Raw genomic sequence first — 56,682 nt, forward strand, 5'->3', positions numbered from 1 at the left:
AAACGCGCCCCTCGCAGCCGTCAACGCCATGATTTATATGCGAAATATCACGATTACGACAGCGAAATCAGCGACTTACTTGGAGAATGTGGGTTCAGGCAGGTTGAGACGGTCTGCGGTATCCTGCAGCGCATCTTCCATAGTGCGGCCCACCTTGATGCGGTCGGTTACCAGCTTGAATTCTTCACCCACCGGACCGGGCAATTCGCTGGCAACAACGCCAAGCGTTTCCGTGACTGGAAGGCCCGAGCGGAGGCCGCGCACCAACAGATCCAGCGCATCGGGCAGGCGCGTGATGAAGTTGTTGATGCGCTTGTTGATGGCCATGCCGACGATAAAATGGGGAAGGCCGGCACCAACCAACACCCCGGCGCCGAGCGCCAGCAGTGGAGCGCCGCTTTTGACGAAGACCACCGCAGCAATGGCCAGTGCCAGACCGCCGCTGACATAGAGGTACTGCGTGAGCGTCCAGCCCTTGCCGGTGCGCTTGAGCCGCAGTTCGAGCGCTTCAAGCCGTGAGCCTGAGCCGGCCAGTTTCATCGCGCCGGGTTTGCGGTTTGCGACCGTCTTTCGATACTGCGCCTCGACCTTGTCGACGGCTTTGTCGGAGTGGCGGAAGCGCACCGATTGCAGGCGGCGTACACTCTCCTTGGAGGCCGATGGGCCGGAAAGGGCGGCATAGCCCAGCACCATCGCCAGCATCAGGCCGAATGCCATCACCACTAGCTGCAGAATGCTCGTCATCGCCGGTGCCTTCCTGTCATCTCAAACGTCCTATACGCCAATGGCCACATCTTTTCAGGGAGAGGCTCAGGCGTTTGTCTTGGCCTTTGGTTTGGCCAGCATCTTCTTCAGATCGAACTTGCCCAGCAGCGATGCCTTGCGTGTATCGACGCCGGAATCTGCGGTGGTGCTGCCTTCATCGTCGACCGATCCGATCACCGCGTGTGCGATGTCGCGCACCATGCCCCCGGCTTTCGAGGCGCGGTTGGCTGCCACGAAGGTTTGGCCCAGCTTGGCCGCGTTCGATGCGCCTTTGATGTCATAGGGCACCATGAAGTTGATCTTGCGTTCGATCGAAGCTTCGAAATCGGCCTTGCTGATCTCGTTCGCCCCGGCCTGAACCTTGTTGGCGACGATGATGGGGCGGGCGTGGGCGGCATTGCTCTTTAGCCACGACAGCAGGCGGATCGCATCGCGCGCGCCTGAAAGCGTCAGTTCGGTGGCCACCACCACCACGTTTACGTCTGCCAGCAAATGCGGGAAATTGATCAGCATGTTGCGGGGCATGTCGATCACGGTCATCTCGAACGCTTGGCGGAATTCCTCCTCCAGTTGCACGAAGGCGCTGCCATCGGTCATCAGCGGCGAATTGATCGGCGCTTCGGCAGACAGGATCGCCAGATTGTCATTCGCGCGGATCATTGCGCGTTCGATGAACAAACCGTCGATGCGGCTGGGATTGTCGATCGCATCGGTCAACCCTCGGCCAGGCTCAAGATCGAGCGTGAGGGCGCCGGTGCCGAAGTGCACGTCGAGATCGAGCAGCGCGGTGGGGAGCTTGTGATCGGTGCTGAACAGCCATGCCAGCGAAGTGGCCAGCGTGGAAGCGCCAACCCCGCCGCGCGTGCCGACCACGGCCATCGAGATGTGCTTGCGCGCTCCCATTGGATCGTGGCTTTTGGGTGCGGCAAAGATCGTCTGTGCCTGCATCATGGCATCACGGACTTGTCCGGGGTTGAGCGGCTTGAGCAGGTAGTCCTGAATGCCTGACGCGATCAGATCGCGATAGAGCCGCACATCATTGACCTGGCCCACCGCGATGACGACCGTACCCGGCTCGCACACTTCGGCCAGCGCGTTGATATCGTTCAGCGGATCGCCGCTTTCTGACAGATCGACCATCAGGATGTTCGGGCTGGCGGTGATCGAAAGCGACTGGATTGCATTGCGCAATCCACCACGGTGGCACTTTTCCGGTGCCCAGCCCATGTCGACCACGACCGAGCGAAGCACGTCCAGCGCTGTTTCGTCGCACATAAAGGCGGCGAAGGCGTCGCGGGTAGAATTCTTCAGGCTCATGATCAGTTTCCTCCGCCGCCGCCGCCGCCGCTGCCGCTGTTTGAAGTTGCATTGCTTCTCAGGCCACCTTCACCCGTGGGTTTTGCCGCACGGTAGCTGTCGATGGCCTTTGTGCCGCTCATCACCACAGTCTCGCCAGTGCCGGACGCACCCTGGACGAGGTGTTCCTTGTCGGCGACCATCGCGGCGAGATTGCTGTTGATGGCGCAGCCGAAGTTCGAACTGGTCTTGTTGCTCATCGAGAAGTCTGACTTGGCCGACCAATCGGGACATCCGGGGACCGAAGCCTTGGCCCGCGTCACCACGATGCGCGCGCCACCTGCCGAGACATAGCCCGGCGTCATTGGCGCAGGCCCGTCGACATACATGCCCCACCGTCCCGCCACGGCATCAATCGATGCCACTGTGGCCTTTGATTGGAGTGGATCGTCCAGCGCGATCTTGTCGCCATATTTCAGGCCAAGGCTTTCGAACCAACCTGCAAGGCGGCGCTGTTCGGTGATAGAAAGGCCACCGCCGGGCAGGGTTTCAATGTCGAAGACAAAGCGGTCACGCTCTACCACTGGCTGGTGGACCGAGTTAAGCATACGGTTTTCCGCCACGTTTGCCGAGCAGGCCGAGAGTGTTACGGCGAGCGAAAGGGCGAGCGCTGCGGTTGCGCTGCGATTGAGAGTGTTACGCATAGCGGTTCCCTTTCTCACTGAACGCTGAAGCCGGGCTGCGCGCTGGCAACCTGGTTGTCCTTGCGGCGGTCTGCATCAAGAGCGCCGACTTTGGGGCCTGACTGGACAGAGCCTTCCCTTTCGGTCGGCTTGGGCCGATCACCACCGGTCACTCCGTCTTGATCCATGTTGCCAAACAGCCGCTGGAGATCGTTGGGGCTGCGGAAGCCATCGGTCGGCAGCTTGATGTCATTGGCATTGACCGGGTTGACGAGGTACGGCGTCACCACGATCACCAGTTCGGTCTCACCCTTGCGGTAGGCGGTGGAACGGAACAGCGACCCCAGGATCGGAATGTCGCCTACGCCCGGCATTTTGGTCAGTGTGTTCTGCGCATTGTTGCTGAGCAGACCTGCGATCATGAACGACTGGCCCGAGCCGAGTTCCACCGTGGTTTCGGCACGGCGAACCGTCAGAGCCGGAATTTCTATGCTGTCGAGCCTGAGCGCGCCAGTGCTGGAAAGCTCCGAAACTTCAGGCCGTACGCGGATCGAGATGCGACCGTTGGCCAGTACCGTGGGGGTGTAGGCAAGGCTGACACCGTATTTCTTGTATTCGATCGAGGTGGTGCCCAGCCCTTGCGAAACCGGGATCGGATATTCGCCGCCCGCAAGGAAATCAGCCGTCTCGCCCGAAATCGCAGTCAGGTTCGGCTCAGACAGCGTCGTCACCAGACCCAGCGTTTCACCCGCGTCAAGCGCGCCGAGCAGATCAAGGCCGAGCAACTTGCCCATGCCGGATATCGTGGTACCGCCAGCCGCTGCGCTAACCGCAGTGCCTGGCGTCAGAACCAAATTCGGCGTCGCGCCTGTCGGGTCGGGGATGTATCCGCCGACGGCCACGTTACCGCCACCAACGCCAAATGGCAGGCGAGGGTCCGTGTTGAATGTCGAACCGATAGCGCGGCCCTGCCCAACGCCGAACTTGATCCCGCCCGTTCCATCGATCGTGGTCAGGTTTACGCCGATATTGCGCACCAGTGAGCGACTCACCTCGGCAAACTTGACGTGCAGGCTGACCTGCAAGGGGGTTGCCATTTTGAGGCGGCTGATCACGTTGGTCTTGTCACCGACGAAGGCTTTGACCAGACGTTCGGCCTCTGCTGCATCTTCGGGCGCGGCGACTGTACCGGTAAGCAGGACCGTGCCGTTCATGGTGGCGACGTTGACGCGCGCCTCGGGCATGGCAAGGTTTAGCATCTGATCGATCGAATCGAGGTTGTTGCCGACGCGGATGTTGGCGGACCACACCACGGCGCCCTGGGCGTTGCTGGCGTATACAGTGGTTTCACCACCGGCCTTGCCGAACACATAGAGCTGATTGGCAGACTTGACCTGCACGTCGGCGATTTCGTCGTTGGCGACGAATACGTCAGCCATGCGGCCCGGAACCGTTACCAGCTCACCGCGTCCGATCGAGATCGTGACGGTGCGCGCCGGACTGGTCGTGCTTTGTGCCTGAAGCGTAGCCGAGGTGGGGACCAGCGCCAGCGGCGTGACGATCATCGCAGCCGAAACAAGCGTGGTGGAAAGACGGCGTTTCATGGGTGTGCCCTTCAAAGTCGGGTTCAGTCGTGACGCGCTCATGGTCAATTGCCCCCCAGCGAGACGTCTTCGGTCTTGTCACCGCGAGTCACACGCACCACAGGACCGGTCTTTACAGGGGCGGCGTTGCTGCCCGACCGTGGACCCTCGTAAGATGGGCCGCTCGAAGGAGCCCTCGCCACTGGCGCGGTCGAACGCTGGAAGCGCGAGACATCTGCGCCAGTCGAGACGCTGGGCTTGGATGCTTCAATCGGGCGGTTCATTGCCTGCTTGAGCAGGGCTTCTTCCTGCAGCTTGCTGACACCGGCAGGGATTTTGATATCGCCTGAAGCAATCGCCTGTTCCAGTTCCGCCGTGTTATCGGCCAGCGAGCGCAGCGAGAGGCTGATTGTCCCGATGGTCTGGGCCACCGCAACCTTTTCGGCAATCTTGGGGGTCACTTCGAGCGTGACTGTGCTGAACGTGCGGACGCGGGTCTTCCCTTCAACCATGACCTGTTCGGTCGACTGGTCGGTGGCGAGCACGCGCAGGTTCTTGAGGAAGGTTTCCGAAGCCCTGAGCGGAACACCATCGCCCTGGCTCTTGACCGTCTGGGTCAGTACAAGGTCGATATGGTCACCGGGGAAGACAAAGCCAGCAACACCGGTACGGGCCGAAACCGGAATGGTCACTGCCCGCATCCCCGGCCCGAGCGCTGCGGCAAGGAAGCCGCGGTCTCCGGGCGATACGAGATTGCCCTTGGTCACCGGTTCACCGGCCGTGATCGGATTGCGGACAACGGTGCCGAGCAGCTTCTGGAGGTCGGCCTCGCCCTCAAGGAAGTAGGCGTCCTGCACCATGTCTTTGGGCCAAGCTTGGAAGTTGATGGAATCGGCCGAGATGATCGTGCCCACGGGCAGTGCGCGCTGGGCGACAAGGACCTTGGCCCCCATCGGCACCTTGGCCGCGGCTTCTGCCTGCGGCGTCGAAGCGTCGGCGAAAAGGCTCCTGGCAGCGAAGGCCGTGCCGATCGCGACGATCAGCGCCCCCACCAGCAGCATCAGCTTTCTCTTGTCCATGACTACTTGTCCCGCCCGTTAAAGTCCCGCCCGCATGTCTCGGGCAAAATGGTTAAGAATTGTGATATTGTGTTCATGCGCCTGTCATGGAGCGCCATCCGGCCTCCAGCACGGGAGCCAGCGTGATCAGACCCGCAGCAGCGATGGCCACACCGTAGGGGATCTTTGCATCGCGGCGGCGCGTCATCATGAAGTGCCACATCGCCATCAGGATCGTGAGCACGCCGCCAATCAGCGACATGATCACAAGCAGTTTCACGAAGCTCATCGGTGCCAGCCAAAGCGCCAGCGCGGCCAGCAGCTTCACATCGCCGCCGCCCATAAGCTTCAGTGCGAACAATCCTGCCAGAACCACAAAGGCCAGCAATGCCACGCCCACCATCATCGCCACGTCCGGCCACAGCGAGAGACCGGCAGCCCACCAATAGGCGGGCGCGCTCAGCGCAATCGCGGCGGTCAGCCAGTTGTCGATCTGGCGGCGGCGGATATCGGTGAAGGCGGCAACCAGCAGTGCGATTGCCAAGGCCCCAACCAATCCGTAAACGATGAAGTTCCCCTGCATGGTTCGGGGCATACGGGACAATCACTTACCAAACGGTAACCAAACCTTGGCGCGGAATTGCGCAGGAGCAGGCGCTTGGGACTCGATTTCGATAGGGCAGGACAGATTGATCGCAGGGCGATTCCGCCTGCCGCGCACGAAGCGATATGGCACGCGCCCGATGGCCATGGAATCCGCCGGATAGACTGGCCGGGCCTTGCAGCAGAGCCGGGCGAGGGCGGCCCGCGCGGGTCACTCCTGTTCCTTCCTGGACGCGGTGATTTCTATGAGAAGTATCTGGAATCTCTGGATTACTGGCACAACCAAGGTTGGCGCATAACCGCACTGGACTGGCGCGGGCAGGCAGGTTCCGGCAGGCTGGCCGCTGACCCCGATACCGGCCATGTCAGTGACTTTTCGATCTGGGTAGACGACCTCGCGGCCTTCTGGGCAGACTGGGTTAAGACCACACCTGCGCCTCATGTAATCGTCGGTCATTCCATGGGTGGGCACTTGGTTCTGCGTAGTGTCTCGGAAAAAAGAATTAACCCTGTTGCGGTGGTGTTGAGCGCGCCCATGCTCGGCTTTCTCACACCGGGGCCGAATCGGGTGCTGCACAAGGTGGCCGAGGCGATGTGCCGATTCGGCGATCCCGAACGACCGGCATGGAAGATCAGCGAAAAGCCGGGTACGACGCTAGCCGCGCGCAATACGCTGCTGACTCATGACGAGGCTCGCTATGCCGACGAGGCGCACTGGAAGGCGACGCGCTCGTTCCTTGGGCTGGGGCCGGGCTCGTGGCGTTGGGTCGAGCGCGCCTATGCCTCGATGCTGGCGCTTGATGCACCGGGGATGCTTGAGCGGGTCGAACAGCCTGTCCTGCTACTTTCTGCCAGGTACGATGGCCTGGTCTCATCGCGCGCCATCGACAAGGCCGCGCGCCGTCTGCCGCGGGCGCAGTTGACCGTATGGGGGCGCGAGGCGCGGCACGAGCTGCTGCGCGAAGCTGACGCGGTGCGCGACAAGGTGATCCGCACCATCGACGATTTCCTTGATCGGCTGGCCCCTGCGCCTGAGGAGTCCGAAATCGCGTGAACGGGCTTGTTGGGGACTTTGACATTGCAATCATCGGAGCAGGGATGGCAGGCGCCAGCCTTGCCGCCGAATGCGCGCCCCATGCGCGCGTGCTGCTGGTAGAGGCCGAGGATACCCCCGGCTATCACACGACCGGCCGCTCCGCCGCGTTCTGGGAAGAGACATATGGCGGGCCGGCGGTGGTCCCGCTTACGATGGCCTCCGGGCATTTCCTGCGCGAGGGCGGGTTTCTGGCTCCGCGCGGTGGGCTCAATATCGGGCAGGCGGCAGACCGGGCCAAGGTTGAAGCTTTCGTCGAGACGTTCACAGCACTGGGTGCAACGCTGCATCTGCAAAGCCGCGCAGAGATGGCCGCGCGCGTGCCGGGCTTGCGCGCGGATTGGGTGGTGGGCGCATGGGAACCGGGTTGTGCCGACATCGACGTGGCAGGACTGCACCAGCACTATCTTGCCGCATCGAAGCGCACTGGCAGCGTGCTGCGTGTCCGTGCGCGGGTGGAGCAGATCGAGCGCGAGGGAGATGGTTGGCGCATTGCATGGGCCTCGGGTGAAGCGCGCGCGGCTGTGATCGCCAACGCTGCCGGGGCATGGGCCGATGAACTCGCAAAGCTGGCTGGCGCAAAGCCACTTGGCATTGCCCCGCTGCGCCGCACGATCGTGCAGGTCCGCACCGATCCTGCGCCGCAAGACGATCTGCCACTGGTGCTGGGCATCAACGAGGACTTCTACTTCAAGCCACAAGGCGGACGCCTGTGGCTGTCCCCGCATGACGAAATCCCCGATGTGGCGGGCGATGCCGCGCCCGAGGAGCTTGACGTCGCCATCGCCATCGACCGGTTTGAACAGGTGGTGGATTGGAAGATCGGAGCGCTGGAACGCCGCTGGGCAGGCCTGCGCTCCTTCGCGCCGGATCGCCTGCCGGTCTATGGCTTTGACCCGGCGGTGCCCGGCCTCTTCTGGTTCGCAGGCCAAGGCGGCTTCGGCATCCAGACCGCGCCTGCTGCCGCGCGCCTTGCAGCCCAACTGCTGCTCGGCCAACCGCGGGACGAGCTGACGGCTGAGATCGACGCTGCCGCCTATTCGCCCGCACGCTTCGCAGCTGGATAGGACCGGATTGGCGCTTTTTCGACCGCGTTTGCGTGATAGGTTCGGGGCGGGATCAACCAAGGGGAATCACGATGGCCCACCGTTTTGAAATCCGTAAGAACAAGGCCGGAGAGTTCGTTGCCTACTTCTGCTACAATAAGGAAACGATCTTCTGGACCGAAGGCTATTCCAGCAAAGCCAACGCGAAGAACGCGATTGAATCGGTCCTGAAAAACGGGCCAGGCGCTGAAGTGGTGGACACGACGGTAGAGTAAGGGCCGCCCCTCAGCGCATCACTTGCGTCCCCGCGAAGGCGGGGGCCTCAGTCGTTTTACGCCGAGGTGTCGTAACACCACCGAGGCCCCCGCCTTCGCGGGGACGCAGGGGTTCGTTGGCTAGGCCGCAATCGCTGCATCACTCGCCAGCTTGTCCACGCGTTCGTTTTCGGGGTGGCCATCGTGGCCTTTTACCCAGACCCATTCGATCTTGTGCGGGCGCACTACATCAACCAGCAAGCGCCAGAGGTCTTCGTTCTTGACCGGCTTGTTGTCGGCGGTTTTCCAGCCCTTTTTCTGCCAGCCGAAGATCCACTTGGTGATGCCGTCGATCACGTATTTGCTGTCGGTATGGAGCGTTACCTGGCAGGGCTGCTTAAGTGCCTGGAGCGCCTGGATGGCCGCCATCAGTTCCATGCGGTTGTTGGTCGTGTCCTTTTCAGACCCCGCCAGTTCCCGCTCATGGTCGCCAATGCGCAGCAGCGCGCCCCAACCGCCTTTGCCGGGATTGCCCTTGCACGCACCGTCGGTGAAGATCTGGACGTGCTTCATGCGAAAACCTCAGGATTGCTGGCGTAAAACTCCAGCCGCCGCGCAAAGGCCATCGGATCTTTGCGCATCACCAGCGCATCGGCAGGCGTGTTCAGCCAGTCGTAGGCGCGGCTCGACGTAAAGCGGAGTGCCGCGCCCTGTGCGAGCAAGGGCAGAGCCGCGCGCTCTTCAGGCAAAAGCGGACGTACCGCCTCATACCCTTCCAGCAACGCGCGCGAGATATCGGCGTCGAACGTCTGCCCTGAGGTATCGAAACACCATGCTGCGTGCGTCACCGCCACGTCATAGGCCATCAGATCATTGCAGGCGAAGTAGAAGTCGATCAACCCGCTCACCTTGTTCCCGCGCATCAGCACGTTGTCCGGGAAAAGGTCGGCGTGGATCACCGATCGCGGCAGGTTATCAGGCCATCCCGCCGCCACCTTGGGCAGATGCTCTTCCACCAGCCCCGCCAGCGCCGGATCGATGATGGCCAGCCCGTCCGCACCACAGGCATCGAACAGCCGCTGCCATTCCGCCAGCCCCATGCCATTGGCGCGCGTACCTGCAAAGTCCCCCGCCGCGTGATGCATCTGCGCCAACGCCGCTCCCACGGCGCGGGCCTGCTCCTCGGTCGGCTCACTCACCGAAACGCCGGGCAGGAATTCGATCAGCGCCAAGGCCTTTTCGCCCCGCTTGCGATAGAGTCCGCCTTCGCGATCATGGATCGTGCGCGGCACCGGGCAGCCCTTGGCCGCAAGGTGATCCAGCAGCGAGAGGAAATAGGGCAGGTCTTCCAGCTCGATGCGGAATTCGTACATCGTCAGGATGAACCGCGCGCCGCCTCCGTCCTTGCCGGTCGTCTCCAGCAGCCAGTTGGAATTGGACACGCCCTCGGCAATGCCTTTGGCCGAGACCAGCTCGCCCACGTCGAATTCATTCACTAGCGCGGCCATCTCTTCCGCGCCGATCTGGGTGTAAACCGCCATTTTATAAGTGCTTTCAGTCGAGCAGCTGGCGCGGCAGCTTGAACACCATCTTTTCCTCGGCGGTGGTCACGGTTTCCTCGGTCACGTGTCGCAACTCGCCGATCTTTGCCACCACTTCGCGCACCAGCACTTCGGGCGCAGAGGCCCCTGCCGTCACGCCCAGCGTGTTCACGCCGTCCAGCCATTCAGGCTCGATCTCGTTCGCCCGCTGGATCAGCCGCGAACGTGTACCCATGCGTTCGGCCACTTCGACCAGCCGCAGTGAATTGGAACTGTTGGGCGCGCCGATCACCAACAGCAGATCGCATTCGTTGGCAATCGCCTTCACCGCTTCTTGCCGGTTCGATGTGGCATAGCAGATGTCCTCCGCTTTCGGCCCGACGATCTGCGGAAACTTCGCCCGCAGCGCCTCGACGATCTCACGCGTGTCGTCCACCGAAAGCGTGGTCTGCGTAAGGAAGGCCAGCGGCGTATCTGATGCAAAGCCCAGCTTGGCCACATCGGCCACAGTCTCGACCAAGGTGATCGTGCCCACAGGAACCTGACCCATCGTGCCGATCACTTCGGGATGGCCCTTGTGCCCCACGAACAGGATGTGCCGCCCGGCTTCAACCTGCCGTTCGGCCTGACGGTGGACCTTTGATACCAGCGGGCAGGTGGCATCGAGCCAGTCCAGCCCGCGCTCGGTCGCATCCTGTGGCACCACTTTGGGCACGCCGTGTGCGGAAAAGACCACCGGCGCGCCATCGGGCACCTGATCCAGTTCTTCCACAAAGATCGCGCCCTTGGCCTTCAGCCCGTCGACCACAAAGCGGTTATGCACGATTTCATGCCGCACATAGACCGGCGCGCCATAACGCTCGATCGCGCGTTCGACGATTTCGATTGCGCGGTCCACTCCGGCGCAAAAGCCACGTGGGGCGGCAATAAGCAGGCGAATGGGGGCCGTTTCGGCGGCGACATCTGGCAAGCTGGCGTTCATGCAGCCGCACTTAGCAGCAACCAAAGCCCACCGCCATTGCCGAAAGCCACTGCGGCGATTAGAGGTGGCCAAAATTCCGGTGCCTCACGCGCCACATGCGACCTTAAGGATACAGTGCCCATGAACGCATCCGCCCGCCGTTTTGCCCTTATGGGCGCTCCGCTCGTTGCGGCGCTGGCGCTTTCGGCATGTGGCGGCAAAAGCGGCGAACTGGTGGTCGATGATGCCGTGGGCGTCACCGCGCTGCGCGATCCGTGCCCGCGTGTCGGCATTCCTGACTCTATTCGGTCGCCAGTTTTGATGTCTTGGCCCGCCGCACCAATACCAGCGGCGCACGCCGGGTCGAACTGCCCTATTTCTCTACTGTGATCCGTGGTGGCAATGTCGTTGTGGCCAAGCGCATTGGCAAGGTCGTGATCGACTTTGCCGATGGACAAGCCCGCGCCACTGCCAAGGGCCAGGCCGCCGCCTATGTCGAAAAGGCCGAAGCTTCGCTGCCCGAAGAGATGGTAAAGCGCATCACGCGCAAGCGCCGCGCCGGAGATCAGGACGCCGCGGTCGATCCGCTCTCGCAGCCAGACATCAAGGCAGCGCTTGCCCGCGCCAATTTCGAACTGCTCGTCGGCTTCCAGCTGACCGAAGCGCAATTGCAGTTCAACGTCCGCAAGTAACACACCTTCTTCACCCCTCCCGCAGGCGGGAGGGGCCGGGGGTGGGCTGTCCCACACATCCGCAACCGCAAACCAATCCCTTTCGCTTGGGCAGAGATTGGGCTAACCGCGCGGCCATGACTGACGCCCGGATCAACCTTCACGCCGATTTCACATCGGTAATCCACATCGCGCTCACGGCGCTCGAAGCTTCTGGCACGCTGCCCGCTGGCCTGCCGCGTAGCACGGTCACATGCGAGCCGCCGCGTGATCCTTCGCACGGCGATCTATCCACCAACGCCGCGATGGTGCTGGCCAAGCCCGCCGGAACCAACCCGCGCGCTCTGGCGGCCTTGCTGGTGGCTGAACTGGAAAAAGAGCCCCGAGTCGTCTCGGCTGAAATCGCCGGCCCCGGCTTCATCAACTTGCGCCTGACCGACGATGCATGGCGCGGTGAACTCGCCCTGATTGCGCAGAGCGCTGCCGACTATGGCCGCTCGCAGATGGGCGGCGGCAAGGTCGTGAACGTTGAATACGTCTCGGCCAATCCCACCGGCCCGATGCACATGGGCCATTGCCGTGGCGCAGTGGTGGGCGATGCGCTGGCCGATCTGCTGGCCTATGCCGGGCACAAGGTTATCAAGGAATACTACGTCAACGATGCGGGCGCGCAGGTTGATGTGCTCGCCCGCTCGGTTCACATGCGGTATCGCGAAGCGCTGGGTGAAACCATCGAGATTCCCGAAGGCCTCTATCCGGGCGATTACCTCGTTCCCGTGGGGCAGGCGCTGGCCGAGGAATTTGGCGTTACTTACAAGGACGCCCCCGAAGCCGATTGGCTGATCCTCTTCCGCACCCGCGCGGTTGCGGCGATGATGGACATGATCCGCACCGATCTGGCAACGCTGGGCATCCACCACGATCTGTTTTCGTCCGAAGCCGAACTGCAGGCCTCGGGCAAGGTCGATGCTGCCGAACAATACCTGCGCAGCCACGACCTGATATATGATGGCCTGCTGGAAGCGCCCAAGGGCAAGACGCTGGACGATTGGGAGCCGGTCGAATTGCCACTGTTCCGCTCGACCAAGTTTGGTGACGATCAGGACCGCCCGATCAAGAAATCGAACGGTGCGTGGACCTATTTCGGCGCGGACCTCGCCTATCACTTCCAGAAGTCGCAAAATGCCGATGCGCTGGTGGACATCTGGGGTGCGGACCACGCTGGAACGGTAAAGCGGATCAAGGCCGCCGTCGCCGCGCTGACCAGTGCCGAAGGCGGCACGCCAAAGCCTTTCGAGGTCAAGCTGGTGCAGATGGTGCAGCTTCTGCGCGATGGCCAACCGGTGAAAATGTCCAAGCGGGCCGGAACTTTCGTAACCCTTTCGGATGTTGTTGCCGAAGTCGGCAAGGACGTCGTGCGCTTCACCATGCTCACCCGCAAGCCCGATGCGCAGATGGACTTTGACTTTGCCAAGGTGATTGAGGCCAGCAAGGACAACCCGGTATTCTACGTGCAATATGCCCACGCGCGCATCTGCCGGAACCTGAAAAAGGGCACAGATGAAGGGTTTATGCCATCGGCAGAAAACCTTGGCCTGCTGGGCGAGGAAGAACTGGCGCTGGTCAAACTGGCCGCACAATTCCCGCGCACGGTCGAAGCCGCCGCCGTTGCGCGCGAACCGCACCGCATCGCGTTCTTCCTGCATGACCTCGCATCGGCCTTCCATTCCTATTACAATCTGGGGAATGACCGGCCTGAGAAGCGGTTCATTGTGGCACACGACTCCGCTTTGACCGCAGCCCGCCTTTTCCTTGCCGCGCAAATCGGGCAAGTAGTCCGCAATGGTCTCGCGCTGCTTGGCGTTGAGGCCGCGCAAGAACTTTGACGTCACGGATTTTGGGGCAGGGACAAGACATGCACGGCGATGATGACCAGAACGACTGGGACAACAAAACGGTGCTGCAGCCTGAGGGGTTGAAGCCGTTCAACGTGTCTGAGGAACTGGGCGAAGCAGCAGATGGCGCGCGCGATACTGCGCGCGATACTGCGCTCGACGCTGAGAATGCCGCGCGCCTTGCTTTGGGTGATGAAGAGCGCCTGCCTTGGCTCGAAAGCGCCGATGATGTTGATGATGAAGAGGAAGACAGCGGCAACGGTCGCCTGATCGGCTTCGCGCTTGCTGGCCTGCTTGCACTCGCCGCGCTGATTGGTGGCATCTGGTACGCCAGCAATCGCAATTCGGTTGCCAACAACGCTGATGGCAGCCTGATCGAAGCGAGCAAGGAACCTTACAAGGTTGCGCCCAAGGATCCGGGTGGCAAGACTTTCGCTGGCACCGGCGATTCCAGCTTCAAGGTGAGCGAGGGCGAAAAGCCCGTTGCCAACCTCGCAGGCTCAGCATCGCCTGCGCCAGCAGCATCGCCTTCGGCCAAGCCCAGCACATCGGCCGCCGCAGCAAGCCCAGCTGCTCCGGCAACCGGTGGTGTAGGCGTGCAGGTTGGCGCGTTCTCGTCAAAGGCGACCGCCGAAGCTGGCTGGCAAAAGCTGGCGGGCAACCATGAAGCACTTAAGGGCCTCTCGCACCGCGTGATCGAAGGCAAGGCCGACATCGGCACCGTCTACCGCCTGCAAGCTGTCGCGGGCGATGGCGCTGCCGCTGATGCGCTGTGCCGCAAATTGCAGGCCGGTGGCCTCAAGTGCCAGGTCAAACGTTGAGCTGAAACCAATCCTCCCCGTTTTTGCGAAGCACAAATGGGGAGGTGGCAGCCTGCAGGGCTGACGGAGGGGTAACTTTCAAGCCCCCTTTTCCCCCATCATCACCGCAACTGCCCTTGCAAAACCGGCAATCCTGCGCGATTCCTCAGCAATGCTGCCCGCCATCTTCGGCCTGTCCGGCCTGGTCCTGACCGACGACGAACGCGCGTTTTTCCGCGACTGTGACCCTGCCGGGTACATCCTGTTTGGCCGCAACATCGAAACCCGCGCCCAAGCCCGCGCGCTGACCGACGAACTGCGCGCGCTACACGGGCGCGACCGCACATTCATCTGCATCGATCAGGAAGGTGGCCGCGTTGCGCGGATGAAGCCGCCGGTGTGGCTTCCCTATCCTGCGGGTGAAGCGTTTGATCGCCTCTATGAGACTGCGCCAGCCAGCGCGATTGAGGCGGCGCGCGCCAACGCCCACGCACTCGGGCTGGACCTTGCCGAAGCGGGCATCAACGTAGATTGCCTACCCTTGCTGGATGTTCGCCAGCCCGGTGCGCATGATGTGATCGGGGACCGCGCGCTGGGCACAGAACCAATGCGCGTGGCAGCGCTGGGCCGCGCCACGCTCGATGGTCTGGCGCGCGCCGGAATTGCAGGTGTGGTCAAACACATGCCGGGGCATGGGCGCTCGCTGGTAGACAGCCACAAGGAAACGCCGCTGGTCACCGCCTCGGCTGAGGAACTGGAACTGGACCTCGCGCCCTTCCGCACGCTGCGGAACGCCAACATCGGCATGACCGGCCACTTGCGCTTCACCGCATGGGATGCGGAAAATCCCGCCACGCTCTCACCTTTCGTGATCGAGGAAGTGATCCGCAAGGCCATCGGCTTTGACGGCCTGTTGCTCACCGACGATCTGGATATGCAGATTGCTGGGCAAAAATGGACGATATGGTGGGCATCGCCAAGGCGCTTTCGCCCATGAGCGCGAAGACTGCCGAGCGGCTGGACCGCGCGCTTGCTCCCACTTCGGCCTTCGATGGTCCCAACGATCTTGCCGAACAGCAAACGCTTCTGGCCACCCGTGACCAGTTGCTGGCGCTGGCCTGATGGACGATCTCGCGGAACCTGCATTGTTTGATAGCGACGCCGAATGGAACGGCATCGCTTCGGCAGAAACGGGTGACGCGGCGCTCTATCTGGAACTGGACGGCTGGGAAGGGCCGCTCGATCTGCTGCTGGAACTGGCCCGACGGCAGAAGGTGGACCTTCGAAAAATCTCTATTCTTGAACTGGTTGGCCAATATCTCGACTACATCGAGCAGGCCAAGGCGCTGAAGTTGGAACTGGCCGCCGACTATCTGGTGATGGCGGCATGGCTCGCCTACCTCAAGTCGCTGCTGCTGCTCCCGCGTGATCCCGAAGTGCAGCCAAGCCCCGAGGAACTGGCGCTTAAGCTGCAATTGCGGCTGCAGCGCCTCGGCGCGATGCGGGAAGCGGGGGCGCGGTTGATGGCGCGGGACCGGGTGGGGCGTGAGGTGTTTGTGCGTGGCGCACCCGAAGGCTTGCGCGTGGATCGCAAGGCCTTGTGGAAGTGCGATATTTTTGCACTCATTCAGGCTTATGGTGCGATCAAGCATCGCAACCAGCCTGTCGTCCACATGGTGCGCGAACGTGCGGTGATGACGCTTGATGCGGCGCTGGCGCGTGTTTCGAAAATGCTCGGCGTGGCGATGGAATGGACCGATTTACGGGCCTTCCTGCCACTTGATGGTGACCCGATGCTGCGCAAATCGGCGCTTGCCTCTAGTTTCCTTGCGGCGCTGGAACTGGCCAAGCAGGGCAAGGCTGAAATCGCGCAGGATCAGGCATTTGGGCCGCTGATGTTGCGGGCCGCGCGCGCATGACGCCGCTGGATGACCTTGAGCGCGCGGTTGAGGCGACGCTGTTTGCGTCCGAGCAACCCCTTACGGAACAAGAGATTTCTGCGCATCTGGAAGGCGCGGACGTGAGTGCATCCTTAAGTGCACTGAAATGCACCTACGAGCACCGAGGCGTCCATCTGGTGGAACGAGGAGGCCGCTGGCACTTCCAGACAGCCCCTGATCTGGCCCATCTGCTCCGCCGCGAAAAAGAAGAGCCAAGGCGGCTCTCGCGCGCGGCGACTGAAGCGCTTGCGATCATCGCCTATCACGAACCCGTCAGCCGCGCCGAGATCGAAGCGATTCGCGGTGTGCAGACCGCCAAGGGGACTTTGGACGTACTGCTGGAGGCAGGCTGGATACGTATTGCCGGGCGCCGCGAAGTTCCGGGGCGGCCTACGATATACGCGACAACCCCCGAATTTCTCACGCATTTCGGCCTTCAATCGCGCCGCGACCTGCCCGGAATCGAGGAATTGCGCGCGGCCGGGCTGCTCGATCCGGTGGACGAGGCGTTTGCCGTCTTGACGGGGGGCGACGATGCGGACACGGGAACACTTGATCCGCCTGACGAAGAAAGCGCGGATTGAAGCGATTGATTTGCTGGCAAGTGGGGCGCGCCGTCCCTATCTAGGGGCGCAAAGGAGTTTGTGACATGGGTGGTCTTTCCCTTCCTCACCTGATCGTGCTGGCACCCGCGCAATTGCAGCAGCAGACGCCGCCGCCCGCGCAGCCTGCGCCGCAGCCGACGTCTTCGGATCAGGCCAAGTAAGATCCTGAATATAAAGGCGCTTTAGCCGTGTTTGACGTCGGCGCGTCCGAACTTCTGCTGCTGGTGATTGTGGCGATCGTGGTTATCGGCCCCAAGGACCTGCCGCTTGCCTTGCGCACTGCGGGTCAATGGGTGGCAAAAATGCGCCGCGTTTCCAATCACTTCCGCTCTGGCATCGAAACCATGATCCGCGAGGCGGAAATGGAGGAGATGGAAAAGAAGTGGAAGGAACAGAACGAGCGGATCATGCGCGAGACGGCCGAGCAGGAAGCTGCCGCTGCAGCCGGACAGACACCCGAAGCGGCAATTGACCAGAACGATCCCTATCCCGTGCCGCTTGCATCCGATGCACATGCCGCCGATCCGGTGATGATCGGCCCGATGCCGCCCGAAAAGCCCGAAGGCGCGCAGCCGTGATCAACGATATTGACGAGACACAGGCTCCGCTGCTTGATCACCTGATAGAACTGCGCACCCGCCTGCTCCGGTGCGTCTATGCGCTGATTGCGACGTTTGCCGTCTGCTTCTATTTTGCCGATGATATCTTTGCGATTCTGGCCCAGCCACTGGTCCACGCCTTTCCGCCGGGGCAAGGCAAGCTGATCTATACCAAGCTTTACGAAGCGTTCTTTGTCGAGCTGAAAGTGTCGATGTTCGCGGCGTTTCTGGTCAGCTTTCCTGTGATCGCCAACCAGCTTTGGGCGTTCGTTGCTCCGGGTCTTTACGCCCGTGAGAAGAAGGCGTTTTTGCCGTTCCTGCTGGCCACGCCGGTGCTGTTCACGATGGGGGCAAGCCTTGCCTACTTTGTGGTCATGCCGACCGCGTTCAAGTGGTTTTTGGGCTTTGAAGGCAACAAGGGCGGGCTGCAACTGGAAGCGCTACCGGGGACGGGGGATTACCTCAGCCTGGTGATGCAGTTCATCCTCGCGTTCGGAATCAGTTTTCTGCTGCCGGTTCTGCTGATGCTTCTCAACCGGGCAGGGATTGTGAACCGTGCGCAACTCGTTACGGCGCGGCGGTATGTGATCGTGGGTATCTTTGCCGTGGCCACCGTTGCGACGCCGCCCGATGTGGTTTCGCAATTGATGCTGGCGATTCCGCTGCTGTTCCTGTTCGAAGGCACACTGATCCTGATGCGCTTTACTGAAAAGGCAGATGCAAAGCGCCGGGCCGAGGAAGAGGCGGCGGAACTTGCTGCGAGCGAGACGCCGCTCATTCCCTGAACTTTTCTGAGCGTAGGCTAGTTCGCGGGCTTTCCAGCCGTGGTGCCTTCCTCTGCCGACCAGACGCGACCGCCACCGATCCATGTTTCGCTGACTTTGGTTGCACGCACTTGTGCGGCGCTGGCGGCAAGTGGGTCAACGTCCACCAGCACGAAATCGGCGCGCAGGCCGGGGGCGAGGCGGCCGAATTTGCTTTCGGCAAAGCCCGCATAAGCCGCATCCGCCGTGTAGGCGGCGAGCGCTTCGGCGGCGCTCAGTCGCTCCTGCGGCTGCCAGCCACCTGCAGGCTGACCGTCCGGCCCTTGGCGGCTGATCGCAGCGGCAAGGCCTGCCCACGGATCGGCCAGTTCCACCGGCGCGTCAGACCCGAAGGCGAGGCGGACGCCTGCGGTTTTGAGGGATTTCCATGGATAGGCCCCGGCAAGGCGGTCCGGCCCCAAGCGTGCTTCGGCCATAAGGCGATCCGAGGTTTGGTGGATCGGCTGCATCGAGGCGATAGCGCCGCTGCTGGCGAATTTTGCAAAGTCCTTCGGATCGACGATCTGGGCGTGTTCAACGCGCCAGCGCCGATCTCCCTTGTAGGTGCCCGACAGGTCGCTGATCGCGCCAATGACCGTGGCGTTGGCTTCGTCGCCAATAGCGTGGACTGCAACCTGAAACCCATCCATCGCCGCGCGGCTCATGATATTGCCAAGCTGCGTCTGGTTCAGCTGCGGCAACCCGCGCGTGTTTGGCGCATCGGCATATGGGGCCTTGAGCCACGCGCCGCGCGAGCCGAGCGCGCCATCGAGATAGAGCTTGACTCCGTTCAACCGCAACCGGTCCTGATAGAGCCAGGGCGACGGGCCAGGGCCACCGATCAACGTCATCTGATCTGGACCAGCAGCATAGGCCATGACACGCACATAGAGCCGGTTGGCATCGCCAGCGCGGCGATATGTTTGCCAATCTTCTATCCCGGTGCCCATATCGGCCACGGCGGTTACGCCGCGTTTGAACAGGATCTGCTGTGAGGTGGCGAAGGCAACGTCGCGATCTTCGGCGCGGGGGGGCGGCACCTTGGCGCCGACCAGTTCCATCGCGGAATCGATCAGCACGCCCGCAGGCGCGCCATCGGCCCCGCGTTCGATGCTGCCGCCTGCCGGGTCTTTCGTGGTGGCGGTGACGCCTGCTGCCTTGAGAGCGGCGGAATTGGCCCAACCTGCGTGGCCATCAACGCGCTGGAGCCAGACCGGGCGGCCACCGGTGACGACGTCCAGTTCAGCCGCTGTGGGAAAGCGGCCCAGTTTCCACAGCTCCTGATTCCATCCACGCCCGACAATCCATGGACGATCAGGGTGTTCGGCGGCGAACTTGCCAATGCGGTTGAGCGCGTCGGCCAGCGAGGTAGTTTCCGACAGATCAAGGCTGAGCGCTGCAAAACCAATGTCCATCACATGGGCGTGCGCATCGATCATACCGGGCAGCATGACGCGGCCCTTGCCGTCGATATGGTACTGATATTCCTTGCGCGGCTTGGGCTTCTTGTCGCCACTGCGGATCACCCGCTTGATCGTGCCTGCATCGTCGAACAGCAAGCCGGTGAACTGTTCGACCTGACCGTTCGCGCCAATCGTACGGCCAACCACATTATCAACCAGCGTATCGGCAAGGACAGCAGGCGAGGCGGTGAGGAGGAGTGCGGCAAGTGCGGTGCGGATCAGCATCATGCCTTGCCCTTCCGGCGCGGCAACCGGCGGATCAGAGCACTGGTGTCTTCGCGCCCGTAACCCATGGCCTGCACATCGACATAGAACTGATCGACCAGCGCGGTGACAGGGACGCTGGCCCCAAGGTTGCGCGCCTCGTCCATGGCGAGGCCCAAGTCCTTGCGCATCCAGTCTACCGCAAATCCGAAATCGAATTCGTCCTTGGCCATCGTGTGAAAGCGGTTGTCCATCTGCCACGATTGCGCCGCGCCGCCCGAGATTGCCTCGAACACCTTGTCGAGATCGAGGTGGGCGATCTGGGCAAAGCGGATGGCTTCGGACAGGCCTGCGATGGCCCCTGCTATGCACATCTGGTTGGCCATCTTGGCAGTTTGCCCGGCGCCCGATTTGCCGACATGGACCACGCGCTTGGCATAGGCGGACAGGATCGGGCGGGCCGCATCGACTGCCTTGGCGCTGCCGCCACACATGATGGCAAGCGTTCCGGCCTCTGCGCCGGATTGGCCCCCGGTGACCGGAGCATCGACACAGAGCAGTTCCTTGTCGCGGCCTTCAACCGCAATCTGGCGGGCGATGCGGGCCGAAACGGTGGTGTGATCGATATAGAGCGCGCCGCGCCGCAGGGTGGAAAACACGCCATTGGGGCTGAGCACGACATCGGCCAGATCATCGTCATTGCCCACGCAAGTGATCACCGCATCGGCACCGTCCGCCGCTTCGGCGGGGCTGGTGGCCACGTGGACCATGATTCCGGGGTTTGCGGCCTGCCACGCTTCGGCGCGGGCGGGGGAGCGGTTGTAGATGGTCAGGCGGTGACCGGCATGGCCGAGATGGCGGGCCATCGCGCCGCCCATCGTGCCAAGGCCGAGGAAGGAGACGTTCTGGGGCGGAGAGGCTGCTGCTGTTTCGTCGGTCATGCCGTGCTTCATATCCGGTTTCCGGCGTGGGGGAAGCCCCGCGCGCACTTGTCAGTTCTGTTGCGGCGCAGCATAAGCGGCGGCGATGCAAGGCTTTCTTCTCACCCTTTCGCGGCTGGCGCGGTTGCTGTTCTGGCCTGCGCTGATCTTTGCGCTGACGATGGCGGTGCTGCCCAAACCGCCGCAGTTGCCGGGGCCGGAACTGGGTGACAAGGTGCAGCACATGCTGGCCTTTTTCACACTGACCGTGCTGGCGGGTGTGGGCTGGCCGCGTTTGACGCTGGTGCGAGCGGTGATTTGGCTCTCGCTGGCGGGGGCGGGGATTGAGGTGGTTCAAGCCGTGCCAGTGCTTTACCGCGATTCGGACTGGCGCGATTGGCTGGCTGATACTGTGGCGATCATGGCGGCACTCGTGCCGGTGGCGGTGTTCCGGCGGATTATCGAACAAGACCAGCAGGCTTGATCGGCGCTATCAGTGGTTTTCTTGATGGCTGCTTTCCGTTAGGGCGCAGCGCATGGAAAACACAGCGCTCAAGACCTCAACACAGGGCGATGCCCTGCTGACCCTCGCCGATGTTCGTGCGGCGGCAGAGCGGATTGCCGGACAAGTCGTGCGCACGCCGACGATGTACAGCAAGACGTTGAGCGCGATTACCGGGGCCGACATCTGGCTCAAGTTCGAAAATCAGCAGTTTACCGCCGCTTACAAGGAGCGGGGCGCGCTCAATGCCTTGTTGCAACTGGATGAGGAGCAGCGGTCGCGCGGTGTGATTGCGGCATCGGCAGGCAATCATGCGCAGGGGTTGAGCTATCACGGCACGCGGCTGGGCGTTCCGGTGACCATTGTGATGCCCAAGACCACGCCGACCGTGAAGATCATGCAGACCGAGGCCGTGGGCGGAAAGGTCGTGCTGGAGGGCGAGACTTTTGATGAAGCCTATGCCCATGCGCGCAAGCTGGAAGGCGAAATGGGGCTGACCTTCGTTCACCCCTTTGACGATCCTCGCGTGGCGGCGGGGCAAGGCACCGTCGCGCTCGAAATGCTTGAAGATGCCCCCGAAATCGAAACGCTGGTGGTCCCCATCGGCGGCGGCGGGCTGCTGACCGGCATGGGTACAGCGGCGCGCGGGATCAAGCCTGGGATCGGCCTGATTGGCGTGCAGGCGCAACTGTTCCCCTCGATGTATGCCAAGCTGAAGCATCTGGATCTGCCTTGCGGTGGCGATACTTTGGCCGAAGGCATAGCGGTGAAGGAGCCGGGGCAGTTTACCTCGCGCGTGCTGGCGCAGATCGTGGATGACATTGTGCTGGTGGGCGAACCGGCGCTGGAAAGTGCCGTGGCGCTGCTGCTGCAGATTGAAAAGACCGTGGTTGAAGGCGCGGGCGCGGCGGGCTTGGCGGCGGTAATGACGCATCGCAAGCGATTTGCCGGGCGTAAGGTGGGCGTGGTGCTGTGTGGCGGCAACATCGATACAAGGCTGCTGGCCAACGTGCTGCTGCGCGATCTGGCGCGGTCCGGGCGGCTGGGCCGTTTGCGCATCACGTTGCAGGACCGGCCGGGTGCGCTGTTCAAGGTGGTGGAGGAATTCAACCGCTATCAGGTGAACATCCTTGAGGTGTGGCACCAGCGCATCTTCACATCGCTGCCGGCCAAGGGCCTGACTGCGGAGATCGAGTGCGAGGCGCGTGACCGGGAGCAGATCGACCTTCTGGTGGCCGGTTTGCGTTCGAAGGGGTATGACGTGGAGCAGGTGGAGCTTGGCTGAACCGCGTTAACACCTTGAAAGCGCGGTGTCCTGTATTCGGACTGGCGGCACGTCGTGCCGTATTGTCGCCGTTTCGGCATGGGTTTCTGCCGTAATTGTGCGGGATTTGATGGTTAAGGGGCTTTTACGAATGCGTTTGCTGGGGCATGTTCGTTACTGACAGGCGGGACAGTCCGGCCTCAGGAGCAATCGCAACGCCGTGACCGCGCCCGTCCGTTTCCCTCGCTTTTTCGTGACCAGCCCTTCGCCGTGCCCCTATTTGCCGGGGCGGCAGGAGCGGAAGGTCTTCACCGAGCTGAAGGGGCAGAACACCGACGAGTTGAACGACGCGTTGAGTCGTATTGGCTTCCGGCGGAGCCAGACGGTGGCCTATCGCCCAAGCTGCATTGATTGCATGGCCTGCGTGTCGGTGCGCGTGGTCTCCGAATCGTTCAAGCCATCGTCCACGCAGAAGCGCATCTGGAAGCGCAACAATGATCTTGTAGTTAATGTGTGCAAGCCGTGGTCCACCCCGGAACAATTCGAACTGTTGCAGCGTTACCTTGCCGTGCGTCATCCCGGCGGGGGGATGGCCGCCATGGACGAGATGGATTTCGCGGACATGGTGGAGCACACACCCGTCAAGAGTTATGTTATTGAATACAGGGAGCCAACCCTAGACGGCTCGCCGGGAAGACTGGTAGGAGCCTGTCTGACTGACGAGCAGGGCGATGGCCTCTCGATGATTTACAGCTTCTACGATCCACAACACGAGACGCGGTCCGGGCTTGGCACTTTCATCATCCTTGACCACATCCAACGCGCAGCCCGCGTTGGCCTGCCCTATGTCTATCTCGGCTATTGGGTCGAGGGTTCAGAGCGTATGCAGTACAAAGTGCGCTTCCGGCCTATGGAGAAACTGGGCCGCGATGGCTGGGAACGGTTTGAACCTGCTGCACAAGCCGATGCCATCGAACGCGCAGTTGCCCTGCGACGTGACCGCACTGGGGTGGAGCCGGTCGAGGGTAGCCTCAAGGATGGCGTCCACGGCGCTCAGGAACGCTACGCCCACATCTGAACGCCCTCTGGTGCGGGTGATTGCCGCGCTGATGATGCTGGCCCTGCCGGGGCAGGTACTCGCGCAATCGATGAACGCGGATCAGGAGCTTGAGGCGCTGATCCCGGATTCGGCCGTCCAGAACGCCGATGCCTGGGCGCTTGATACCGAGGCAGCGCGGAATGGCGCTCCGACAGACGCTGAAGTGGGCGCGATCGATACCGATGTGGAAATGCCGGAATTGCCCGGAATGACCATTGCTTGGCCCGACGGTAGCGAAATTCCCGACATTGAGCCGCTTTCCCCCGATCCTGATATCGAGGTGGCTGAACAGACCACCGACGCGGCCGTAGAAGCACTGCCGGGGCAGGCTGAGGCTGAAGCGGTCGAAAAGCTGGCCGATGCCGACATCGAACGCGTGGGCAAGCAGGTTGAGCTGGCGTTCCCGCGCGGCGAGGGTGCGGTGGTTGAAAAGGCAGACATTGTTGCCCGCTTTGCTGCGCTTTCCAGCCTCAAGACCAATCAGGATGATGACGACAATCTTGCCCAGATTGTCCGCCGTGGACGGACCGACCGCGAACTGCTGGTCGAGATCATGCGGGTGCATGGCTATTATGATGCGAGCGTGTTCCAATCGCTGGGCGGGTTGGGCCAGCGTGCGGAGGGCGAGGCCGCTGGCACTCGGCGCGGTCCGATCGATGTGCAGAAAGTGGTTGTGCGCTTTGATGTGCAGCCGGGGCCGCAGTATAAATTCGGCACGCTGGCGTTCGGTGATTTGCAGGCAGCGGGCGCGGATGCCGAGGCACTGCGCGGGGCGTTCAAGCTGAAGAGCGGCGATGCGATCAATTCCGACAGGATCGTGGCCGAGCGGCTGAATCTGCAGGCTGCATTGGGTGAAACCGGATACGCCTTTGCCAAGGTGGCCGAGCCGGACTTGTTGATCGACCATGAGCGCCGCGAAGGCGATCTGACTGTGCCCGTGACACTTGGTGGTGTTTACGCTTTTGGCAAGGTCACGTCTTCACGCGAGGATTTCCTGAGCGGAAAGCACCTGCAGCGCATCGCCAAATTCGACCCCGGCGAGCGCTACAAGAAGTCTGACGTGGATGATCTGCGGCAAGCGATACTTGCTACGGGGCTGGTGTCTTCCGTCACCGTTGAAACACGTGAAGCTGCAACCCCTGCCGGTGGCCAGCCGGGCACCGTGGATGTTGACGTGGCGCTGACACCCGGACCGTTGCGGACTCTGGCCGGGCTGGTCGGTTATTCCAGCGGCGAAGGCTTCCGTGTTGAGGCGAGTTGGGAGCACCGCAACTTCTTCCCGCCCGAAGGCATGGTGCGGGCGCGCGGCGTGGTGGGTACGCAGGAGCAGTTGGCAGGCGCAACTTTCCGCCGCAATAATTTCCTCACCCGCGATCTGGTGCTAAACGCCGATCTCTATGCCCGCAATCAGGTGAGCAACGCGTTTCAGGCGCGCACTGTATCGTTCACCGCTGGGCTTGAACGGCAGCAGACCCTCCTTTTCCAGAAGCCGTTGGTCTTTGCCGCCGGTATTGAAATCCTCGCCACGGGTGAGCGCGATGCGGCGGCGATACTGGCCGATCAACCGCGCAAAACCTACTTCATCGGCGCACTGCCGATGCGGGTGGCCTATGATGGCAGCGACAGTCTGCTTGATCCAAAACGCGGCTTCCGCGTCGGCCTGCGTGGATCGCCTGAAGTTTCGGTGCAGGATGGCTTGCGGTCGAGCTATGGCAAGGTGCAGTTTGACGCCAGCTACTATCAGCCATTCGGTGAGAAGCTGGTGGTGGCATCGCGTGTGCGGCTTGGCACGATCCTTGGCACCGACATCACCAATATCGCGCCGTCGCGGCGGTTCTATGCCGGTGGCGGCGGTTCGGTGCGTGGTTATGGCTTCCAGTTGATCGGCCCGCGTGACACGGCAGGTGAGCCGAGTGGCGGACGGTCACTCAGCGAGTTTTCTTTGGAAGCGCGCGTAAAGACTGGGTTGCTGGGCGGTGCAATCAGCGTGGTGCCGTTCATCGATGCAGGCGCTGTCGATACGACCAGCACGCCGCGTCTGCGTGATATCAAGGTCGGCGCGGGTATCGGCGTGCGGTATGAAACCAACTTCGGCCCGATCCGCATCGATCTGGGCACGCCGCTAAATCCATCGCCGGGTGATAGCCGCATCGGCGTATATGTCGCGCTGGGGCAGGCATTCTGATGGCCGAAGAACTGCCACCAGCGTTTGAAACCCAAGAGCCTGCCGCTCCCACCCGTTCGCGCGGGGCCGCCATAGTGCGTGGCTTGGGCAAGCGGCTGGCGATCCTGCTGGTTGCAGGCGTTGCACTTGTGCTGGCGGCGTTGACAGTGCTCGATTCTTCGTTGGGCCACCGGCTTGTGGCAGACAGGATTGCTGCAATAACACCCGGTTCGGGCCTGCGCATAGAAATCGGTCGCATCGATGGCTCGATCTATGGCGAGGCGAAGCTGCGCGATGTTAGGGTGAGTGATCCCGAAGGCGTGTTCCTGACCGTGCCAGAGGCCGAGCTGGATTGGCGCCCGCTTTCATGGCTGAAACGCGGTCTGGATGTGCGGCTGCTGGCGCTTCATCGCGGAACGCTGCGCCGCGCGCCGCGTTTGCGACCAAGCGAGGATCCTGACGCGCCGATCCTACCTGACTTTGACATTCGCGTGGACAAGCTGGTGATCGATAACCTCACCGTGTCCGAAGCGATGGCCGGGCAGAAGCGCCGGGTGGATGTGCTGGCCAAGGCCGATATTCGCGGCGGGAATGCGATTGTCGATGTGGACGCCGTGTTTGGTGGCAAGGACAAGATCGCCTTCCGGCTCGACAGCGAGCCTGATCGGGACAAGTTTGATCTGCAGTTGGTCTATGATGCCCCGAAGGACGGCGTGATTGCCGCGATGGCGGGCGGAAAATCCGATATCAAGGCACGTGTCTTCGGCAGCGGCGGTTGGTCGCGTTGGGACGGCTTGGCCTATGCCACGCAGGACGGGCGCAAGCTGGCGGCATTTCAACTGGGCAATCGTGCGGGCAATTATCGGCTTGCAGGACAGGTGTGGCCAGAAAAGTTGCTGCCTAGCACGGCAGGGCAGGCCGTGGGTGAGGCACTGTCTGTGCTTTACGATGGTACATTTGCAGACAATGCCTTCAAGGGAACGTTTCGCACTGCAGGGACGGCGTTCAAGGCATCGGCCGAGGGCGGGCTGGACCTTGCGAACAACGAGGCCGATGCGCTGCGGGTGAAAGCCAGGTTGCTGCGCCCCGCACTGGTGCTGGCAACGCCTGAATTGGTGGGTGTCGACATAGACGCCACGCTGGACGGCGCGTTCTCCGACCTTGCGATTGAGCACAAGGTGGCGGTGGAGCGGATGAAGCTCGGCACGCTTGATGCGCAAGGGTTGCAGACAGCAGGCACCGCGACGTGGGACGGCAAGCGCTTTGTCCTGCCGCTGGCGGTGACGGCGCGGCGGGTGGTGACGGGCAACGCGATGATTGATCCGCGCTTCCCCGGCGCACGCCTTGGTGGCGAACTGGTGTTCGAGGGCAATCGCCTCACATCTGATGATCTGACCCTGACCATGAAGGGCCTTGGCGCGCAGCTTTCGCTGCGGGGCGACATGGCGCGCGGCGGCTATGCGCTCGCCGGGCCAGTTGTGGCGCTCGGGTTTGCCGTAGAAAACCTTGGTGCTGTGGACGGCACGGCCAAGATCCTGTTCAAGGTGGGCAATGCTGTCCCGTGGACGCTGCAAGCAAACCTTGCCGGACGGATGACGCGGATCAACAATGCCACGCTGCAAACGCTGACAGGCGGCGGTGTGCGTTTCGCTGGTGGCATTGCGCTGGGTGAGCGGGTGCCTTTCACGTTCCGCAAGGCCACGGTCAATTCAGCCAAGTTGCAGATGGCACTCGATGGGCGTGTGCAGCCCGGTGGCACAGCCTCGCTAACTGGAAGCGGACGCCATACCGAATATGGCGCGTTTACGGTGGAGGCGGCGATGACCGCCGATGGGCCGAATGCGGTGCTGGTGCTGGCCAATCCGCTGCCCGCCGCGGGATTGAAAGATGTGCGCGTTGCGCTGGCACCGATAGCCGAAGGTTTCCGCATTGAAACCGAGGGCCAGTCGACGCTCGGCCCATTCAACGGCACCTTTGGCCTGTTCATGCCACCGCAGCAGGCGACCCGCGTTAAGATCGAGCGGTTCCGTGTGTGGCAGACCGATGTGACTGGCGGTGTTACGCTGGGCGATGATGGGGTTTCCGGCCAGATTGCGCTGGCAGGCGGTGGGTTGAACGGAACAATCCAGCTTGCGCCGCGTGAAGGCGGACAGGGCTTTGATGCCGATGTCACTGCGCGCAACGCCAAGTTTGGCGGCACGCGGGCACTGTCCATCGGCAATGCAACCATCGATGCCAGCGGCCTGATCAAGGACGGTAGTTCCACCATTCAAGGCAATCTGCTCGCCGAGGGGATCGGCATGGGCAAAGTGTTCATCGGGCGGCTGGCGGCTTCGGCCTATCTGCAGGATGGCAGCGGATCTGTGACCGCTTCGGTTGCGGGCCGTAGAGGCACGCGCTTTGCGCTTCAGGGCACGGCTGCTTTCTCCCCCGAACAGGTAGTTGCCTACGTTTCGGGCGAATATGCAGGACGGCAGGTTTCCATGCCACGGCGTGCGGTTCTGACCCGTGACGGCGAAGGCGAAAATCAGGGCTGGAAGCTGGCGCCCACCCAGATCAGTTTCGGGCGCGGCATTGTGATCGCCGAAGGACGGATGATGGGCGGGCCAACGCAATTGCGCCTCCAGCTTGCGCGGATGCCGCTTTCGGTGGTCGACATTGCGGTGGCTGATCTTGGCCTTGGGGGCGTGGCATCGGGCATCGTTGAATACAACAACGACGGGCAGGGCGCGCCATCGGGCAATGCAGCGCTGATGGTGCGCGGCCTTTCGCGTTCCGGCTTGGTGCTGACGTCGCGTCCAGTGGACGTCGCGCTGCTGGCGCGGCTTGATCCTGATGCTGTGCAGATGCGGACCGTATTCCGTGAAAGTGGTGCAGTGCGTGGCCGTTTTCAGGCGCGGATTGGCGGATTGCCGCGCGGCGGTGCGTTCATGGACCGGCTTGAGGCAGGGCAACTTGCCGGGCAGTTGCGCTATTCGGGCGCGGCCGAGGCACTTTGGCGGCTATCCGGTGTAGAGATTTTCGATCTGACCGGACCGGTCGGCGTGAAGGCCGATATTACGGGCACAATTTCGGCTCCTGTGTTGCGTGGTGCCGTGTCATCGACCGGGCTGCGCGTGCAAAGCACGCTGACCGGCACCGATGTCCGCGATGTTGCTATGTCCGGCACGTTTACCGACTCGTCATTGCAAATCGCGCGCTTCAGCGGTCTCACGCCGAACGGTGGCCGTGTTTCGGGCAGCGGCACCATCGGGCTGGCCGAGCTTTCCGAACATGGGCCGACCATTGACCTCAGGCTGTCGGCGCAGAACGCGCAGGTCATCAATCGTGATGACATGGGTGCCACGGTGACAGGGCCATTGCGTGTCGTCAGCAACGGCGTGGGCGGCACGATCGCCGGGCGGGTGCGGATCGAACAGGCGCGTTGGGTTCTGGGGCAGGCCGCCGCGGTGACCGAACTGCCAACCATCGCCACCCGTGAAATCAACGCACCCGCCGATGCCGCGCCGCCGCGTGTGGCCGCTACGCCGTGGAACTTCATGATCGACGCGGCAGGCATGAACCGCATCAACGTGCGCGGGCTTGGTCTGGACAGCGAATGGGGCGCAGACATCCGCCTGCGCGGATCGACTGCTGCACCGCAGATTTTCGGGACAGCCGATCTGGTGCGTGGGGGTTATGAATTTGCGGGCAAGCGATTTGAGCTGACGCGCGGGCGCATCCGCTTTGCTGGGGAAGTACCCGTCGATCCCCAGCTTGATATTGTCGCCGAGGGTGATGCCAACAACATCAACGCCAAAATCTCGATTACTGGCAGCGGCACCAAGCCAATCATCGCATTCTCCTCCACCCCAGCTCTGCCGGAGGAGGAATTGCTGAGCCGCATCCTGTTCGGTAGTTCGATCACGCAGATTTCTGCGCCAGAAGCGGTGCAACTGGCAGCTGCGCTGGCAAGTTTGCGCGGTGGCGGCGGGCTTGATCCGATCAACAAGCTGCGCGCGGCAATCGGGCTTGACCGGTTGCGCATCGTCGGTGCAGACCCGACAGTGGGATCAGGAACCAGCATTGCCGTGGGGAAATACCTTGGGCGGCGGGTGTTCGTTGAACTTATTACCGATGGCGCAGGCTATAATGCATCATCGGTGGAATTCCGCATCACGCGCTGGTTGGCCTTGCTGGGCACGGTGTCAACGATTGGCGATGCGGGCCTGAACTTGCGGGTCAGCAAAGACTACTGACACTGTAACGTTGGCTTCATGTCGTCGTTAAACTGACACGCTGGCGTGGCTTTTCGGTGTGTATGATGACACCCGCCGAACCCATGCTGATCTGTGATCTCACGCAAAGCTATGCCCCGCATGGCGGCGGTGGGATTGGCACGTATCTGCGAGAGAAGCGGCGATATGTGATCGATCAAACGCCCCACCGGCTGCTCCAGATCGTGCCGGGGCCGGAAGACCGCATTGTCGAGGATGGACGGCATATCTGGGTGGAGGTTGGTGCCGATCAGGTGCGGGGCAGCCCCAATTATCGCTTCATCATGCGCACACAGGTGGTGCGCGAAGTGCTGGAGCGATTCCGACCCGATCTCATCGAATCGCAGTGTCCTTGGGTGCTTCCATGGACGGCTATCAACTATCGCCGTGCTTTCCCGGGTACTGCGCTCGTGGCGGGGTATCACACCGATTTTCCCAATGCGCACATCTATCGCGTTGGGTCAGAACTGTTCGGTGAATTCGTTGGTCGCGGGTTGCGCAAACTGGCGACGGGCTATGCGCAGGTTACCTACCGCGAGTTTGACCGCGTCTATACCCTGAGTGCGATGATGGCGCAGGTGTTGCGCGATTATCGCGTGGATCACGTGGATGTGCTGTCGCTCGGCGTAGATACGGCGCTGTTCCACCCTGGAAGGCGCGATCCGGCATGGCGTGGCGAGCTTGGGCTGGCAGCGAAAGGTCCACTGCTGGTCTATGCCGGGCGAATCGATAACGAGAAGCGGGCAGACCGCTTGCTCGCCATGTTCCGGGATTTGCCGCGCGAGCTTGACGCCGGACTGGTGATGATCGGCGATGGCAAGTTGCGCGCTGCGCTGCGCGATGAGGCACGCGGGATGCAGGTGGCGTTTCCGGGGTTCATGGCGGACCGCGCGGCGCTGGTGCGCGCTCTGGCATCGGCTGACATCTACGTTTCGGCGATGGCTGACGAGACTTTCGGCATTTCCATCGTCGAGGCGCAGGCGAGCGGGTTGCCGGTGGTCGGCGTGGCATCAGGCGCAATGCCCGAACGGATCGTGCCAGGCACAGGGTTGCTCGTCGACGTTGACGATACGGCGGCCATGGCAGCGGGCGTGATGCGCGTCTGGCAGGGACAGCGTGAAGCCATGGGGCACGCGGCGCGCGCGCATGTGGCCGGGCGGTTCGAATGGCGCCAGACGTTCGAGCAACTGCTGGGCGAGGTATATCCCCGCGCTATGGCCAGCGCGCGAGCGCGCAACGAAAAGGGCCGCTTCGGTGTCGGAGCGGCCCTTTCGTTGCTGTCTTCAGGCAAGATCAGACAGGAAGCCCGCTGATTGCCTTCATTTCCATGAAGTCCTTGAGGCCGTAAAGCCCGCCTTCACGCCCGTTTCCAGACTGCTTGTAGCCGCCGAACGGCGCGCCCGGTGTCGGCCCCCAGTTGTTGATGGCCACCATGCCTGCGCGCAAGGCCGAGGCAACTTCAGCGGCTTTGGTCGGATCTCCGGTGATGCAGGCCGACAGGCCATAGGCGGTGTCGTTGGCAATCTCGATGGCCTGATCAAGGCTGTCATAGGCCATGATAGTGGCGACCGGGCCGAAGATTTCCTCCTGCGCGATACGCATGTCCGGCGTCACGCCCGAGAACACCGTAGGCTTGATGTAGTAGCCACGGTTGACATTGGAGGGGAGGTCAGGGCCGCCAGTTTCAAGCTTTGCACCTTCATCAATGGCAGATTGGATCAGCCCGCGAATTTTGTCGAACTGCGCCTTGTTGACCACCGGGCCGAGGTGCTGCCCTTCCTGCAATGGATCGCCGACCGGGGTGGCTGAATACATTGCGGAAACAAAAGCGGCAGCCTCGGTCTCGCGTTCACGCGGCACCAGAACACGGGTGGGGGAGATGCATGACTGGCCGCTGTTTACCAACGGGCCGGACGCGGTGGAGGGCAGGTACTTTGCAAAATCGGCATCCGGCAGAACGAGGTTGGGGGACTTGCCGCCCAGTTCCTGATGCACCCGCTTGACAGTGTCCGCCGCAGCCTTGGCCACCAGAATGCCGGCGCGGGTCGATCCGGTGAAGCTGACCATGTCGATGCCGGGATGTGAACTGATCGCGGTGCCGACGCCCGGACCATCGCCCTGCACGAGGTTGAACACGCCCGGTGGAACGCCCGCTGCGTCAAGGATTTCGGCAAAGATCACGGCACAGGTGGGGCATTCTTCCGAAGGCTTCAGGATCATGGTGTTGCCTGCCGCCAAGGCTGGCGCGACTTTGAGCGCGATCTGGTTCAGCGGCCAGTTCCATGGTGTGATCATGCCGACAACACCGATGGGCTCGTAAGCTACTTTGTAGGCGCCATTGTCTTCCATGAAAGTGAAGTTCTTGAGCGCGGACATGGTCCCCAAGAATCCGCCGATGCCGGCACCGACCTGTGCGGTTCCGGCAAAGCTGACTGGCGCGCCCATTTCCTCGGCCATCGCCACGGCCAGATCGCCCGCGCGCTTTTTAAACTCTGCAACGATGCGATCCATCAGCGCCAGACGTTCTTCGCGCGATGTCTTGCTGAAAGTCTTGAATGCGCGCTGTGCGGCTGCCACGGCCTTGTCGACATCGGCGGATGTACCCAGCGTGATCGCGCAAACCGCCTCTTCTGTGGCGGGATTGATCACTTCGTGACGCTTGCCACCTTCGCTGTCGACCCACTTGCCGTCGATGTAGTTTTGCAGCCGTTCGCGCATCGTGATTCTCCCGAATTCCTTGGGCCGTCGCAGACGCGCGCGGCCAAGTCAGATTAGGAAGCTAGGCAGCCCCGTTGCATTCCGCAACCCGTCTGGCTTGGCAGATTCCGTCAATCATTCAACGGGAGGGCGATATTATACCCTTCGACCACGGAACAACTGAACAAGGCCAACCACCAGCGCCACAACCAGAACCAGATGGATCACTCCGGCGGTGATCTTGAACGCAAAGACGCCTAGCACCCAAAGCACAAACAGCACGAGCGCGATGGTCAGCAGCATGGTCATTTCTCCGAGAATTTGTATGCTCAATGACCAACCCAATCCTTGAACAGGCCGCGGGTTCCACGCCGGAGAATGAACCAAGTCTTTCCTTGCAGAAGTTCGCGCCGCGTATTCTTTGATAACCTTTTCTTTGCAACCAGTTGCTAACCCTCAAAACATGGGGAAGAGACCCGTTCAAAAAGCCGGACGACGGCAGGGTGCCGGGACAGCAAATGCCGGCTGGATCGTTGTGGCCACTTTTCTGGCGCTGCTGGCGCTGACGGCGGCCTTGGTCGCGGCTTTTCGCAATTCCACCGATATTGCAGACCAGTTTGCCCGTGTTGAGGAGCAACGGCTGGTTCAGCGGTTCGTGGAGCGGAGCGAGCGGCAGATACTCGAAGCTGCCAAGCTGCAGTTGGTTTGGGACGATGCTGTAACGCGGCTCAATGCGCCTGATGCAGAAAATTGGGCGCGGAATTTTATATCCGGCTATTTTTGGGGCAGCCATCGCATTGATCGGATTTACCACGTGCGCTTCGGTGGGGGCCTGGTGCGGTGCTGGCAAGGCCCGAAGATTTCTGGCGACTGCCGATATGACAAAATTGAGCGCACGGTGCGCGATCTCATCACACTATCAACGCAGCAGAGCACACCGCGTGGAACGGTCAGCGAATGGCGCCGTCATGGCGAAGTGATGTGGCCCTACGACTCTGCGGGACTGCCGGTTTCGCGCGGGTCATCAGAAGTCATCAGCTTCGATGGACGGCCCACGATCATTGCGGTCGCACCAGTTTTGCCCGACATGACACCCGCCCTCCTCAAGGGGGCGCCTGATTACCTCGTGTTGGTGCGCTATGTTGATCAGCGCATCATCGATGACCTCCAATCATCGCTGTTGTTAGACGACGTTCGCTTTGCGCTTTCCCCCGATCGCGCATCTGGCCGAAACGAACTTGCCTTGAACGATATGCGTGGTGGAACCGTCGGCTGGCTTTCATGGCGATCCAAGCCACCAGGTCCTGCGATCCTGAGGCAGACAGCGCCACTGTTGGCAATCTATATCCTGTTCTTTGTCGGCGTGGTGGCAGGCGGCGCGATCATCGTGCGCCGGATGCGGCGAACCACAAGCGAGTTGATGGCAAGCGAGGCGCAGGCGCAGCACAATGCCATGCACGATGCCATGTCGGGCCTGCCCAATCGCGCGCACTTCATGCAGCGCCTGCGTCAGGAACTGGCAAGTTGTGTCGTCCGGCGCGAACTCGGTGATGTCTTTGTGGCCTATGTCGACATTGACCGGTTCAAGGTCGTCAACGATACGCTCGGCCACCATGTGGGTGATGAGCTTGTGCGGCAAGTTGCCCTGCGGCTGCGGCGTTCGTTGCCCCCCGGCGATTTTCTTTCGCGCTTTGGTGGTGACGAGTTTGTGTTGCTGCGCCGCTCCACGGGCGGGCGTGCTTCTGCAGATATGCTTGGCAATCAGATCATGGCCATTGCCCGCGAACCTTTCGTGATCTCCGGGCATAGCCTTGATGTGAGCGTGTCGTGCGGAATCAGTTGGGGACCAGAGCAGAGTGAGGATCCCGGTGAATTGCTGCGCCGGGCTGATATCGCGCTTTATCGTGCAAAGCAGCGTGGGCGCGCGCGGTATCGCCGGTTCACCCGTGATATGGACGCTTCGGTCAAGCTGCGGCGCGAAATGGAAATGGAGTTGCGTCGGGCAATCGCGCGCGACGAACTGACGCTGGCATATCAACCTATCGTCAACGCTGCGGATGGTGCGATCGAAGGATTTGAGGCGCTGTTGCGCTGGCCCCATCCTGAACGAGGGGCCATACGTCCGGGTCTGTTCGTGCCGATTGCCGAGCAGGCCGGTTTGATGATGCCGCTGGGGGAATGGGTGTTGCGGCGCGTCTTTACCGAATGTCAGGACTGGCCGAATTGCGACATCTCGGTCAACCTCTCGCCATTGCAGATCATGGCAAGCAACTTTCTTCAGATTATTGATGATCTGCTGCGCGAGACCGGCGCTGATCCGCGCCGCTACGTGCTCGAAGTGACCGAAGGTGTCATGCTGGATCGTAGCGAGCATGTGGTCGATGTGCTGAAAGGCTTGAAGTACCGGGGTTTCCGCATCGCGCTCGACGATTTCGGGATTGGCTATTCCTCGCTCAGCTACCTACGCTCGTTCCAGTTCGATCGGATCAAGATCGACCGTTCGTTCGTGCAGAATATCGAGGCCGATCTTGATGCCCATTCGATCCTGCGTGCGATTGTTTCACTGGGACACACGCTGCGCATGAAAGTGGTGGCTGAAGGCGTGGAAACACCTATGCAGCGGGCGTTGGTTCAGGCAGCGGGTTGCCAGATGATTCAAGGCCATCTGTTCTGGCAGGCTATGCCGGCAGATGAAGCAAAAGCACTGGTCTTTCCGCAAGTCCACGAAGAAACGCGTGTCGCCACGGCGTGACGATGCAGAACGGCCAAGCGCGCTAAACGATCAGCTATGGGCCTTGTCGCTTTCAGCCTCGGCAGTAACTGTGTTGGGATAAATGAAGCCTTTGGCAGGGCTGGCGCGCAGACCGACGGACTTGGTAGGAGCATACCACACGCGCACTTCGCTCCAGTCACCCGCAGCAGAAACGTCCACTGCAACCACACCCTTTTCCACCATGCCGGGGCGCGACCAGTTGGCGTGGTCGATCAGAATGTGTCGATCATCGACGACCTTACGGACAACCGCAACGTGGCCATAGGGCATCGCGCGCGTGCCGCTGAACGCAAGAACTGCGCCGGGCTTCGGCTCTTCACCACGTTCGTAGCGGCCCTCGGCGCTGGTCCACCAGTCGCGCGCATTTCCACGGATCTGGACGTCCGAAATCTGGCGGGCGTAAGTCACGCACTGCAGACGGGCGTGCGCTGCCGTGGGCAGGGCTGCGAAGGATACCAGTGCGAGAAAGGCTGCGACCACGTTCTTTAGCATGTGCAGCATGACTAAACATTTCGCTGGATTCGGGGAGTCCCGCACGGCTCCGTTCATCCTGCGGCAATCACCGTTCATCTCGGTTCGTCGCTAAATGTGGAAAAAATCACGGTGTCGTGTGTTGTCCGTCATAGACGGCGCTTTTTTGCGATTCAGGAATCGAAAAGGGCGCCCGGTTTCCCGGACGCCCTTTTGCACTGTCGCTGATCGCGTGGATCAGAGCGAATAGTACATGTCGAACTCAACAGCCGAAGGCGTGGTTTCCCAGCGCATCACTTCAGGCCACTTCAGTTCGATGTAGGCTTCGATCTGGTCCTTGGTGAACACGCCGCCCTGCAGCAGGAACTCATGGTCAGCTTCAAGGCTGTCCAGAGCTTCACGCAGGCTGCCACACACGGTTGGAACTTCTGCGAGCTCTGCCGGTGGCAGGTCATAGAGGTTCTTGTCCATGGCTTCGCCCGGGTGGATCTTGTTCTTGATCCCGTCGAGACCGGCCATCAGCAGCGCAGCGTAGCACAGATATGGGTTGGCCATTGCGTCGGGGAAGCGGAATTCGACGCGCTTCGCCTTGGCACCGGCGCCGTAAGGGATGCGGCACGATGCCGAACGGTTGCGGGCCGAATAGGCCAGCAGCACAGGAGCTTCATAGCCCGGCACCAGACGCTTGTAGCTGTTGGTGGTCGGGTTGGTGAATGCGTTCAGCGCCTTGGCGTGCTTGATCACACCGCCGATGAAGTACAGGCACATTTCCGACAGGCCGGCATAACCGTTACCGGCGAACAGCGGCTTGCCAGCTTCCCAGATCGAGATGTGCGTGTGCATACCCGAACCGTTGTCGGTCTTGATCGGCTTCGGCATGAACGTTGCGGTCTTGCCATAGGCGTGCGCAACCTGCTGCACGACGTACTTGTAGACCTGCATACGGTCAGCGGTTTGCACCAGCGTGCCAAAGGTCAGGCCGAGTTCGTGCTGGGCCGAGGCCACTTCGTGGTGGTGCTTGTCGCAGGGCAGGCCCATTTCGATCATGGTCGAGACCATTTCGCCACGAATGTCGACGCAGCTGTCAACCGGAGCGACCGGGAAGTAACCGCCCTTGGCGCGCGGCCGGTGGCCCAGGTTTCCGCCTTCGTAGTCCTTGGCCGAATTGGTCGGCAGTTCGATGTCATCGATCTTGAAGCCGTTGCCATCATAGCCGTCATAGAACTTTACGTCGTCGAACAGGAAGAATTCAGCTTCCGGCCCAACGTAAACGGTGTCGCCGAAACCGGCCGACTTGACGAAGGCTTCGGCGCGCTTCGCGGTGGAACGCGGGTCGCGGGCGTAAAGTTCACCGGTCGAAGGTTCCACGATGTCGCAGCAGATGATCATCATCGGCGTGGCCGAGAACGGATCAATGTACACAGCCGTCAGGTCCGGCTTCAGGATCATGTCCGATTCGTTGATGGCCTTCCAGCCTTCAATCGAAGACCCGTCGAACATCAGGCCGTCTTCCAGCTCATCTTCGCCGATCAGCCCGGCGACCATGGTCAGGTGCTGCCACTTGCCCTTCGGATCGGTGAAGCGCAGATCGACCCACTCGATTTCCTCGTCCTTGATGCGGGCGAGAATGTCCTTTGCACTTGCCATTGCTGGTCCTTCTTCATGCCCCCGTTGGAGAGGTCCGGGGGGTATCTGGGGTGGATGTATTCTGGAGGCTTGCCCGTCCACAGGCCCACCCCCGCATTTGCGCCCCATCCGGCGGATGCCGGATCGGGCTGAAATCAAATGGGATCGTCAGATCGCGTCGTCGTTGCGCTCTCCGGTGCGGATGCGAAGCGCGCTTTCCACCGGGATCACGAAGATCTTGCCATCGCCAATACGTCCGGTCTGTGCCGCCGCAGCAATTGCTTCAACCACGCGGTCGGCCAATGCATCAGTTACCACGACCTCAAGCTTCACCTTGGGCAGGAAATCGACGACATATTCGGCGCCACGATAAAGTTCGGTGTGGCCCTTCTGGCGGCCGAAACCCTTGGCCTCGGTGACAGTGATGCCGGATACGCCGATTTCGTGCAGCGCTTCCTTCACTTCATCGAGCTTGAAGGGCTTGATGATCGCTTCGACCTTTTTCACGTCGTTCAGACCCCTGCTACGCGGGCCGGAACGCACGAGATTGGCGAACCGGCAGATTGTTCACGTTTGTGGACACGACGTTACAAGAATCGTGCCACGTGCTGTCACAATTCACTAGGCTATCGTATTGCATCGCGAAAGCCGTAAAATCGGGGGTAGGGCAAGATTTGAATCGAATGTGCAACTCAACCATGCGCAAGATTGCGCAGTCTGTTCAAATCGTGCATAAAATTTGCGCAGGCTGTGCCTGTTTTTTGGGCAGAAGTCAGGCCGGGTAAGGTGGCTTGTGCAGCCCCTTCGGACTTGCAGTGAAGATTTCGCAGCCATCCTCGGTAATGCCGATCGAATGTTCGAACTGTGCCGAAAGCGAACGATCACGCGTGACCGCTGTCCAGCCATCCTCCAGAATCTTCACCCCGGGCTTGCCGAGGTTGATCATCGGTTCGATGGTGAAAAACATGCCGGGCTTGAGTTCCGGGCCGGTGCCTGCGCGCGCGGCGTGGATCACTTCGGGCGAATCATGGAACAGGCGACCAAGTCCATGGCCGCAGAATTCCCGCACCACGCCATAGCGCTGCCTTTCCGCATGGGCCTGAATCGCCGCGCCAATGTCTCCCAGTCGCGCGCCGGGCTTTGCCTGCTCAATGCCAAGCATCAGGCATTCATAGGTCACATCTACCAGCCGCTTCGCCTTCAGCGGCACATCGCCGACAAGGTACATTCGGCTGCTGTCGCCATGCCAGCCATCGAGCAGAGGCGTCACGTCGATGTTGACGATGTCCCCATCCTTGAGGGTCTTGTCAGAGGGGATGCCGTGGCAGACCACGTGATTGATCGAGATGCAGCACGAATGCGCGTAGCCGCGATAGCCCAGCGTTGCGGGAATGGCACCCGCGTCCAGCGTCATCTGCCGCACAACGTCATCCAGATGATCGGTACGCGCGCCGGGTACCACGAGCGGCGCCAGTGCATCGAGAATCTCGGCAGCAAGGCGGCCCGCCTTGCGCATACCTTCAAACCCCGCCGGGCCGTGCAGCTTGATTGTCCCGTCGCGCATCAGGACATCGTGGTCTTCAACGATCATGTATTCGGTCATCGGTGCCATGTAGCGAATGTTGCCGGGAATTGCGAGGTGCTGGCAGGGTTGCTTTTCATTGCGCCACGAAAGCCGGTTTGAACTGCGGCTTCACCGCCGCCAAAACCTTGGGTGTAACCGGCACTGTGACCTCGTAATCGCCCTCGGCATACGGTCCCGCCGAATAGGGTGCGACCAGAATGCCGATTCGGTCGAAAGCCTTGCCGGTGGAAGAGCCCAGAATCACGGTCTCTTCCACCGGATCGATACATTTGCTGAACTCCTCGATTTGCCCGCCGTCCTGCCCGCCACGCTTCTTTGCGCGCTGGCGGTCCAGTTCCTTGCAGAACGGCGCACGTATCGCTTCCGAGAGGGCAGCCTTGGAAACGAACAGGTCCGCAGGCGCACGGCGCTGCCCTGCAACGCGGTCCCACAGCATGGCGTCGAACACGTAGTTGGGATGCGCGCCCCCGCTGAAAGTGCCGATCAGTGTGGACATGCTGAGCCATGCCGGAAGATCGGTCACCACCTTCCATTCGACACTGTAACTGTAGGGGTTGAACGGAAACCCATTCTTCTTCGCCAGATTTTGCCCCTCTGTCGCTTCCACCTTCAGTTCGCCGCGTGCCTTTTCCAGTTCGGCATCCAGCAAGGCCTTCAACGCAGGGATCGCCCCCGCACTGGCAGGGTAGGAATAATCGAACTGATACAATTCGTTTTGCTCATGCACATCGCGTGCGGCCACGGGGGCTTGCGTCACAACTGCCGCTGTCGATTGTGCGGCATAAGCGGATTCACTCGCCGCGGCTGTCGGTTCGTCCTCTTTCACAGAACACGCCCCCAGTGCCAGCACGGCTCCCATAAGGACTAGACGCATGGGACAATTTCCTCTCGCAACTGGCCGCGCGGTGCGGCATGAACTTCACCAACATGACTGACAGAAACGCGCTGATCCAGCCTGATCGCGGCCAGCAGGCCATTGACCTTCATTTGGTAGACAAGGCAACGCTGCCCGACTTCCTCAAAAGTCTCAACGGCGCACAGCGTTCCGCACTTGCTGCACAGAAGTTCGAAGGCGGGGGCTATGAACATGCCATCGTGCCCGAAGGTGATGGCTGGTTCGCCGTGGCAGGCGTCGCCAATGTAGATGACCTGTCCTCGTGGTGCATGGCCAAGCTGGCTGATGTGCTGCCCGGCGGCACCTATCGCCGCGCCGGTGCAGAACCGGGCAAAGCGCTGCACGGCTGGGTGACCGGGCAATACCGCTTCGACCGTTACCGCAAGGACACCAAGGACGCCGAGCCGCGCATCCTGTTGACCAAGGACGTGGCTCTGATCGAGCCTGCTCTGGCAGAAGCAACCGCGGTGCTGATGGTACGCGATCTAGTGAACACACCGGCCGAGGACATGGGGCCGCTGCAACTCGAGGCCGAAGTACGCGCGCTGGCCAAGGGACACCATGCCGAGGTCCATGTCGTGTCCGGCGATCCATTGGAGCGGGAATATCCGATGGTCCATGCTGTAGGCCGGGCGGCGGCGCGCAGCCATGCGCCGCGCATGATCGAACTGGAGTGGGGCGATCCCAAGCACCCGCGCGTGGCGATTGTCGGCAAGGGCGTGTGCTTTGATTCCGGCGGGTTGGACATCAAGCCATCATCCGGCATGGCGTTGATGAAGAAGGATATGGGCGGCGCGGCCCATGCCATTGCTCTGGCGGGCCTGATCATGACGCTGGGCTTGAATATCCGGCTCCATCTGCTTGTCCCGGCGGTGGAAAACGCGATTTCGGGCAATGCCTTTCGCCCCGGCGACATCCTGCGTTCGCGCGAGGGTCTGTCGGTGGAAATCACCAATACCGATGCCGAAGGGCGGCTGGTGCTGGGCGATGCGCTGACGCGGGCGAGCGAGTTGAACCCTGAACTGGTAATCGATTTCGCCACCCTGACCGGCGCGGCGCGCGTGGCACTTGGTCCCGATCTGCCCGCCATGTTCGCGCGGCGCGATGAAACGGCGGATGACCTGCTCCGCGCAGGCTTGGAGCGCGACGATGCCTGCTGGCGTCTCCCGCTGCACGAAGGGTATCGCGAATACCTGAAATCCGATGTGGCCGACTTACAGAATTCCCCCGCCAACGGCTTTGCCGGGGCCAGTGTGGCCGCGTTGTTCCTCGACAAGTTCGTCGGTGAAGGCCTTGATTGGGCACACTTTGATACGTTTGCTTGGCGGCCTGTAGCCAAGCCCGGGCGGCCCAAGGGCGGTGACGCACTGGGCCTGCGCGCGGCATGGGGGCTGCTCAAGGCCCGTTATGGTTGAGGAATGGCGCAATGCACCATAGCTTGCCTGAAAGCGCCGAGGCGGCTAATCGCCCCGCTTTCCTGCTGCGGGGGCACCCTGAATTGACTGTCGAAGCTATGCCTCTTCCCGTTGACGTGCCAGTCGGCCAGCTCACGCTGGTGCGTCCGGCGGACCGCTCGGACAAGCCGCACCTGCCGGTGCGCGGCGATCTGGCACACATCGGCCTCGCTGGACGGTACTTTGTACCGCACTACGCCGTGCCGATGCCGCATGTGATCAAGGCTGCTGGCACCTTGCGTGGTGCGGGCAAGGCCGATGGTGCGGAATTGCGCGCGCTGGCGGCAGGCGAAGTGTTCGACGTGCTCGACATCGCCGGTGGTTGGGCGTGGGGGCAGGCCCAGGCAGACTCGCTGGTCGGTTACGTGGAATTCGCGCAATTGGAGCCTTCAGCATGACCACGTCCATCTTTATTGATGGTGCCGCCGGCACCACGGGACTGGAAATTGCCGACCGGCTAGCCGGGCGCAGCGAATTCACCCTGATCGCGCTCGACGATGCACGGCGCAAGGATGACGGGGCGCGGGCCGAGGCGATCAACGACGCCGATGTGGTGATCCTGTGCCTGCCCGATGATGCCGCGCGTGATGCCGTGGCGATGATCCGCAATGAACGCACCAAAGTCATCGACGCCTCGACCGCGCACCGCGTGGCCGACGGCTGGACCTACGGTTTCCCCGAACTCGTGGGGCGCGAGATTGTGGCGCAGGCCAAGCGGGTCTCAAACCCAGGCTGCTATCCCACCGGCTTCCTCGCGCTGCTGGCGCCGCTGGTTCACAACGGGTTGCTGCCTGCTGCATGGCCCTACACCTGCACCGGCGTGTCCGGCTATTCGGGCGGCGGCAAGGCGCTGATCAAGCGGTTCGAGGACGATGGCGACATCGCATGGCGCGGTTATGGCCTGAGTTTTGGGCACAAGCATGTGCCGGAAATGCAGCGTTATGCGGGCCTTGCCATCGCGCCGCTGTTCAGCCCCGCTGTGGTGCCTGCCCATCGCGGCATGGTGGTGGAAGTGCTGCTGCCGCTGGGCGTGATGCCGGGCAACGTGCCGGCCGAATTGCTGCGCGCGGCGCTGACGCAGTTCTATGGCGAATCGAAGATCGTCACCGTGGCGCAGGATGCTCCGGCCGAGGGCGAAATGCTGCTGCGCGGTTCGATGGAGCCGTGGGACGGGCTGAAGCTGCACGTGATGGGCAGCGAAGACGGCGAACAGGCACGGCTGGTGGCGGTGCTGGACAATCTGGGCAAAGGGGCGAGCGGCGCTGCTGTGCAGACGCTGAACCTGATGGCCGGGCTGGACGAGACGGCGGGGCTGCGGGTTTAGCCCAAACATCCGCGTCCCCGCGAAGGCGGGGACCTCAGGAGGTTTACGCTGACGTTCCGTAAACGGCACGAGGCCCCCGCCTTCGCGGGGGAACACAGCTAAGTAACAAAAGAAAAAGGCCCGCGCTCCATCGGGAGGCGGGCCTTTTCAACGCGCAAAGCGCGAAAGATCAGTCTTCCGGCGCAATCGTCACGCGCAGACCGTCAAGGTCACCGGTGATCTGCACTTGGCAAGACAGGCGCGAAGTTTCGTTGCGGTGGTCCGAACTGTCGAGCAGGTCGTTCTCGTCTTCGCTCATCAGCGCAACCTTGTCGGCAAATGCCGGGTCGATATAGACGTGGCACGTGGCGCACGAGCAGCAGCCGCCGCACAGCGCCAGCAGTTCGTCAAAACCGTTGTCGCGAATGGCCTCCATCACCGAAAGGCCGGCATCGGCTTCTACCGTTGATTCTTCACCAGCACGATTGACAACCACGATCTTCGGCATCGCTTGTTCTCCAAATGCGGCGGTGGGCCAAACGCGCCCTGATCGCGCCCCCTGTTCGCCTTTGGACGGGGCTGCTATCGCGCCATTTCGGCTTTGGCAACTGCTGAACCGGCCAAAACTGTTTTGCGGAGAATTAGGGTGGGCTTGAGCGCTGAAGCGATACGCGAAGGGCTGGACTTCATCGCCGCCCGCAATTCTTCGCTTGCCGGAGCGATCAAGCGCGTCGGCTATCCCGAACCGCGCATCCGCGCGACCGGCTATGGCACGCTGCTGCGCACCATCGTGGGCCAGCAGGTGAGCGTGGCTGCCGCCGCATCAGTGTGGAACAAGCTGGAGGCGCTGCTGGGTGAGGATATGCCCCCGCACGACCTGCTCGCCGCCGATTTCGATTCGCTGCGCGCGTGCGGGCTGTCGCGCCAGAAGCAGGGCTATGCGCGGTCGTTGTGCGAACTGGTCGTTTCGGGCGAACTCGATCTGGAAGCGCTGCCCAAGGATGACGAGGACGCGATTGCCGAACTGGTCAAGATCAAGGGCATCGGGCGCTGGTCGGCGGAAATCTACCTGCTCTTTGCCGAAGGCCGCCCCGACATTTGGCCCGCAGGCGATCTGGCAGTGCAAGTGGGCCTGGGCAAACTGCTGGGCCTTGAAGAACGGCCAAGCGAGAAGGAAACGCGCGAACTTGCGGAAAGCTGGCGGCCCCATCGCGGCGCGGCAGCGATCTTCACGTGGCATTGCTATAACAATCCGGCGTTGTGAACCGGACAAAACACAACGTTGCAAATCACCGTCATCCTGAACTCGTTTCAGGATCCATTGTGCCAAGCAGACTGCCGTTGGTGGGGCGAGATGGACCCTGAACCAAGTTCAGGGTGACGGAAACAGAGAGGTTGGGGGCAAGCGCAACTGACGGCTTTGCACGTCGACCAAAACCTGTAATCTGCTGCTGACAACAATGTGAGCAGGGGATGGCAGTGGCGGGAAAGACGATCTTCATCACCGGCGGCGCTTCGGGCATAGGCCGCGCGGTGGCGCAGCGCTTTGCGCAAGGCGGCTGGTTCGTGGGGCTGGCCGATGTGAACGAGGCGGGCATGGCGCAAACCGCCGCGCTGCTGCTGCCTGCGCAAAGCTCCTGCCACAAACTCGACGTGCGCGACCGCGCGGCATGGGATCAGGCGCTGGCCGATTGCGCCAAGGCTTCGGGCGGGCGGATCGATGTGGTGTTCAACAATGCGGGCGTCCCGATTGGCGGCGCAATCGTCGATCTCACGGCTGAGGAAATCGAACGCACGCTCGACATAAACCTCAAGGGCGTGATCTTCGGCGCACAGGCGGCACACACTTGGCTCAAGGCCAGCGCGCCGGGATCGTGCCTGCTCAACACCGCCAGCGCGGCGGGCATCTACGGCTCACCGGGAGCATCGGTCTATTCCGCCACCAAGTTTGGCGTGCGCGCGATTACCGAATCGCTCGACGGTGAATGGGCCGAGGACGGAATCGCCGTGCGAGACCTGATGCCCAGCTTCATCGAAACCCCGCTGCTTGATCACGCCCCCAACCGCGCCAGCAACGAAGACATCCGCACCCGCGTGCTTGGCGCAGGCCTCGAACTCACGCCGGTGAGCGAAGTGGCCGAGGCCGCGTGGGCAGCGGTGCACAGGAGCCGGTTGCATACCGTGGTCGGCAAGACCGCCCGCAAGCTGGCCTTCGCCACGCGCTGGATGCCGGGGGCTTTGCGGAAACAGATGCGGTCATCGGCAAAGCCTCTGGGGAAGTAGGGCCACCCGGCCCAACGCCAAGAATCCACCCCGCCATTCGTCACCCCGGGCTTGACCCGGGATCCCGCTGCTCTTTCGCCGCGCCGCCCAAAAAAGCGGGACCCCTGATCAAGTCCGGGGTGACCTCGGGTTTTGGGATGTGGTGTGAAGACCTTGGGTGGCAGGAATTTAGTGGGGAGCGGACGATGCTCAATCTTCTTCTTCGATCCAAAAAATGAATGCTGTTGTTTCATCATACCCAATCACGCCGCAGTCGAATGTAGACGCCGATAACGGGGTCCAAGCGTGATTTCTGCCAGGCAGCCAATCTCCATTGGTTAGGAAGACGGTTTTTCCCGATAAAACCTTCAGAGCGTCTGCGGCTTGTGCAATGACGCCATCGGACGGTGGCTTGTTTCCGTAGGCTAGGCTTCTCGTTCCCGCCAAGGCAAGGACATACGCCGCCTCTGACCAATTAAGCTGTGTCATCCCGCCGTCGACGAAAGGATCGAAATCCCCAGAGGGATAACTTAATTGCGCGGCGATTACCGGAGACACCTTGCTTGTGCGCACGTCTGGCAATGGCCCAACCCACCAGCGTGCGGCAGTTTTCTTAGACAACCTTTTGAAAAATCCGTCGAGTGTCTGCATCGCGTGATCTAGCCTATAATTCGAACGGTCGGTAATGGCGTCGTGTCCGACCGACAGCTTTCAATCAAACCCCTCGAAAACCCGCCGTCCAAACCCTGGCTCAAACCCTCAAACAAACCCCTCCATCGCCCGCGCCATCGCCGCATCCCTTGCCGACAGCCCATCGGCATCATGCGTCGTCAGCGTCACTTCCACGCGGTTGTAGACGTTGAACCACTCCGGGTGGTGGTCTGCCTTTTCCGCATAGAGCGCGACGCGGTTCATGAAGGCCCAGGCTTCGGAGAAATCGCCGAAGCGGAAGGTGCGGACCATCGCCAACCCATCTTCGCGCAATTGCCATTCGGGCAGTTCGGCCAGCAGCGCAACGCGTTCGGCATCGGTCAGGCGGGCTATGGTCATCATCGGTCCTTTGGCAAGCTTGGCAGTCGCCATCGTTTCCCCTATCGCCCTTCCTCATGCAAGAGTGCGGTCTCGTCGCCACGGATATTGCCTGCAGGCGCGGGGACCGGATTTTGTTCCGGGGCCTGTCGCTGTCCGTGCGTTCCGGCGGGATGCGCTGGCCTTCTGGCAACGGATTGACCGCGCCGAGCCGGAGCAAGCTGACTTCGGTCTGGCCGACCTGCTCGACGTGCCAGTGCGCTACTTGTCCACCGGCCAGCGCAAGCGCGCGGCGCTCGCCCGCGTGGCGGCCAGCGGTGCGCCGCTTTGGCTGCTCGACGAACCGCTGAACGGCCTCGACACCTATTGGTCGTGCAAGGCACAGGCCGCCATCGACGCGCATTGCCGGGCAGGCGGCGCGGTGGTGATCGCATCGCATCAACCGCTGGCGCTTGAACAGGTCGACGAAATCAAGCTGCTGGATTTTCAGCCATGATCCGCAAGCTCTGGCCCATCTTCACCCGCGATCTCGCGCTGCTGACGCGCGGTGCACAGGGGCGCGGCGGAGCGGTGTTGCCGCTGCTGTTCTTCCTTGCCGTGGCGATGCTGTTTCCCTTCGCGGTCGGGCCGGATGCGCGGTTGCTGGCGCGGACCGGGGCGGGGGTGATCTGGGTGGCGGCGCTGCTCGCAGCGATCCTGCCGCTCGACCGACTGGTAGAGCCTGACGTTGAGGCAGGCCTGTTCGACCAGTGGGCCTTGCGCGGCATTTCGGAAGAGGCATTGCTGGCGGTGCGCGTGCTGGCCCACTGGCTGAGCTTCGGCGTGCCGCTGATGCTGGCCGCGCCGCTTTCGGCAGGGCTGCTCTCGCTTGATGCGCAGCAATTGTGGACGGTGGAGCTTGGTCTGCTGCTGGGCACGCCGGGGCTGGCGGCGATAGGCGTGACGATTGCCGCGCTCACCGCCGGAATGCGCGCAGGTGCGGCGCTCGGCGGTCTGCTGGCAATTCCGATGGCGGTGCCGCTCCTGATCTTCGGCGCAGGCTCGCTTCAGCCGGATGGCGAGGGCGGGCTGGCCCTGCTGGCGGCGTGCAGTCTGGTGGCGCTGGCCGTCGCGCCCTTTGCCGGTGGCGCTGCCATCCGCGCTGGGCGCGAGTAATCGGGCTTCATCGCGGACAAGCGCAAATTCGTTGGCAATTGGGCAAACAGACCCTAACTCCGGCGATATGAACGCTCCACAGATTGCATCCGATACCATTTCCCTCATCGGCAACACGCCGCTCGTCCTGCTGAAAGGGCCGAGCGAGGCGGCAGGGGCCGAGATTTACGGCAAGTGCGAATTTGCCAATCCCGGCGCTTCGGTGAAAGACCGGGCGGCGCTGTGGATCGTGCGCGATGCCGAAGAACGCGGCCTTTTGCAGCCCGGCGGCACGATTGTCGAAGGCACCGCAGGCAACACTGGCATCGGCCTTGCACTGGTCGCCAATGCGCGCGGCTACAAATCGGTCATCGTCATGCCCGAAACGCAATCGCGCGAAAAAATGGACACTTTGCGCGCGTTGCGTGCCGAACTTGTGCTCGTTCCCGCCGCGCCCTTTTCGAACCCCGGCCACTTCGTCCATACCTCGCGCCGCATCGCCGAGGAAACCGAAGGCGCGGTCTGGGCCAACCAGTTCGACAACATCGCCAATCGTCGCGCCCATATCGAAAGCACCGCGCCTGAAATCTGGGAGCAGATGGAGCACCGCATCGATGGCTTCACGTGCGCGGCTGGCACAGGCGGCACCATCGCGGGCGTGGGCATGGGCCTTAAGGCCTTCGACGAGAACGTCACCATCGCGCTCAGCGATCCGCACGGCGCGGCGCTCTACAACTATTACGCCAATGGCGAATTGAAGGCCGAAGGGTCATCGGTAGCCGAAGGCATCGGGCAGGGGCGCATCACCGCCAACCTCGACGGCGCCCCAATCGACACCCAGTTCCGCATTTCGGATGAGGAAGGCCTCTATTGGGTAGAGCGCCTGCTGGCCGACGAAGGCCTGTGCCTCGGCCTTTCCAGCGGGATCAATGTGGCGGGCGCAGTCGCGCTGGCCAAGCAGCTCGGCCCCGGCAGCCGCGTCGCCACGATCCTGTGCGACACCGGCTTCCGCTACCTCTCTTCGCTTTACAACGCCGAATGGTTGAAGGCGAAAGGATTGCCGGTGTTCCCTTGGCTGGAGCAATAGGTTAGAATAGCCGATATGGCGCTTTTTGGCATCAGATCGGCAAGGCAGGCTTCGGCGCAAGCGCTGGCGGACCAAGCTGCTGCCGAACAGGCTTCTGCGGCGAGCATGTTGGCGCATGTCCCGCCCAGCCGCCGTGAATTGCGTGCACAGGCGGTCCATCGCTTGCAGGTGGGCATGTTCGGCCTTGCCGGAATGCTGCTGCTGGTCAGCCTCGCCAATGTGATCATGGATCGCGCCAAGTTCATTGATGAAAGCGCGGTCAACACAGCAGCCCCTGCCGTTGAAGTGAGTGAGACGTCTGCCAAAGACCCGCTGGCAGACATGGGCGTCGCACCGCAACTTCCCGTGACCGCCGGTGAAAAGCCCACCGTGACATTGTCACCTGCGCCGCCGCCCACGCCAGCACCCACGGTGCGCGCGCCGCAGCCCTGATGCGCTTCGGCCGCCGGACGGCGCTGGCTTTGGCGCTTGTCGTTGCAACGGCTCTGACTGGTTGGCTTCTGTTCACCTCAACCGGCAGGCAGGATCGCGCACTTGGCCTGTTCACCAGTCTCCCGATCCTGTGGAGCGAGACGGGCGACCTCAAGCAGCTTGTAGACGCTCCAACAAAGCCCCACTGGGCACGCACGGCGCTTGAGCAGCGCGGGAGGTTGATCCCGCTTGATACCCTGCTCGATCTATCCGCCTTGCGCGAATTGGTCATCGCGCAGCCACGCCCGCTGGCGCCCGAAGAAAACGTTTCGCTCGATGCATGGGTGCGCAAAGGTGGGCACGTGCTGCTGTTTGCCGATCCAATGCTGACGCAGGACAGCGCCTTCGCGCTGGGGGACCGGCGGCGGCCGCAGGACGTGGTGCTGGTCTCGCCAATCCTCGCCCGCTGGGGCCTTGGCCTGACCTTTGACGAAGATCAGCCGGCTGGTGTCCGGGAAAGTGCGGGAGAAGGGCTATCGGTCAATCTTCCCGGAGCGTTCACGATCATTGCAGGCGGGCATGATGCGGTTTGCCGGATCGGCCGGAACGGCCTTGTTGCCCGGTGTGATGTGGGGAAAGGGCGGGCAGTGCTGGTTGCGGATGCGGCGCTGCTCGAAACCGGCGAGGATGAAAATGCGCGTATTTCGGGGCTCAATGGCCTGATGGATGAAGCCTTTGGGCGTTGAACTGCATCTGGACGCGGGAAACTGCGGGAAAACCTTGGGTGGAAGAATCGGGGTCGGTCAGGATGCAGGCGATTCCGAAGTTTTTCGTGCCACTATTTGCAGCACACCATGGTTACTGACGCGTCAATAAGTAGAAAAAATGCCACAGATTCATAGTTAGACCGCGCTTTCCCGCATTTTCCCCTTTTCGCCCGCGCTGTCCCGCGTTAGTAGTTCCTTTCATCGGGACGAACTCCAGTCGCATCCACAGGGGATGAGTCGGCATTGCGCGAGGGCGCGTTGCCGGGCGAGGGAGTTTTTCGTCCGCGAGCGGGGTGTCACGCGTGACGGGAGGGCCGGTAAATCTGGTAGGACAGGGCTTTTCGCCACGCGGCGAAAAGGGTCGCTTTGTTCTGCCTGCCGATTTCCGGGCCGACATCTTCACGGCCTCTGCCAACGCCCGCGTTCTCTGCCTCGACAAGCATCCGCGCCTGCCGTGCCTCACGGGGTTTGGTCTTTCGCGCCTTGCCGATTTTGCCGCCGAGATCGATCGCGAAGAAGAGAAGCGCCTGCGCCTCGGCCAGGATTTTGACCGCGATGCTGCCGAAGGTCAGGTCTATGGCTTCTATCGCGCCAGCTACGATGACAGCGGTCGTTTCGTGCTGCCCGATTACCTGTCCGAACTGGGGCAGGTAGAGGACGGTCTTTATTTCCACGGTGGCGGCCGCCAGATCACCATCTGGAACCCACGCATCCTGTTCGAACAGGGTGAGGCCTGGGCCATCGCCCAAGCTGGATGCAGGGCCAAGATGGCCGAAGCTGCCAAGGGGAAGCGCAAGTGACCGCTCCCGAAAGCACGCGCGCCCCGCACATTCCCGTTCTGCTTGAAGAAGTCGTCGCCGCCCTGAACCCGCAGGCCGGTGACCTGATCGTTGACGCCACCTTCGGTGCGGGCGGTTATACCCGTCGCCTGCTGGAATCGGGCGCGACCGTCCATGCTTTTGACCGCGATCCCGACGCGATTGCTGCGGGACAGCTCTGGGGAGAAACCTGTGGAGAAGATCCGCGCCTCGTCCTTCACGCCCGTCGCTTTTCCGAACTGGCAGAAGGACTTGCAGAGGCCGGGATTGCAGGCGTTCATGGCGTCGTCTTCGATATCGGCGTCAGCTCGATGCAGCTTGATCAGGCTGCGCGCGGATTTGCCTTTTCCTCGGACGGGCCTTTAGACATGCGAATGTCACAGGACGGTCCAAGTGCGGCGGATTTCCTGAATGAAGCCAGCGATGAGGACATTGCAGATGTGCTCTATCGCTACGGCGAGGAACGCCAGTCGCGCCGCGTTGCCCGCGCGGTCGTGGCGGCACGGCCGCTCACCACCACCGGCCAGTTCGCTGCTGTCGTGCGTAAGGCCGTCGGCTATCGGCCCGACATAAAGGGTCCGAAGGCGCAGAAGGATCCGGCCACGCGCAGCTTTCAGGCGGTTCGCATCCACGTCAATGGTGAGTTGGACGAACTGATGGAAGGCCTTGCCGCAGCCGAAAAGGTGCTGCTGCCTGGCGGCCGCATCGTCGTGGTCAGCTTCCACAGCCTTGAAGACCGGATCGTGAAGCAGTTCCTGCGTGAGGCAGCCGGTGCGCTCCCGGCAGGCTCACGCCATATGCCCCAGATGGCGGCAAAGTCCGTGGCAGTGTTCGAAAAGCCATCAGCGGCGATCCGTCCATCGGCAGAGGAAGAGGCCCGCAATCCGCGCGCCCGCTCTGCCACGCTGCGCTGGGCCGTGCGCACTGCTTCACCGGCGCGGGCAACAACGGGGAGGGCAGCGGCATGATCGCGTCGGCCAATCGTCTGCGCTCGGTCGGCTGGGTCGTGCTGCTTGGGCTGTGCCTTGCGCTCGTGCTGGTGCTGGCCTTCCGCGTCAACGCGCTGCGCAGCCAAATTCACCAGACTGAAGCCCGGATTGTCGCGCTGAAGCAGGAAAAGCTCTACCTCGAAACCGAGTTCGAGACGCGCTCCAACCAGCAGCAATTGAAGGCCTGGAACGATGTCGAGTTCGGCTATGCCGCGCCCGGCGCGGGCCAGTACCTTGAAGGCGAACGGCAACTCGCCGCGCTCAGCGTGCCTGCTCTGGCCAATGCCCCCGCGCCGATCCGGGTGGCCAGCGTCGATGACAACGTGATCGCCTCTGCTGCGTTCCCTGCCATGGTTTCGCCGCTATCGGGTAAGCCGCTGGACGCCAAAGCCGAGAAGATCGAGGCGAAAGCGGAGCCGCGCACGGCCAAGGTCGTCCATGACGAAGCAGTCGAAACGCTCAACGAGCGGCTCGGTAAAGTCGTCGATTCGCGCCCGCGCAAGCCGGTGCTGAACGAAACCGCTTCTGAAAAGGAGAAGCCGGCAACGAAGAAGGCCAGCAAGCCAGCCAAGGCGGAAAAGGCCGTCGCCGCTGCGGATAAGTCAAAGACCAAGGGCAGCAAGGCGGCTCCTGCCCCTCGCGCAACCAAGGGCAAGGAGGCTAAGGCAGTCAAGTGAACGCACTCACTGCTTCAGCCGCCATCGCCTCTGGCCGGGTCAAGCTCGCCAACGTCCGCCAGCGCTCGCTGGTCGAGGCGAAAGTGCGGGTGCTGGTTGTCGCGTTCCTGTTCCTGTTTGCAGGCGCTGCCGCTTTTGCGCGCATCCTCCAGCTTGGCTTTTTCGAGGACGCACCAGAACGCCGTTCGCTTGCCGAAGCGCTGCTCCCGCCGCGTGGCGAAATTACCGATCGCAATGGCGTGCCGCTGGCGCGGGCATTCCCGGCCTATGCGCTATGGTACAATCCCAAGGCGCTCGGCGAAAAGGGGCAGCCTCTGGTCAAATCACCCGAGGAAGTCGCGGCGGCATTGATGCAGATTTTCCCCGATGCCGACCAGGTCGATCTGCTGCGTCGCCTTAAGTCCGACAAGCCCAGCTACCTGATCCGCCGGGTCATGCCCGAAGAGGCCAACCGCATTTTTGCGCTTGGCGAACCGGCGCTCGAATTTCCGCGTGAGAACCAGCGTTACTACCCACAGGGCTCGCTCGGCGCGCACGTGCTTGGCTATGTCGATGGCGAAGGCAAAGGCCATGTGGGGATGGAGCAGGTGCTGGAAAAGCAATTGATCGATCCCATGCAGCGCGGTCGCCCGGTTTCACTGTCGATCGATATGCGCGCGCAAGGGGCGCTTGAGGACGAACTCGGCCGCGGCATGATGGAAACTGAGGCCAAAGGTGCGGCGGGCATCATTCTGGATGTTGATACCGGCGAAGTGATTGCGCTTGCGTCGCTGCCTTCGTTCAACCCCAACCGCTCGGACATGGCCTACAACGATCTGGTGTTCAACAAGGTCACCAATCAGGTCTACGAACTCGGCTCCACGTTCAAGCCGCTCTCGGTCGCCGCTGCGATTGATGCGGGCGTGGTGACTGATCTTTCGGTGCGCTATCCGGCCAACCGGCCACTGGAAATCGGTGGCTTCCGCATTCGGGACAGCCACCCCTTTGGCGCCTCGCTCAATGTGCCCGAAGCGTTGATCCACTCGTCAAACATCGTAACCGCGCAAGTGGCAGACAAGCTTGGCGGTCCGGCGCTCAAGAAGACCATGGCGGCGCTGGGCATGAATGAACGCCCCTATATCGAACTACCCGCACGCGGCTTTCCGCTCTGGCCGCGCGGGCATGAGAAGTCGGGCGAATGGCCGCGCATCACCACGATGACGGTCAGCTATGGCCACGGCATCGCGGTTACCCCGCTTCACCTCGCCGCTGCCTATGCCGCAATGGTCAACGGCGGCGTGTGGCGTCCGGCCACCCTGTTCAAGGTCGATCCGGCCAAGGCCCCCGAAGGCCGCCGCGTGTTCAAGGCTTCCACCAGCGCGCGTATGCGTCAGCTGCTGCGCATGATCGTGGTCGATGGCACTGGCAAATCTGCCAACGCCCCCGGCTTTCGCGTTGGGGGCAAGACCGGCTCTGCTGAAAAGCCGGGCGGCAAGGGCGGCTACAATCGTACCTCGCTGGTGGCTACATTCGCCGCTGCTTTCCCGATGGACAAGCCACGCTACGTGGTGATCGCCATGCTTGATGAGCCAAAGGGCACTGCTGCAACCTCGTTCCAGCGGACGGCTGCGTGGAATGCCGGTCCCATCGTCGGGCGCGTGGTGCCGCGCATCGGGCCGTTCCTTGGCGTCGTCCCTGACGACACGCGCGACATCGACATTTCCGACCTTTCTCCGCTGGTCGGCAACGGAAGTGGCGAATGAAGCTTGGGCCGATCCTTAAAGCTGCGGGCTTTCCGGCGGCAGACGGCGACACCAACGTCACCGGCTTTGCCATCGATCATCGCAAGGTTGCCCCCGGCACCATATTCGGCGCATTCCCCGGCGCGCGCTTCAATGGCGAGGATTTCATTGCCGATGCGGTGAAGGCAGGCGCCGTCGCCGTGGTGGCGCGCCCTGAAGCCAAGGTCGAAGGCGCAGTCCACGTTGCCGATGCCGAACCGCGCCGGGCCTTTGCCGCGTTGGCCTCGCGCTTTTTCCAGCCCGTGCCCGAAACCGTCGTCGCCGTCACCGGTACCAACGGCAAAACGTCCACGGTTGAGATGACGCGCCAGATCTGGCGCATGGCGGGCCATTCAGCGGCCTCCATCGGTACGCTGGGCGTCACCACAGCAGACGAAAGCGTTTCCACCGGCCTCACCACACCAGATATCGTCACATTCCTTTCGAACATCACTGGCCTTGCCCGTGAAGGTGTGACGCATGTGGCCTACGAAGCGTCCAGCCACGGACTCTCGCAGTTCCGCAACGAAGGCCTGCGAGTTGTGGCCGGTGCCTTCACCAACCTCAGCCGCGATCATCTCGATTACCACGCGACGATGGAAGATTACTTCGCGGCCAAGATGCGCCTGTTCGATCACGTGGTCGCTGAAGGCGGCACGGCAGTTATCTGGGCGGACGACGAATGGTCGGAACGCGCGGTGGGCCATGCGAAGCAACGCGGCCTGCAACTGTTCACCGTTGGCAGCAACGGCACCGCCATTCGCTTGACGAACCGTGCCCCGACACAACTGGGCCAGACGCTTGACATCGACTGGCAGGGCAAGGCGCACAAGATAGCGTTGCCACTGATCGGTGCCTATCAGGCGGCTAACGCGCTCGTCTCGGCAGGTCTCGCGATTGCCTCGGGCTGCGAAGCGGGCGCAGTGTTCGATGCACTGACTCGCCTTCAGCCGGTGCGCGGAAGGCTTGAACGCGCCGCCATCAACCGCGCGGGCGCGCCGGTCTATGTCGATTACGCGCACACGCCTGATGCCATCGAAGCCGCTATCGACGCATTGCGCCCGCACGTGCAGGGCCGCCTGATCACCGTGTTCGGCGCAGGCGGAGATCGTGACGGAGGCAAGCGCCCGGAAATGGGCCGAGCCGCCTGTTCCGGGTCTGACGTGGTCATTGTCACGGACGACAATCCGCGCGGCGAAGACCCCGCTGAAATCCGCGCCGCCGTGCTGACCGGATGCGATGGCAAGGCGCGCGAAATCGGTGATCGCCGCACCGCCATTGCCGCAGCCATTGCCGAGGCGGGGCGCGACGATATTGTGCTCGTCGCAGGCAAGGGGCACGAACAGGGACAGATCGTGGGGCGGGGTGATGCCACGCGCATCTTGCCGTTTGACGATGTCGAGGTTGCAAGGGAGTGTACGACATGACCGCTCATCCCGCCTTGATTGCATGGCCAGAGGACCCGTCCGATGCGGCGGGTCTTGCGCTATGGACAAGCGACGAAATTGCCCTCGCCACAGGTGGCCGCGCCAGCGCGCCGTTCGCTGTTTCGGGCGTAGAGATCGACAGCCGTGATGTGGTGGAAGGCGATCTGTTCTTCGCGCTGAAGGGCGAAACATCGGACGGCCACCGCTATCTTGAAGGTGCCGCAGGTCGAGGCGCACCCGGCTCTGTCGTCGAACACGCCTGCTTCGGCCCTCACGTGCTGGTGCCCGATACGATGGCCGCACTCGAAGCGCTGGGTCGTCACGCCCGCGCGCGTGTCGATGCCGCGATTATCGGCGTCACCGGCTCTGCGGGCAAGACCGGCGTGAAGGAAGCGCTTTATGCCGCGCTCGACCGCGCAAGCCGTGGCCGCGCCCACCGCTCGGTCAAGAGCTACAACAACCACGTTGGTGTGCCACTCAGCCTTGCCCGGATGCCCGCATCTACCCGCTTCGGCGTGTTCGAAATGGGCATGAACCACGCTGGCGAACTGGCCGCGCTGACACGGATGGTCCGCCCGCACGTCGCCATCGTCACGACCATTGCACCGGCCCACATCGGCCATTTTACGGGCGAAGAAGACATCGCGGATGCCAAAGGCGAAATCTTCGAAGGGCTTGAACCCGGCGGCACCGCCATCATCCCCGCCGATAGCCCGCATTGCGAACTCCTGCGCGCAAAGGCCGCTCAACACGCTGGGCGCGTTATTAGCTTCGGCACCAAGGCTGACGCCGATGTCCGCTTGCTTGATGCTGTGCCCGCTCCCGGCGGTGGCACGCTGGTGACGGCAGACCTCGGCGGGCGCAAGGTTTGCTACACGATTGCGCAACCGGGCGAACATTGGGTCGCCAATTCGCTTGCGATCATGGCGGCGGTCGATGCCATCGGCGGCGATCTGGGTGCGGCAGGTCTCGCTTTGGCCGAAATGGAAGGCCTTGCCGGTCGCGGCGCGCGCCACACCATCCCGGCGCAGGGCGGTGACGGTTCGGGCAAGGCACTGCTGATCGATGAAAGCTACAACGCCAATCCTGCCTCGATGGCAGTAACTTTGCGCCAGCTTGGACAAACACCGGCCACACGCCGTGTCGCCATCCTTGGCGCAATGCGTGAACTCGGGGCGGACGAAGCCCGCTATCATGCCGAACTGGTCGGCCCGATTACCGAAGGCAAGGTGGAACGTCTGATCCTCGTCGGACCCGAAATGGCGGCTTTGGCGCAAGCCTTGGGGAAAAGCGACAATCCCTCGCTTGCCGCGAAAATCGATGTGGCGCATGTGCTAAATGCGGTCGAAGCGGCAGAATGTCTCGCGGCCGATGGCGTGCGTGGGGGTGATGCCCTGCTCGTCAAAGGGTCGAATTCGGTGGGCCTGGGCGCGATCGTGCGTTCGCTTG

Annotated in this window: 55 protein-coding genes and 1 pseudogene (1 of these 56 only partly in view); 35 read left to right on the forward strand and 21 right to left on the reverse strand. The window is 62.2% G+C overall.

Annotated features, from left to right (window positions below; genetic code table 11):
- Window positions 1–75: 75 nt before the first annotated feature.
- From B7X90_RS05050 to B7X90_RS05075, 6 genes are all read right to left on the reverse strand, one after another.
- The gene (locus B7X90_RS05050; protein WP_292622318.1) at window positions 76–744 is read right to left on the reverse strand and encodes a type II secretion system F family protein; all 669 of its coding nucleotides are present in this window, start codon (window positions 742–744) and stop codon (window positions 76–78) included.
- Between the two features lie 66 nt (window positions 745–810).
- Complete coding sequence (locus B7X90_RS05055) at window positions 811–2,082, reverse strand: pilus assembly protein CpaE (protein WP_292622320.1); 1,272 nt, start codon at window positions 2,080–2,082, stop codon at window positions 811–813.
- A 2-nt stretch (window positions 2,083–2,084) separates the two neighbouring features.
- Window positions 2,085–2,765 carry a CpaD family pilus assembly protein gene (locus B7X90_RS05060; RefSeq protein WP_292622322.1) on the reverse strand — a complete coding sequence of 227 codons (681 nt, stop codon included), beginning with the start codon at window positions 2,763–2,765 and terminating at the stop codon, window positions 2,085–2,087.
- Between the two features lie 14 nt (window positions 2,766–2,779).
- Window positions 2,780–4,348, reverse strand: a complete 1,569-nt coding sequence (locus B7X90_RS05065) for a type II and III secretion system protein family protein (RefSeq protein ID WP_292622323.1) — start codon at window positions 4,346–4,348, stop codon at window positions 2,780–2,782.
- A 44-nt stretch (window positions 4,349–4,392) separates the two neighbouring features.
- Window positions 4,393–5,406 (reverse strand): Flp pilus assembly protein CpaB, encoded by a 1,014-nt coding sequence (gene cpaB / locus B7X90_RS05070; RefSeq protein WP_292622324.1) that lies wholly within the window; start codon window positions 5,404–5,406, stop codon window positions 4,393–4,395.
- A gap of 73 nt (window positions 5,407–5,479) precedes the next feature.
- Window positions 5,480–5,980 (reverse strand): prepilin peptidase, encoded by a 501-nt coding sequence (locus tag B7X90_RS05075; RefSeq protein WP_292622326.1) that lies wholly within the window; start codon window positions 5,978–5,980, stop codon window positions 5,480–5,482.
- 63 nt (window positions 5,981–6,043) lie between these two features.
- On the opposite strand from B7X90_RS05075, the gene B7X90_RS05080 reads away from it, so the two are divergent.
- From B7X90_RS05080 to B7X90_RS05090, 3 genes are all read left to right on the forward strand, one after another.
- Complete coding sequence (locus B7X90_RS05080; protein ID WP_292622328.1) at window positions 6,044–7,042, forward strand: alpha/beta hydrolase; 999 nt, start codon at window positions 6,044–6,046, stop codon at window positions 7,040–7,042.
- Window positions 7,039–8,148 carry an FAD-dependent oxidoreductase gene (locus B7X90_RS05085; RefSeq protein ID WP_292622330.1) on the forward strand — a complete coding sequence of 370 codons (1,110 nt, stop codon included), beginning with the start codon at window positions 7,039–7,041 and terminating at the stop codon, window positions 8,146–8,148. The genes B7X90_RS05080 and B7X90_RS05085 overlap by 4 nt, the downstream gene beginning before the upstream one ends.
- Window positions 8,149–8,219: 71 nt before the next feature.
- Window positions 8,220–8,402, forward strand: coding sequence for a DUF1508 domain-containing protein (locus B7X90_RS05090; RefSeq protein WP_292622332.1), 183 nt, complete (start codon window positions 8,220–8,222; stop codon window positions 8,400–8,402).
- Between the two features lie 120 nt (window positions 8,403–8,522).
- On the opposite strand, the gene rnhA is transcribed toward B7X90_RS05090, so the two are convergent.
- From rnhA to ispH, 3 genes are read right to left on the reverse strand one after another with little or no spacing between them, the layout of a single operon-like run.
- Window positions 8,523–8,954, reverse strand: coding sequence for a ribonuclease HI (gene rnhA / locus B7X90_RS05095; RefSeq protein WP_292622333.1), 432 nt, complete (start codon window positions 8,952–8,954; stop codon window positions 8,523–8,525).
- On the reverse strand, window positions 8,951–9,922 hold the full coding sequence (thrB, locus tag B7X90_RS05100; protein WP_292622335.1) for a homoserine kinase: 972 nt from the start codon (window positions 9,920–9,922) through the stop codon (window positions 8,951–8,953). The genes rnhA and thrB overlap by 4 nt, the downstream gene beginning before the upstream one ends.
- A gap of 13 nt (window positions 9,923–9,935) precedes the next feature.
- Entirely contained in the window at window positions 9,936–10,904 is a 969-nt protein-coding gene (ispH, locus tag B7X90_RS05105; protein WP_292622337.1) for a 4-hydroxy-3-methylbut-2-enyl diphosphate reductase, read from the reverse strand.
- Between the two features lie 120 nt (window positions 10,905–11,024).
- On the opposite strand from ispH, the gene B7X90_RS18345 reads away from it, so the two are divergent.
- The 9 genes and pseudogenes from B7X90_RS18345 to tatC all read left to right on the forward strand — a co-directional run bounded on the left by B7X90_RS18345 (window position 11,025) and on the right by tatC (window position 18,178).
- Window positions 11,025–11,273: a hypothetical protein gene (locus B7X90_RS18345; RefSeq protein ID WP_366409664.1), complete on the forward strand. Its 249-nt coding sequence runs from the start codon at window positions 11,025–11,027 to the stop codon at window positions 11,271–11,273.
- Window positions 11,210–11,575, forward strand: coding sequence for a hypothetical protein (locus B7X90_RS05110; protein WP_366409665.1), 366 nt, complete (start codon window positions 11,210–11,212; stop codon window positions 11,573–11,575). The genes B7X90_RS18345 and B7X90_RS05110 overlap by 64 nt, the downstream gene beginning before the upstream one ends.
- 116 nt (window positions 11,576–11,691) lie before the next feature.
- A complete protein-coding gene (gene argS / locus B7X90_RS05115; RefSeq protein ID WP_292622338.1) occupies window positions 11,692–13,440 on the forward strand; it encodes an arginine--tRNA ligase in 1,749 nt (582 codons plus the stop codon).
- A 29-nt stretch (window positions 13,441–13,469) separates the two neighbouring features.
- A complete protein-coding gene (locus B7X90_RS05120; protein WP_292622340.1) occupies window positions 13,470–14,270 on the forward strand; it encodes an SPOR domain-containing protein in 801 nt (266 codons plus the stop codon).
- A 151-nt stretch (window positions 14,271–14,421) separates the two neighbouring features.
- A pseudogene (locus tag B7X90_RS05125) lies at window positions 14,422–15,371 on the forward strand (glycoside hydrolase family 3 N-terminal domain-containing protein).
- A complete protein-coding gene (locus B7X90_RS05130; RefSeq protein ID WP_292622341.1) occupies window positions 15,371–16,168 on the forward strand; it encodes a ScpA family protein in 798 nt (265 codons plus the stop codon). Before B7X90_RS05125 ends, B7X90_RS05130 begins: the two are co-directional and overlap by 1 nt.
- Entirely contained in the window at window positions 16,165–16,773 is a 609-nt protein-coding gene (scpB, locus tag B7X90_RS05135; protein WP_292622343.1) for an SMC-Scp complex subunit ScpB, read from the forward strand. Before B7X90_RS05130 ends, scpB begins: the two co-directional genes overlap by 4 nt.
- Before the next feature lie 209 nt (window positions 16,774–16,982).
- Window positions 16,983–17,372: a Sec-independent protein translocase protein TatB gene (tatB, locus tag B7X90_RS05140; RefSeq protein WP_292622345.1), complete on the forward strand. Its 390-nt coding sequence runs from the start codon at window positions 16,983–16,985 to the stop codon at window positions 17,370–17,372.
- Complete coding sequence (tatC, locus tag B7X90_RS05145) at window positions 17,369–18,178, forward strand: twin-arginine translocase subunit TatC (RefSeq protein ID WP_292622346.1); 810 nt, start codon at window positions 17,369–17,371, stop codon at window positions 18,176–18,178. The genes tatB and tatC overlap by 4 nt, the downstream gene beginning before the upstream one ends.
- Before the next feature lie 17 nt (window positions 18,179–18,195).
- Here the strand turns inward: tatC and B7X90_RS05150 are convergent, their stop codons facing one another.
- Window positions 18,196–19,887 (reverse strand): amidohydrolase family protein, encoded by a 1,692-nt coding sequence (locus tag B7X90_RS05150; protein ID WP_292622347.1) that lies wholly within the window; start codon window positions 19,885–19,887, stop codon window positions 18,196–18,198.
- Complete coding sequence (locus B7X90_RS05155) at window positions 19,884–20,804, reverse strand: NAD(P)-dependent oxidoreductase (protein WP_292622348.1); 921 nt, start codon at window positions 20,802–20,804, stop codon at window positions 19,884–19,886. Before B7X90_RS05155 ends, B7X90_RS05150 begins: the two co-directional genes overlap by 4 nt.
- An 85-nt stretch (window positions 20,805–20,889) precedes the next feature.
- On the opposite strand from B7X90_RS05155, the gene B7X90_RS05160 reads away from it, so the two are divergent.
- The 6 genes from B7X90_RS05160 to B7X90_RS05185 all read left to right on the forward strand — a co-directional run bounded on the left by B7X90_RS05160 (window position 20,890) and on the right by B7X90_RS05185 (window position 31,381).
- Window positions 20,890–21,267 (forward strand): hypothetical protein, encoded by a 378-nt coding sequence (locus tag B7X90_RS05160; protein ID WP_292622349.1) that lies wholly within the window; start codon window positions 20,890–20,892, stop codon window positions 21,265–21,267.
- Between the two features lie 52 nt (window positions 21,268–21,319).
- Window positions 21,320–22,570, forward strand: coding sequence for a threonine ammonia-lyase (locus B7X90_RS05165; RefSeq protein ID WP_292622350.1), 1,251 nt, complete (start codon window positions 21,320–21,322; stop codon window positions 22,568–22,570).
- 199 nt (window positions 22,571–22,769) lie between these two features.
- A complete protein-coding gene (locus B7X90_RS05170) occupies window positions 22,770–23,627 on the forward strand; it encodes an arginyltransferase (RefSeq protein ID WP_292622351.1) in 858 nt (285 codons plus the stop codon).
- The gene (locus B7X90_RS05175; protein ID WP_292622353.1) at window positions 23,587–25,833 is read left to right on the forward strand and encodes a BamA/TamA family outer membrane protein; all 2,247 of its coding nucleotides are present in this window, start codon (window positions 23,587–23,589) and stop codon (window positions 25,831–25,833) included. The genes B7X90_RS05170 and B7X90_RS05175 overlap by 41 nt, the downstream gene beginning before the upstream one ends.
- On the forward strand, window positions 25,833–30,050 hold the full coding sequence (locus tag B7X90_RS05180; RefSeq protein ID WP_292622354.1) for a translocation/assembly module TamB domain-containing protein: 4,218 nt from the start codon (window positions 25,833–25,835) through the stop codon (window positions 30,048–30,050). Before B7X90_RS05175 ends, B7X90_RS05180 begins: the two co-directional genes overlap by 1 nt.
- Window positions 30,051–30,115: 65 nt before the next feature.
- On the forward strand, window positions 30,116–31,381 hold the full coding sequence (locus tag B7X90_RS05185; RefSeq protein ID WP_292622356.1) for a glycosyltransferase: 1,266 nt from the start codon (window positions 30,116–30,118) through the stop codon (window positions 31,379–31,381).
- On the opposite strand, the gene B7X90_RS05190 is transcribed toward B7X90_RS05185, so the two are convergent.
- Window positions 31,362–32,786, reverse strand: a complete 1,425-nt coding sequence (locus B7X90_RS05190; protein ID WP_292622358.1) for an aldehyde dehydrogenase family protein — start codon at window positions 32,784–32,786, stop codon at window positions 31,362–31,364. The two genes, B7X90_RS05185 and B7X90_RS05190, sit on opposite strands and share 20 nt — an antisense overlap.
- Before the next feature lie 135 nt (window positions 32,787–32,921).
- Window positions 32,922–33,068: a lmo0937 family membrane protein gene (locus B7X90_RS05195; protein ID WP_292622433.1), complete on the reverse strand. Its 147-nt coding sequence runs from the start codon at window positions 33,066–33,068 to the stop codon at window positions 32,922–32,924.
- 232 nt (window positions 33,069–33,300) lie between these two features.
- On the opposite strand from B7X90_RS05195, the gene B7X90_RS05200 reads away from it, so the two are divergent.
- Window positions 33,301–35,517: a bifunctional diguanylate cyclase/phosphodiesterase gene (locus B7X90_RS05200; protein ID WP_292622361.1), complete on the forward strand. Its 2,217-nt coding sequence runs from the start codon at window positions 33,301–33,303 to the stop codon at window positions 35,515–35,517.
- Between the two features lie 30 nt (window positions 35,518–35,547).
- Here the strand turns inward: B7X90_RS05200 and B7X90_RS05205 are convergent, their stop codons facing one another.
- The 5 genes from B7X90_RS05205 to B7X90_RS05225 form a co-directional block, all read right to left on the reverse strand.
- Window positions 35,548–36,030: a CHAP domain-containing protein gene (locus tag B7X90_RS05205; protein WP_292622435.1), complete on the reverse strand. Its 483-nt coding sequence runs from the start codon at window positions 36,028–36,030 to the stop codon at window positions 35,548–35,550.
- 216 nt (window positions 36,031–36,246) lie between these two features.
- A complete protein-coding gene (glnA, locus tag B7X90_RS05210) occupies window positions 36,247–37,656 on the reverse strand; it encodes a type I glutamate--ammonia ligase (RefSeq protein ID WP_292622363.1) in 1,410 nt (469 codons plus the stop codon).
- Window positions 37,657–37,803: 147 nt separating this feature from the next.
- The gene (locus B7X90_RS05215; RefSeq protein ID WP_292622364.1) at window positions 37,804–38,142 is read right to left on the reverse strand and encodes a P-II family nitrogen regulator; all 339 of its coding nucleotides are present in this window, start codon (window positions 38,140–38,142) and stop codon (window positions 37,804–37,806) included.
- 265 nt (window positions 38,143–38,407) lie between these two features.
- Window positions 38,408–39,238 carry a type I methionyl aminopeptidase gene (map, locus tag B7X90_RS05220; protein WP_292622436.1) on the reverse strand — a complete coding sequence of 277 codons (831 nt, stop codon included), beginning with the start codon at window positions 39,236–39,238 and terminating at the stop codon, window positions 38,408–38,410.
- Between the two features lie 55 nt (window positions 39,239–39,293).
- Entirely contained in the window at window positions 39,294–40,094 is an 801-nt protein-coding gene (locus B7X90_RS05225) for a DUF3298 and DUF4163 domain-containing protein (protein WP_292622366.1), read from the reverse strand.
- Window positions 40,095–40,147: 53 nt separating this feature from the next.
- Here B7X90_RS05225 and B7X90_RS05230 point away from each other — a divergent pair, with 53 nt between their 5' ends.
- The 3 genes from B7X90_RS05230 to argC are packed head-to-tail and all read left to right on the forward strand — an operon-like array spanning window position 40,148 to window position 42,893.
- The gene (locus B7X90_RS05230) at window positions 40,148–41,530 is read left to right on the forward strand and encodes a leucyl aminopeptidase family protein (RefSeq protein WP_292622367.1); all 1,383 of its coding nucleotides are present in this window, start codon (window positions 40,148–40,150) and stop codon (window positions 41,528–41,530) included.
- Window positions 41,531–41,541: 11 nt separating this feature from the next.
- Window positions 41,542–41,967: an SH3 domain-containing protein gene (locus tag B7X90_RS05235; protein ID WP_292622368.1), complete on the forward strand. Its 426-nt coding sequence runs from the start codon at window positions 41,542–41,544 to the stop codon at window positions 41,965–41,967.
- Window positions 41,964–42,893: an N-acetyl-gamma-glutamyl-phosphate reductase gene (gene argC, locus B7X90_RS05240; protein ID WP_292622369.1), complete on the forward strand. Its 930-nt coding sequence runs from the start codon at window positions 41,964–41,966 to the stop codon at window positions 42,891–42,893. Before B7X90_RS05235 ends, argC begins: the two co-directional genes overlap by 4 nt.
- Before the next feature lie 169 nt (window positions 42,894–43,062).
- Here argC and B7X90_RS05245 read toward each other — a convergent pair whose 3' ends face one another.
- Window positions 43,063–43,380 carry a 2Fe-2S iron-sulfur cluster-binding protein gene (locus B7X90_RS05245; RefSeq protein WP_292622370.1) on the reverse strand — a complete coding sequence of 106 codons (318 nt, stop codon included), beginning with the start codon at window positions 43,378–43,380 and terminating at the stop codon, window positions 43,063–43,065.
- 138 nt (window positions 43,381–43,518) lie between these two features.
- Here B7X90_RS05245 and B7X90_RS05250 point away from each other — a divergent pair, with 138 nt between their 5' ends.
- Together B7X90_RS05250 and B7X90_RS05255 are read left to right on the forward strand one after the other, a co-directional pair.
- Complete coding sequence (locus tag B7X90_RS05250) at window positions 43,519–44,136, forward strand: DNA-3-methyladenine glycosylase 2 family protein (RefSeq protein ID WP_292622372.1); 618 nt, start codon at window positions 43,519–43,521, stop codon at window positions 44,134–44,136.
- Between the two features lie 209 nt (window positions 44,137–44,345).
- Entirely contained in the window at window positions 44,346–45,155 is an 810-nt protein-coding gene (locus B7X90_RS05255; protein ID WP_292622374.1) for an SDR family oxidoreductase, read from the forward strand.
- Between the two features lie 189 nt (window positions 45,156–45,344).
- Here the strand turns inward: B7X90_RS05255 and B7X90_RS05260 are convergent, their stop codons facing one another.
- Both B7X90_RS05260 and B7X90_RS05265 read right to left on the reverse strand, forming a co-directional pair.
- Window positions 45,345–45,785, reverse strand: a complete 441-nt coding sequence (locus tag B7X90_RS05260) for a hypothetical protein (protein ID WP_292622376.1) — start codon at window positions 45,783–45,785, stop codon at window positions 45,345–45,347.
- Window positions 45,786–45,893: 108 nt separating this feature from the next.
- On the reverse strand, window positions 45,894–46,184 hold the full coding sequence (locus tag B7X90_RS05265) for a 4a-hydroxytetrahydrobiopterin dehydratase (protein ID WP_292622437.1): 291 nt from the start codon (window positions 46,182–46,184) through the stop codon (window positions 45,894–45,896).
- A gap of 64 nt (window positions 46,185–46,248) precedes the next feature.
- On the opposite strand from B7X90_RS05265, the gene B7X90_RS05270 reads away from it, so the two are divergent.
- The 11 genes from B7X90_RS05270 to murF all read left to right on the forward strand — a co-directional run.
- On the forward strand, window positions 46,249–46,659 hold the full coding sequence (locus B7X90_RS05270; RefSeq protein ID WP_366409666.1) for an ATP-binding cassette domain-containing protein: 411 nt from the start codon (window positions 46,249–46,251) through the stop codon (window positions 46,657–46,659).
- On the forward strand, window positions 46,656–47,318 hold the full coding sequence (ccmB, locus tag B7X90_RS05275) for a heme exporter protein CcmB (protein ID WP_292622378.1): 663 nt from the start codon (window positions 46,656–46,658) through the stop codon (window positions 47,316–47,318). Before B7X90_RS05270 ends, ccmB begins: the two co-directional genes overlap by 4 nt.
- A gap of 67 nt (window positions 47,319–47,385) precedes the next feature.
- Window positions 47,386–48,384 (forward strand): cysteine synthase A, encoded by a 999-nt coding sequence (locus tag B7X90_RS05280; protein WP_292622379.1) that lies wholly within the window; start codon window positions 47,386–47,388, stop codon window positions 48,382–48,384.
- A gap of 15 nt (window positions 48,385–48,399) precedes the next feature.
- Entirely contained in the window at window positions 48,400–48,816 is a 417-nt protein-coding gene (locus B7X90_RS05285; protein WP_292622380.1) for a hypothetical protein, read from the forward strand.
- Window positions 48,816–49,541, forward strand: a complete 726-nt coding sequence (locus B7X90_RS05290) for a DUF4350 domain-containing protein (protein WP_292622382.1) — start codon at window positions 48,816–48,818, stop codon at window positions 49,539–49,541. The genes B7X90_RS05285 and B7X90_RS05290 overlap by 1 nt, the downstream gene beginning before the upstream one ends.
- A gap of 323 nt (window positions 49,542–49,864) precedes the next feature.
- Window positions 49,865–50,362, forward strand: coding sequence for a division/cell wall cluster transcriptional repressor MraZ (locus B7X90_RS05295; protein WP_292622383.1), 498 nt, complete (start codon window positions 49,865–49,867; stop codon window positions 50,360–50,362).
- On the forward strand, window positions 50,359–51,348 hold the full coding sequence (gene rsmH, locus B7X90_RS05300) for a 16S rRNA (cytosine(1402)-N(4))-methyltransferase RsmH (RefSeq protein WP_292622384.1): 990 nt from the start codon (window positions 50,359–50,361) through the stop codon (window positions 51,346–51,348). Before B7X90_RS05295 ends, rsmH begins: the two co-directional genes overlap by 4 nt.
- Window positions 51,345–52,046: a hypothetical protein gene (locus tag B7X90_RS05305; RefSeq protein WP_292622386.1), complete on the forward strand. Its 702-nt coding sequence runs from the start codon at window positions 51,345–51,347 to the stop codon at window positions 52,044–52,046. The genes rsmH and B7X90_RS05305 overlap by 4 nt, the downstream gene beginning before the upstream one ends.
- Window positions 52,043–53,788 (forward strand): penicillin-binding protein 2, encoded by a 1,746-nt coding sequence (locus tag B7X90_RS05310; protein WP_292622388.1) that lies wholly within the window; start codon window positions 52,043–52,045, stop codon window positions 53,786–53,788. The genes B7X90_RS05305 and B7X90_RS05310 overlap by 4 nt, the downstream gene beginning before the upstream one ends.
- Entirely contained in the window at window positions 53,785–55,233 is a 1,449-nt protein-coding gene (locus tag B7X90_RS05315) for a UDP-N-acetylmuramoyl-L-alanyl-D-glutamate--2,6-diaminopimelate ligase (RefSeq protein WP_292622389.1), read from the forward strand. Before B7X90_RS05310 ends, B7X90_RS05315 begins: the two co-directional genes overlap by 4 nt.
- On the forward strand, window positions 55,230–56,682 hold the 5' portion of the coding sequence (murF, locus tag B7X90_RS05320; protein ID WP_292622391.1) for a UDP-N-acetylmuramoyl-tripeptide--D-alanyl-D-alanine ligase. It continues 17 nt past the right edge of the window; the window shows 1,453 of its 1,470 coding nt (coding positions 1–1,453); it begins with the start codon at window positions 55,230–55,232; the stop codon falls past the right edge of the window. The genes B7X90_RS05315 and murF overlap by 4 nt, the downstream gene beginning before the upstream one ends.

The sequence above is a fragment of the Novosphingobium sp. 17-62-19 genome, from assembly GCF_002256775.1.
In the GTDB taxonomy this organism is placed as follows: domain Bacteria; phylum Pseudomonadota; class Alphaproteobacteria; order Sphingomonadales; family Sphingomonadaceae; genus Novosphingobium.

Bases quoted from the DNA above. Each gene is read 5' to 3' on its own strand.
- B7X90_RS05050 (WP_292622318.1), bottom strand. From the start codon at position 744: ATGACGAGCATTCTGCAGCTAGTGGTGATGGCATTCGGCCTGATGCTG.
- B7X90_RS05055 (WP_292622320.1), bottom strand. From the start codon at position 2,082: ATGAGCCTGAAGAATTCTACCCGCGACGCCTTCGCCGCCTTTATGTGC.
- B7X90_RS05060 (WP_292622322.1), bottom strand. From the start codon at position 2,765: ATGCGTAACACTCTCAATCGCAGCGCAACCGCAGCGCTCGCCCTTTCG.
- B7X90_RS05065 (WP_292622323.1), bottom strand. From the start codon at position 4,348: ATGAAACGCCGTCTTTCCACCACGCTTGTTTCGGCTGCGATGATCGTC.
- cpaB (WP_292622324.1), bottom strand. From the start codon at position 5,406: ATGGACAAGAGAAAGCTGATGCTGCTGGTGGGGGCGCTGATCGTCGCG.
- B7X90_RS05075 (WP_292622326.1), bottom strand. From the start codon at position 5,980: ATGCCCCGAACCATGCAGGGGAACTTCATCGTTTACGGATTGGTTGGG.
- B7X90_RS05090 (WP_292622332.1), top strand. From the start codon at position 8,220: ATGGCCCACCGTTTTGAAATCCGTAAGAACAAGGCCGGAGAGTTCGTT.
- rnhA (WP_292622333.1), bottom strand. From the start codon at position 8,954: ATGAAGCACGTCCAGATCTTCACCGACGGTGCGTGCAAGGGCAATCCC.
- thrB (WP_292622335.1), bottom strand. From the start codon at position 9,922: ATGGCGGTTTACACCCAGATCGGCGCGGAAGAGATGGCCGCGCTAGTG.
- ispH (WP_292622337.1), bottom strand. From the start codon at position 10,904: ATGAACGCCAGCTTGCCAGATGTCGCCGCCGAAACGGCCCCCATTCGC.
- B7X90_RS18345 (WP_366409664.1), top strand. From the start codon at position 11,025: ATGAACGCATCCGCCCGCCGTTTTGCCCTTATGGGCGCTCCGCTCGTT.
- argS (WP_292622338.1), top strand. From the start codon at position 11,692: ATGACTGACGCCCGGATCAACCTTCACGCCGATTTCACATCGGTAATC.
- B7X90_RS05120 (WP_292622340.1), top strand. From the start codon at position 13,470: ATGCACGGCGATGATGACCAGAACGACTGGGACAACAAAACGGTGCTG.
- B7X90_RS05130 (WP_292622341.1), top strand. From the start codon at position 15,371: ATGGACGATCTCGCGGAACCTGCATTGTTTGATAGCGACGCCGAATGG.
- scpB (WP_292622343.1), top strand. From the start codon at position 16,165: ATGACGCCGCTGGATGACCTTGAGCGCGCGGTTGAGGCGACGCTGTTT.
- B7X90_RS05150 (WP_292622347.1), bottom strand. From the start codon at position 19,887: ATGATGCTGATCCGCACCGCACTTGCCGCACTCCTCCTCACCGCCTCG.
- B7X90_RS05155 (WP_292622348.1), bottom strand. From the start codon at position 20,804: ATGACCGACGAAACAGCAGCAGCCTCTCCGCCCCAGAACGTCTCCTTC.
- B7X90_RS05160 (WP_292622349.1), top strand. From the start codon at position 20,890: ATGCAAGGCTTTCTTCTCACCCTTTCGCGGCTGGCGCGGTTGCTGTTC.
- B7X90_RS05165 (WP_292622350.1), top strand. From the start codon at position 21,320: ATGGAAAACACAGCGCTCAAGACCTCAACACAGGGCGATGCCCTGCTG.
- B7X90_RS05175 (WP_292622353.1), top strand. From the start codon at position 23,587: ATGGCGTCCACGGCGCTCAGGAACGCTACGCCCACATCTGAACGCCCT.
- B7X90_RS05180 (WP_292622354.1), top strand. From the start codon at position 25,833: ATGGCCGAAGAACTGCCACCAGCGTTTGAAACCCAAGAGCCTGCCGCT.
- B7X90_RS05185 (WP_292622356.1), top strand. From the start codon at position 30,116: ATGACACCCGCCGAACCCATGCTGATCTGTGATCTCACGCAAAGCTAT.
- B7X90_RS05190 (WP_292622358.1), bottom strand. From the start codon at position 32,786: ATGCGCGAACGGCTGCAAAACTACATCGACGGCAAGTGGGTCGACAGC.
- B7X90_RS05195 (WP_292622433.1), bottom strand. From the start codon at position 33,068: ATGCTGCTGACCATCGCGCTCGTGCTGTTTGTGCTTTGGGTGCTAGGC.
- B7X90_RS05205 (WP_292622435.1), bottom strand. From the start codon at position 36,030: ATGCTAAAGAACGTGGTCGCAGCCTTTCTCGCACTGGTATCCTTCGCA.
- glnA (WP_292622363.1), bottom strand. From the start codon at position 37,656: ATGGCAAGTGCAAAGGACATTCTCGCCCGCATCAAGGACGAGGAAATC.
- map (WP_292622436.1), bottom strand. From the start codon at position 39,238: ATGACCGAATACATGATCGTTGAAGACCACGATGTCCTGATGCGCGAC.
- B7X90_RS05225 (WP_292622366.1), bottom strand. From the start codon at position 40,094: ATGCGTCTAGTCCTTATGGGAGCCGTGCTGGCACTGGGGGCGTGTTCT.
- B7X90_RS05230 (WP_292622367.1), top strand. From the start codon at position 40,148: ATGACTGACAGAAACGCGCTGATCCAGCCTGATCGCGGCCAGCAGGCC.
- B7X90_RS05235 (WP_292622368.1), top strand. From the start codon at position 41,542: ATGCACCATAGCTTGCCTGAAAGCGCCGAGGCGGCTAATCGCCCCGCT.
- argC (WP_292622369.1), top strand. From the start codon at position 41,964: ATGACCACGTCCATCTTTATTGATGGTGCCGCCGGCACCACGGGACTG.
- B7X90_RS05245 (WP_292622370.1), bottom strand. From the start codon at position 43,380: ATGCCGAAGATCGTGGTTGTCAATCGTGCTGGTGAAGAATCAACGGTA.
- B7X90_RS05255 (WP_292622374.1), top strand. From the start codon at position 44,346: ATGGCAGTGGCGGGAAAGACGATCTTCATCACCGGCGGCGCTTCGGGC.
- B7X90_RS05260 (WP_292622376.1), bottom strand. From the start codon at position 45,785: ATGCAGACACTCGACGGATTTTTCAAAAGGTTGTCTAAGAAAACTGCC.
- B7X90_RS05265 (WP_292622437.1), bottom strand. From the start codon at position 46,184: ATGACCATAGCCCGCCTGACCGATGCCGAACGCGTTGCGCTGCTGGCC.
- ccmB (WP_292622378.1), top strand. From the start codon at position 46,656: ATGATCCGCAAGCTCTGGCCCATCTTCACCCGCGATCTCGCGCTGCTG.
- B7X90_RS05280 (WP_292622379.1), top strand. From the start codon at position 47,386: ATGAACGCTCCACAGATTGCATCCGATACCATTTCCCTCATCGGCAAC.
- B7X90_RS05285 (WP_292622380.1), top strand. From the start codon at position 48,400: ATGGCGCTTTTTGGCATCAGATCGGCAAGGCAGGCTTCGGCGCAAGCG.
- B7X90_RS05290 (WP_292622382.1), top strand. From the start codon at position 48,816: ATGCGCTTCGGCCGCCGGACGGCGCTGGCTTTGGCGCTTGTCGTTGCA.
- B7X90_RS05305 (WP_292622386.1), top strand. From the start codon at position 51,345: ATGATCGCGTCGGCCAATCGTCTGCGCTCGGTCGGCTGGGTCGTGCTG.
- B7X90_RS05315 (WP_292622389.1), top strand. From the start codon at position 53,785: ATGAAGCTTGGGCCGATCCTTAAAGCTGCGGGCTTTCCGGCGGCAGAC.